Origin of the sequence: Nostoc sp. NMS8 (assembly GCF_017115045.1) — a bacterium.
Taxonomy (GTDB): domain Bacteria; phylum Cyanobacteriota; class Cyanobacteriia; order Cyanobacteriales; family Nostocaceae; genus Nostoc.
Genome location: NZ_JABXKK010000116.1, coordinates 40,464 through 98,134, shown reverse-complemented (window position 1 = coordinate 98,134; position 57,671 = coordinate 40,464). Strand labels below are relative to the sequence as shown.

The window sequence follows — 57,671 nt, the reverse complement described above, 5'->3', positions numbered from 1 at the left end:
TAACTTTCCAGAGAATTTTAGATTTTAAATTTTTAGATTTTAAATTAAATGCGAGATTTCACGTCTCTAATAAATAAAATACAGGTCAAGCAAATAGCCTGACCTGTTTTGTCATTAGTCATTTATCCAGAGTCTAATGACTAATGACTAATGATTAAATAACTAGACACTGCCAATTTGTGCAGCGACTTCATCAGCAAAGCTAATTTCTTGCTTTTCAATGCCTTCGCCAAGTATATAACGGACAAAGCGAGTTACTTTAATCTCTTCGCCTAATTGCGCCTTCGCTTGCTTCAAGAGGTCTTCCACAGAAATACTCTGATCGCGAATGTAAGGCTGATCGAGCAAAGCCAATTCTTTTAGGCGTTTATCAATCCGTCCCTGAACAATTTTCTCTTTGATGTTATCTGGCTTGTTCGCCAAATCATCCTTTCCCAATTCAATGTCTTTTTCCTTTTGGGCAACTTCGGCAGGGATTTGGTCTACGCTTACGTACTCGACATTTGGGCAAGCCGCAACTTGCATTGCAGCGTTGCGTGCCAAGGTTTGGAACTCTGAATTAGCAGCCACCGACTCAGTTTGGGAACCTAGTTCTACTAAGACACCAACTCGACCCCCAGTGTGAATGTAGCTGTCTACTACACCTTGTGTGCCTTCTGCTATTGCAAAATTAACAAAGCGACGCACTTGGATATTTTCACCAAGAGTGGCAATACTTTGCTTGATGAATTCTTCTACAGTCCCGCTTTGATTCTCAATATAGAGTTGAGCTAGCAAAGACTCAACACTATCAGCTGTCGCTGCTTGCTTTGCTAGGTTCTTAACTAAAGCTTTAAAAGCCTCGTTACGAGCAACAAAGTCTGTTTGACAGTTGACTTCTATGAGTACTCCGACTTGACCACTAGGCTGAATGTAAGTTTCTACCAGACCTTCTGCCGCAATGCGATCGCTTTTTTTGCCAGCTGAAACTAAGTTCTTTTTTCTTAGCCAGTCTATGGCTTCTTCTATGTTGCCATCATTCTCTATCAGCGCCTTTTTGCAGTCCATCATGCCGGCACCAGTTTTTTGGCGTAGCTCTTGGACGAGTTTTGCAGATATTTCCGCCATGTTGCCTCAATTCCTAACTTGACCTCGAGTTGTAATCGCTCACCTAATTGAGTACTGAGTACTGAGTTTTGTTAGCGTTAGCAGGGCGTTTAGCCCGTGCTGAGTTTTGAGTGTTCAGTTATCAATTTTATTCTTCATTGACAAATCACAACTTACAACTTCAAAAATCAAGACTCAGGACTATTCAATTTCCTGTGTCTTTCTATCTTACTCAGCACTCAGCACTCAGCACTCTTCACTCAGTACTATTCTTCTGTTTCCTCGTCGGGGATTACGGCATCAGTATATTCGGTTTCTTCGTAGTCATCGTCATACTCACCACCGTCGTAATCTTCGTCATACTCTTCAGCCTCCAGCTGACCGTGACGACCTTCATAAATGGCATCCGCCAATTTTCCGACTATCAGCTTAATTGATCTGATCGCATCGTCGTTTGCGGGGATGGGGATATCTACTACATCTGGGTCACAGTTTGTATCCAACATGGACACAATGGGAATATTCAGCTTTTGGCATTCTTGAACTGCGTTATATTCCCGCCGTTGGTCTACAATTACCACAATATCGGGCACTTTCCGCATTGTTTTAATGCCGCCCAAGTATTTCTGAAGCTTCGTCATTTCCCGACGTAGCATTGATGCTTCTTTTTTCGGCAATAAATCTAGTGCGCCAGTTTCTTCACGGCGTTCTAAATCTTTCAGGCGGTCTACCCGTGTTTTGATAGTTGCCCAGTTGGTCAACATTCCACCTAACCAGCGTTGGTTAATGTAGTGGGAACCACAACGGCTGGCTTCTTGGGCAATAATTCCAGCTGCTTGGCGCTTGGTACCGACAAAAAGAAATTTCTTCCCTTGTTCTGCGTTTGATCGCATGTAGTTGTAAGCATTATCCATCAACTGGGCAGTTTGCACCAAGTCGATAATATGCACACCATTGCGGGAAGTATAAATGTAAGGAGACATTTTTGGGTTCCAACGCCGGGTCTGATGCCCAAAGTGAACCCCTGACTCCATCATCTGAGCCAATGAAACTACTGGCATATATTTTTCAACTCCGATTCGGGTTAAACCTCCATCCAAGTGTATTTCCCAACTGGGAAACACCCGAATTCTTAGATGTGCGAGATTAGTTAACCATACTAGGTTAGCATATTCCGAAGTGTTGTAGCTGGTTGACAGAGTAAGGGCAAAAAATAGCGTTGCCAACTCAACAACTGGGCAACGCTATGCTTGTATTTGAAAATCTTGCTGTTTTAAACATCTAATCGCGATCTTCTTGCTCCTTGGGTTTGGGTTTTTGTCGCCGTTGTTCGATCTGATCGTCGATAGTTTCTCTCATTTTGCGATCGGCAGCGTCCATTGCAGAATACTTAAAGCGGTTGATTATGCCACTGAACAAGTTGCCAAAGAATCTTTCAATTTCTTGCATAATTTTATACCTCAGTATTTAAAGGTAAATTCTTGACTCGACATTAGCCTTGGACTTTCTAATGGAAGTGGGAAATAAAACGCTAACCTATCTTGGAAGTATCTATTTAGTCTCTTAGCGTATCTGAGTACTGAAAGAGATGGCGGTTTATTTATCCTTTAACTAAGTTTTTCTTGGAAATGACTGTATAAAACAATATTCTCAATCAAACCAGTATTGTTGAGACTTAAAAGATTGAAACGCTTTGGACGTTTATATATTGTATTCCGTCTAAAGTAATAAATGTGGCAAGGACACAGGTAACAAATTGTTTCCTTGGCAAATTTGTGGGCAGGGGTCTGTATGTTACTCAATAGTATCAGGGTCTACATTGAGCGATGGCTGCGCCAACGCCAAGGGCGAACGCAACCTCGCCTTTAATTGTTCTATTTGCAATTCTATTCTGCCTGTTCTGCTCGTTGGCGTTCTTGTTCTACCAGTTCTTCTGCCTGCTGTCTTGCTATAACTTCCTGCCTTAAAGCCTGTGCCAGTTCATCAGGGATCAGTAATTTTTCCCCTGTATCCTCTCGGTAAAATCCAATTAGCCTTCCCTCAATCACCAAGCGCAGTTGTAACGGTTCACTGCGCCCATCCTCTATAGTTTCGTAGATTTCTCCCCGCAGGCGATAGCCACGTAGCTGTTGTTCCACCCACTCGCCTTTCGGATCAAATAGCCAGTATTCCTTAACACCTAGCTGCTTATAGAGGGTCTTTTTGAAGATTTCGTCTTGTCCCTTTGTCCCAAAGGATGTCATTTCAAAAATAACTGTGGGTACTTGACCCTCTTCCCAGATTTTATAGTTGTCCCGACCGCCGGATGTGACATCAAAAATCACCATGACATCTGGGGCTACCCGCAATTTGGGAAAACCCTGTGCATAGTAAAGAAATTGATTTCCTAATACTGTTGCCTGACGATTTGCCAAATACTCTTTCAGGACTTCTAAGGTAGTTAGTAAGGCATAAAGGTGGTCGTAGGTTTCTGCTACTGGTTGACCATCAGCACTGGGGTAAAATATTTCTGATTCGACACTAACAGGTAAAGTAGCAGTCATGGTTGTAAAATCAGTGCTACGAGATTATTGTAGAACAACTTTAGTTCTTCCTAACTTGAGATATGCAAGCTTTGCAAAATATAACTAGATAACTCACAAAATCCTTCCCCTTCGGCAGCAGTGGTAATGTAAGCAGGCTGATATTTCAACTGATTCAAATATTCCAGCACGTTAGCTACGCCTACAGAAACAGGAAAATAACGCCGATCGAATAAACTTTCATCATTGGGGCTATCGCCAACAGTGACAATTTGTTCTGTTGAGTACTGGGGTAAATATTCACGTAATACCTGCAACAATCCCACAGCTTTCTCTTGATCTTGGGGTTTAATGTGACACTGCACGTTGCTATATGTAAATCCCCAGCCCATTTGTTGACAGAGATGATCTAGGGTTTGTAGTTCGTCTTGACGCAAACCAGCAACATCAAAAGTCCAGTCGGTGAGGCGAAAGCGATTATCAGTAGATTCTTGAATTTGGGGAAATTTAGTTTGTAAATTCTCAAAAGTGGTAGCCAAATGCTGGCGATGTTGAGCTAAATCAGGAATGGGTGTTAAGACTACTGGTTTCTGGTTCCCTGGTGGAAAGTACAAACCGCCATTTTCTGCGATCGCACCTGCTACTGGCATCAAGCTACTCAATCCACTCACCCACCCAGCCGAACGTCCTGTAACAATCAGAACTTTAATGTCAGCTGCGGCTAAATCCTCTAAAGCTTGCAGCAGTGCAAAAGTAAATTTTCCTCCTCTAGTCAGAGTGCCATCCATATCTGTGGCTATCAGACGAATATTGCTCAAGGAAGCAGATGAAATCTCAGACAGGGCAGGAAGGCTCAGATGTCTGGACATAGGCGGTTTGTAAAAAGCTGTAAAAAATATTAATCATACAGCAAGATGGCATTGATTTTTTGGGCATCCTAAACATCAGGAGTCAAGTTTTTCAGTTTCCAACCATGTCCACTTCGATGTTTCTTGCCCAATCCTCCGGGACAAAGACTAAAAAGGCATCCCAGGAAGTGCCAGCAAGTAATCCTCAAATACCACCATTACTGTTGGTAACTTCTGGAGGACTGGCTTTAGCGGTGATTGCTTTGATTGTGTATAGTAAGCTCCAGAAGGATCAGCTGGAGAAAAAACTCAAGTTTGAACAATTCCGCGCGCGAGAACTAGAGAAAAAGTTTAAGCTGGCGCTGGAAACCATTCGCAAAATGGAAACTAATCCCGATTTGGTAAACTCACGAGACTTTAACCTAGATTATCTGCGAATGCGGATGTCAGAGGAGGTGTTTCATTTTGCAATTCTGAACCAAGTAAAGATTCAGATCAAAGAAAAGATTTCTCAAGCCCTACGTCCAAATCAAGCCCAACTTGGATCGGTCGGAATTGCTAATAGCGCTGGACGGCAAGTAGATGAACTTTTTGATGTAGAGTATGAAACTGGTAGTCCAGGGAATTCTGCTAAACGGGTGCTGTTTCGAATTCAAATCCGGTTAATGAAATTACCGACGCAAGCAACTTCTGCGACTATTAGTCAAATTATTGATTGTATAGAAACTTATTTAAGCCCTATAGAAGACGAAGATAGTTGGCAACCAATAATTCAAGGTCGAATTGCTACTATGCATTGGGATCAAAAGGCTAAACCTACGCCTTTACTAGTGCTAGAACAATCGAATGAAGGCGTAAATGTAACTTTCCGTACTAATCGCCAACCAAATACCCCAACTCCGCCAAAGTCACCTGGAATTAAAAAATCAGGCTCGGCTAGACAATAAATTATGGCTGTTATTGGTCATTGGTCATTTACAAAGGACAAATGACTAAAATCATGACTGAATGGCTGCATTTGGGGAATTGCGGGTTAAAAGACCATCTTCCATTTCTACGATGCGATCGGCTATGTCTAAAATGCGGTTGTCGTGTGTCACTAATAAGATAGTCGTTCCCTGATTTTTGGCTAGACTCTGCATTATTTCTACGACATCGCGTCCTGATTGTTTGTCTAATGCGGCTGTTGGTTCGTCTGCTAGCACTAGGGGGGGACGATTCACTAGGGCGCGGGCGATCGCAATTCTTTGTTTTTGTCCACCAGAAAGATTGTCTGGGTAGTAATCAACTCGTTCTTCTAGACCAACTGACCCCAGCATGGCTTTTGATTTAGCCACTGCTTCTGCTTGAGAAATATTATCGTTTAATTCTACCGCCATTTGCACATTTTGCTTTGCTGTCAAGAACCCTAGCAAATTATGAGCCTGGAAAATATAACCAATGTTGCGTCGCATCTGCACCAGTTTGTTTTGACTGACGCCAACAAGTTCTTCACCTAAAAATTTTAAGCTTCCCTCTTGTACCGACCTCAAACCACCAATTAAGCTCAGTAATGTTGTTTTACCCGAACCTGATGGCCCGGTCATAATTACAATTTCACCCGGATAAATTTCTAGGTTGATGTCAAATAATATCTGTTTTTTCAGTGCGCCTTTGCCATAGTAGTGATTGAGGTTTTTAATGGCAATTACAGGTTCTTGTTTCATCATAATTGTGTTAGCTATAAGTTAGCATTTTTGAGATTTAATTTTAGTGTCTGTCAGAAAATGATTTCTATTAATTAAAATATATCTGCTGGATCGGCAGCATTTAATTTTCTAACTGCGATCGCACCCGAAATAATGCACATTAGCATAGTCAAAATCAATACCATTACCGCTCGATCAAAACTCATGAAAACTGGTAAAAGTGTTGCATTTCTGGCACTGTTATACATAAATAAGGCAAAAACTATTCCAGGGCAATATCCTAAAACTGCTAATAGTAAAGCTTCTTGAAGGATGACTGTCAATAAATAATTTTGTGTATAACCTATTGCTTTAAGAGTAGCATATTCAGCTAAGTGGTCTGCAACTTCTGTATAAAGAATTTGATAAACAATCACAGTCCCGACAATGAAACCCATGACAGTCCCTAATGTGAAAATAAACCCAATAGCTGTACTATTTGCCCAGTAACTCCGCTCAAAAGCAATAAATTCTTGTTTAGTTAAAACATTTACTTCATTAGGTAAATACTTTCGTAATTCTTGAGCGACAACATTAGCATCCGCTCCCGGTTTTAATCTAATTAGCCCAATATCAATTAATCCTTTTTGACGATTGCTAAATATCCGCAAAAAGTTAATATCACTCGTAATTAAATTTCCATCTGCGCCAAATGATGCACCTAATGTAAATAGCCCTTCTACTTTAATTCGCCGCCTCCGCACTTCTGCTGTTACAGTCTTTCCTTGATCGTAATTGGCAGCAATGGGCCCATACTCTACCCTAGAAGAACGGTCAAATAGAACTACATCAGGTAGTTTAAGTTTATCTAAATTTTCCTGAACTCCAGGTAAGTTAACTAGGTTAGTTTCTGGGTTCATTCCAAATATCAGAATGCTACGAGGACGGCCTGTTACAGGATTTTTCCAAATTGTAAAGTCTAAATATATCGGATGTACCGATTGAACTGCGGGTAACTCTAAAGCTTTATATAACCGTCGTTGAGAGAAGCTTCTCATTGCCAATATAGCGTTAGATTGACTGTTAATTAAAACAATATCACCTTGCAAGCTGTTATGGAATCGAACGTTACTATAATATAGAGCATCCCGGAAGCCGAGTTGCATAAACATCAAAATATCAGCAAAAGCAATTCCTGCTAAAGCCACAGCAAGGCGAGTTTTTTCTCTCGTCAGTTGTAGCCAGGAAAGAGGGATTTTTTGATTCATTTTATAGGCATCCAAGCACAGTTAAGATAATTCGTAATTAAGAACATTCTCAATCCAAAATATCAAATCGTAAATTTGTATTACTGCTCGCTTATAACTTAATTAGTTATTAATATCGACAACAACTTTGGCGTAAGTTAAACCAGAAACTTTCTGGCTATCTTCTGGAGACAGAGCAATTTTAACTTCTACAACTCTGGCATCCACATCTGCTGCTGGATCTGTATTCAGCACATCTTTTTTACCAATTTTTCTGCCGATTTCTGTGACTGTTCCTTTTAATTCGCCGCTAAATGCGCCGTTATCACTGGTGATAGTAGCATTTTGACCAAGACGCACTTTACCAATGCTGTCTTCGGCGACTTCAGCAATTACGAACATTTGGTTGGTTTGGCCAAGTTCAGCAATGCCATTTGCGCCAATTGCTTCACCCGATTTGGTGTAAACCTTTAAAATCTCTCCAGCGATTGGTGCTTGAACGTAGCTCAATCTCAGTTCTGCTTCGGCTTTTCTGACATTTGCGATCGCATTACTAACTTGAGCCTGCGCTACTTGCACATCGGTAGGACTAACATCTAAAATTCTGCTCAGTTTGGCCTTCTCTTCATCGATTTGTCTTTGCAAAGTTGCTAAAGTTTTGTCACGGTTAACTTTGGCTTCGATGAGTTGCTGTTGCAAAGTTGCTGAATTTTGGATTTGATTCGCTCTCGCCTCAGCAAGTTGCTGTCGTATAGTTGCCAATGTTTGCTTTAGGGTAGCTTGGCTTTCAGCCACCTGTTGATTAGAAGTTATTGCACTCAAGCGTCTACTATCCCGCTCTTGCTGAGAAATTGCACCTTCTTTGTATAAAAAATCATAGCGTCCAGCATCGACTTGGGCATTGCGCTGTTGGGCTTTAATACGTGTAAGTGTTGCTCTCAGGGCTTCTCTTTGCCCACTGAGTTCTGCTTCTAGGCGATTTACTGTTGCTTGTTGGACAAGCTTATCTCCACTGAACTGGGCTGCAATCCGCGCGATCGTTGCTTGTTGACCATCTCTTTCTCCAAGTAATTGCGCTTGTAGGCGAGCAATAACTGCTCTTTGAGCTTGAATATCTCTTGGAGATCCAGCCCTGACTTGCGCTAAATTCGCACGGGCTTCTTGCACTTTCGCTTTTGCCTCTTGTAGTCCGGCTATTTGGGTATCGCGGTTGTCCAAAATTGCCACAATTTGACCTTGCCTTACCTTTTCACCCTCTCTCACCAAAAGCTGCTGAATTCGTGATGATGGCGCTAATCCTGATGATGGGGCGGACAATTTAACAACTTCGCCTCGCGGTTCCAAACGCCCTACAGCACTAATGCTATTGCTAGATGGCATTACGGGTGCAGATGTAGTTAGTTTTCTCAGCTGCTCGATTTTAGCTGTGCCTAGTATGCCAGCAGCAATTACTACTGGTACAGCTACAGCAATACCCCACCAAATCTTTGGTTGTTCACTATTAAGCGTCTGCTCACTTGGCTTTGGCTTTTCAGTCACCCTTGACATAATATGTTGCCCATTTACCTGAATTGTGCTGATGGAAGTAAAAATAAAAGGGTTTTTAATCAACAGCCAGTCCTGTTAGGACAAGCAACGGTGGTTTAAAGCTGGGTATGGTTTAAAAATCCATTGTGTGATGAACACTCAACACTATGGCTTTGCAAAATGGTGTTTATTTGTATGCGGTACACTTTGACCTCTTTCTAAATCTCTCTCCTAAAAACAGAGACTTTAAATTTTCCCCCTTTCTGTGTCGGGAAGGGGGTTAGCGAGTTAGGTCTGTATTGAAACCCAGAAGTGCTACAATAGCTGGCTATTCAATAACTCTGAGTATGATTGAGACATGAGTGCAATGGGAGCTAGCAGAATTCACAAGCAGTATGAATCTAGATGTAGAGATGCGATATATTACGTCTCTACACAAAATCCTAAATTGGTATGATGCGGTACTTTACTGCCAATACGATTCGGTTAAGGCAAGAGACGCGATAAATCGCCGTCTCTACAAAGGACTGATTATTGTAAAGACGGAGATTTATCGCGTCTTTGCGATCTAGGGCGTGTCATCAAAAAACCTTATCCGAACCTTATTGACTTTACTGCTACATTCACTACAGCTATAGTTACTCACAAAATTGAAAAGAAACATCAAAATAGACTGTTGCCTTTGTTGGGTACAATCTTGTTACAAAAGTTAGTCTTCCTTAAGTGAATCAACGATTAACTAACTAAAAAATATCTGTCAACTTGAGCATTCTTAACATTAGAGTTTCCTTAACTTTCTGGTCAATGATTTAGCAGGGCTAGTTGCTTGCACCTCCCAAGACAACAAACCATTTTGTGATATTTGCTTCAAAGACCTTACTACTCTTCCTGCTGCTGTTTTGGGACTCCATTAAACTCTCGTTGAATGAATTCTACATTTATCCGTTACCTGAAAACGTAACAGAACCTACAGATAAGGGAGATGGAGGGATGATTAAGTTGGGAGATCGAATAAAACTGTGGTCATATAATTTTCTGCCCAAGCTGGGCCAAAGGCTTTTTCTAATACGCGGCGGGTTTTATCGTTTTGCTGCTGTTTGGTGCAATAGTTGTGTTGTCCGGCAAGATTTTGGGTGACTTGTTCAACTGAAACAGGATGTGAGGCGATCGCTTGGATGCAATGAATGTCTAAAAATTCTCGCACCCGTGAGAGAAACATTGCTTCTTCTTCAGGAGAACTGGGGCGCACAAAGATACAAAAATCTGAAAAAATATTTCCCCATTCTGGTAATTCACGGGGTTGGGAAAAGTTAAGGACTGTTAGCTGTGTCAGTGCAGAAGTATAAGATTCTGGTAAGGTACGCTCTACTTGAATCGGAGAAAGGTCTGCGATCGCAGCACTAATTTGACCTCTACCCCCAACTAAATCGCAACCAAACATCGGCAGGTTATATTCTGGACGGGGAAACATGACGCAGTGCAAAATATCCAGCATATTGCCGATTTTCGCCAGTTCCAAGTGCATTTTCCGAAACTGGGGCGTTTGATAGCAGCGGTTTTCAATCGTCAGTTTTTCGCCTTCTAGTCTACCTTCTACATACCCCAACTCATCAGGCAAATGGTAGGGCGATAAATCCAGGTGCTGATGCCAAGCTGCCTCAATACAATCAGCTAGCTGACGAATTAGGGGATGTTGTTGCTCACGCAGCGAGGGCATAGAAGTAAATGACATAAGCTAGTTGGGAATGCGATCTAATGGCCAGTCTACAACCTGTCGTGCCATACCTGTTATGGTCTGCAATATAAGCAAACACTTACACGCAGCCAACGTAAATTTATAAGACAGATACTTTTCACAAGGATTATTTATTTTGTAGTCTAGGTTACAGAAATAATTTTAGATTAGCCCATTATTTATGAAGGTTAAGAGAAAGCTATGAAATTAGATTCTCATAGACCAGATTTTGCTGTGCAAGCAAGAAGGCACAACCTGGAAGGCTTACAGAGGTTCAGAGCTTCTACTTGGGTAAACCTTTTGCAACTTCCCAATCCCTTTAGTTTTGACGAAGCACTTTTATTATGTCCGGTTTCAGCTGATGAGTGGCTAGCCTGGATTCCCGATCATGGAGAGGCAATAATCAATATTAGGCAATTTAGTTATTAGTCATTGGTCATTGGTCATTGGTTAATAACTTTAGACAAGGGACTATTGCTGCCAGAAATCAGTGACATCGTATCCCAATTCACTTAGCATCTGCCGCAGCAGGGGTAAACTGAGTCCAATTACATTGCTGTGACAGCCTTCAATTTTTTCTACGAAGAAACTACCAAAACCCTCAATAGCAAAGGCACCCGCACACTTGAGGGGTTCACCTGTGGCAACATAAGCTTTAATTGCCTTTTCGCTCATTGGAGCAAAGTAAACTCTTGTAACTTGAGACTTGACTAAAGTACGGTTTTGGTCAGGGTCAATTAAGGCGTGACCTGTGTACAAATCACCAAAGTTACCTTGCATTATCTGCCAACGTGCGATCGCTTCAGAGATATCTGCTGGTTTGCCATAAATTTCACCATTCATGGACAAAACTGAATCACAACCCATAATCAAAGCTGATTCAAACTGTGGGGCTACAGTTTCCGCTTTATACTGGGCAAGAGTTTTGACCAATTCTGCTGGTTCACTTAGTTCAATTTGCGACTCATCAAAGTCACTTGCTTGAACTATCGGCTCAATACCAACAGTTTGCAGCAAGCGGCGTCGGGCTGGGGAAGCTGAGGCAAGTACAAAAGGTGGAATTTTCATGAGATTTTAGAAAAATTTGTTAATTAGGCATTGGGCGATTCAATTTTGGATTTTGAATTTTAAATTTTGGATTAAATTCCAATCTAAAATCTAAAATCTAAAATCTAAAATTCTTACTTGCCACTCCCCAATTAATAAACAGAAAAAGAATTAACAACCTCATCAATCATCCGTTTAACTTTCTGCCAGCGTTTTTCAGGAATTGAGGCGTTGAAGGTAAAAAGTTTACCACGACTCACAGCAACACTAGCGATGTTGTGACGTTCTTGTTGATTGGGGAGTTTAACCTCATACTCCAAAAGGTAGTATGTTTTACCGTCTACTTCTCGCTGCGCGGCATTGACTAATTCAGCCGAACGACCAGAGTCAGGAGGCGCGAGAGCCGCTTTTCCTAATTTGTATCCTACTTCTGTTGGGGTTCCCAATTCTGATAAGGTTTTGCCTTCTGGAACTGGGCTAATCACAACTGAAACGTTTTCAGACACCTCAATCAAATCGTGGAAAACCACATCTGGCCCATTAGCAACTTTAACTGGTAGCCAGCCGTTAGGATATAAAAACTGATAGCCATCACTAGTGTCTACAAAGCTTTTGAGTCCAGATGCAGCCGCCACATCAGAATTACTCAGACTGAAGCTCAACACCAACAGCAAAATTAATACAATTCGTTTCCACATTTATACAGATTCCTTTGGGCTGGAGATAACACAAGGCTTGCATCATTTCTCGTCTTTATTCTCCCACCAAGCGGTACGCTTCGGATAATGTATTAAATAGTGAAGTATAAATGCTTATGTTCCCTAACGCCTAATTATAAAAAAGGAGAGGCAGATAATTCTACCTCTCCTATACAGGGATAAGACAAATTGCCTCGACTATCCCATAATTAATTCCAACTAACTAGACTTAGTATCTGTTGGCTTTGTTGGGTTTGTGAACAATAAAGCTGAGAATTTGGCACTGCTTGATGTTGTCAAAACCCACAACACGGATATAGCTGGTGTTGAATTGAGAACGGCATCCTTGAACTTCGCTCAATACTTCTTGAGTAGATTTAGCACCGAACAAAGGTAGTTTCCACAATGTCCAATATAATTCTGTTGGCTCAGAAGTTTCGTTGAACTCGATCGCTGGAATGTAACCTTGATTCAAAATGTACTGAATCTGCTTGGCAATTTGAGCGTCAGTCAGGGGTGGCAGATAAGAAAGGGTTTCGTAACGACGCTCTTTTGGTAAAGTTTGCATAGCTTTTGATAATGGGTTGCGATTTTTTACTACTAGGTTGAGCGAACTAATTGGATAAGTTATCCAAATTCGGATCTGAAGTTGCTTGCTGTTCTGGTTGCAGACTGGGGTTAGATGTATCTACTACTTGTGTGATGCGTTCTAAATGCTGGCGACGTTGCTCCATATTGCCTTGCTGAATGCCGGTGCGAACCATTTCCGGTAAAAATTCTGCAATTTCTTCGGCAATGTGTTCTCTGACAGTCATGATTCGCAAAGCCAAATCTGGTTTTTCTCTCAACAGTTGCTCAATGAATGACTCACCATTTTGAATTTTGCCAGACGAAAAGTTATGCAACCAAAGTTCTAATGGCGGATTAGTTTCGCCTAGCTGTGCCAATACTGTCCTTAGAGCCTGATAAGTCAGATAGCTTTGGAGAGTTTTGGCTGTGTCCTTCGCAATTTGCTTAAGATTCATGCTTGACCCCAGCCCTGAAGAGTTATGAATTATGAGTTATGAGTTATGAATTAATGCAAATCCTAACTCTTAACTCTTAACTCTTAACTGTTAACTCAGATCAGACGGTATCCATTGCTTCAAACTCGAACTTGATTTCTTTCCACAGTTCGCAAGCAACAGCCAGTTCAGGAGACCACTTGGCAGCTTCGCGGATGATATCGTTACCTTCACGAGCCAAGTTGCGGCCTTCGTTACGAGCTTGAACAACGGCTTCCAAGGCGACACGGTTAGCGGTTGCCCCAGGAGCGTTACCCCAAGGATGTCCCAGAGTACCACCACCGAATTGTAGTACGGAGTCATCACCAAAGATTTCTACTAGCGCGGGCATGTGCCATACGTGGATACCACCAGAAGCAACTGCCATTACACCAGGTAGAGAAGCCCAGTCTTGGGTAAAGTAAATACCACGAGACTTGTCTTGCTCAATGTAGTTTTCACGCAACAGGTCAACGAAGCCCATTGTGATGCCGCGCTCACCTTCCAACTTACCAACTACGGTGCCGGTGTGGATGTGGTCGCCACCAGACAAACGTAGAGCTTTAGCCAATACACGGAAGTGGATACCGTGGTTCTTTTGACGGTCGATTACAGCGTGCATCGCACGGTGAATGTGCAACAAGATACCGTTATCGCGGCACCAACGAGCCAATGTGGTGTTAGCGGTGAAACCTGCGGTCAGGTAATCGTGCATGATAATGGGCTGTTTGAGTTCTTTAGCGTACTCAGCCCGCTTCAGCATTTCTTCACAGGTGGGGGCGGTGACGTTTAGGTAGTGACCTTTGATTTCACCGGTTTCTGCTTGGGCTTTGTTGATAGCTTCAGAAACGAACAAGAAGCGATCGCGCCATCTTTGGAATGGTGCGGAGTTGATGTTTTCGTCGTCTTTGGTGAAGTCCAAACCACCGCGCAAGCACTCGTATACAGCGCGTCCGTAGTTCTTAGCGGAAAGACCCAATTTGGGCTTAATGGTACAACCCAGTAAAGGACGACCGTATTTGTTTAACTTGTCGCGCTCAACTTGGATACCGTGAGGAGGCCCTTGGAAGGTCTTGATATAAGCTACTGGAAAGCGGATATCTTCTAGACGTAATGCACGCAGAGCTTTGAAACCAAATACGTTACCGACGATTGAGGTCAATACGTTGGTTACAGAGCCTTCTTCAAACAAGTCCAAAGGATAGGCAACGTAGGCAATATATTGGTTGTCTTCGCCGGGAACTGGTTCGATGTCATAGCAACGACCTTTGTAGCGATCGAGGTCGGTGAGCAAATCTGTCCACACAGTTGTCCAAGTACCTGTGGAAGATTCAGCCGCTACAGCCGCACCTGCTTCTTCGGGAGGAACACCAGGCTGAGGTGTCATGCGGAACGCAGCTAGAAGATCGGTATCTTTTGGTGTGTAATCGGGTGTGTAATAAGTTAATCTGTAATCTTTAACCCCGGCTTGATACCCAGATTTGCTCTGAGTCTTCGTTTGAGCGTAAGACATAATTTTATCCTTCCCTGAAATCACTCTTGTTAATTATCAAACCACGTTTCGTGCAACTTTCCCTCACCGCGCTCTTTCCCCCCCTTGAGCGAAGGGAAGATAGGGAAAATTTTTGTTAGGAGTTTTCTTTGGCAAAGGTTAGCAGTTTTTTGCGGCGGACACTTTGGTAGCGGTGGTAGCCCTCCTCACCAGTGTTTTCCCCTTCTAGGAGTACACGACCTACCGCTTCTACTGTTCCCTCTTGCTAAAAATCAAAATTCTTTTTTACCTCTTCTTTGCACCCAACTAAACCTTCTCAATTTCACCAAAACTTCCGCTTTTTGCGGCTTGATTTAGATAATTACCCCATAAATCGGGATATTCAGGGGATTGGGCTTGGCTGGCACACATTCCCGCTTTTAAACTCCCTATATCTTCTTCCTTGATGGAAAAGATACCAGAAAAGAATTTACTTGACACAGATTTAGCAAAGTGGTGAGCGAAAGATAAAAAAATTGCACGCCACGTAATTTGTAACTTGTCTCACAATATATCAAGAATTCGATAAGTTATTCTTTGAAAGTTTTTAACTTATCTATTTAATTTTGTTATTACATAAAGATTTAAACTTTTTGTTACAAATGCTTTACAAAGTGTCATAAGTAGTATTTGAGGACTGGGAAATAAATATTTAGGAATACTTTCTTATTACCCAATGCCCAATGCCCAATACCCAATGTTTAAAAAATCCTAGCTAGGGGAACACTGGAATTAACCCAAAGCCAGTTTCGGTAACGGCTATGGATACTGTCTCCAAAGGGAATGTCACCGTGGTATTGTTTTGCAAGCGTACTAGTTTATTGATTACTTCTATCCTGCTGGGGTTGATCGCTTTACCAAGTATGGGATGGGCACAAAAAACCCCTGACGTTAATTCATCTGATGTAGCCCCCGCTTATCCACCTTCTGCACCGCCTCCGCGAGTAGAACCCTTACCCGATGAGCGAGGAGTGCAAGAACATTCGCCAGAAACAGATTATCGAGTCGGTAATTTGCTGCAAGATGTTACAGGTAATCTTTGGGTAGGTTCTTGGCGCGGACTATCGCGGATTGATCCTAAAACTGGCAAGATTATTTCTCGTGTTAGCTTACCAAATGTTGCTATTGGTGCTTTAGCCCAAGATAAAGTAGGACGTTTGTGGGTGGGAAGTTATGAAGGATTAATCCGAGTAGACCCCCGCACTAGCGAAATCACCGCGCAGAATTTATTTTTGCCTTCTAAACGCGTGTTGTCACTGTTACTTGACAAGCGGGGTTATTTGTGGACTGGAACTGATAGCGGTTTAGCTCTAATTAGTCCCGACCAAGGCTTGATTATGACAACATTAAAAAATCTGCCTGGTGTCAGCGCCAACGCCCTGACTTTAGATGCTGAAGGTCAACTGTGGGTTGGCACTCTTGATGGATTGGTGCGGGTAAATACTGCTAGTGCAAGGGTTATGAAGCGAATAGCCGATTTACCAGGGACAACCGTACAAGCTTTAGCTATCAGTCCAGAAGGGTTAATTTGGGCAGGAATGGCGAATAATTTGCTAGTTATTAACCCAAAAACTGGCGCAGTGTTGCGGTCTGTAACTCGCTTACGTGGGCGTGACGTGAAAGCTGTACGTTTTGCTAAAGATGGTAGTCTCTGGGTAGGGACTAGTAATGGTTTGTTACGATTAAATCCAAATACGGGAGCTGTGTTAGATGCAGAAGTTGCTGGACTTCCTTCTAGTCGGGTTCTTACCCTTGCACCTGACATCGCTAATAAATTATGGATAGGTACTAGTGAAGGTCTAGCTTGGTTAATGCCCAAAACGGACAGTGCAAAACCCCATATTGCTTTCAGTCGCGCCGTTAAATGATTAGTTAAGAGTTATGAGTTAGGAGTTATAAGTTAAAGAATTTTTGAAATTGAAAACTCCTCATTCCTAACTCAGCACGGGCTAAACGCCCCGCTTCCGCTAACAGCACTCAGCACTCAGCACTAAAAATATGGCAATCACTACCCAGCAATTAATTCAATGGAAACAACAAGGACGTTCAATTGTGGCGTTGACCGCCTGGGATTATGCGATCGCTCAACTCCTCGACGCAGCTGGTATAGACTTAATCCTTGTGGGTGACTCTATGGCAGTAGTTCTAGGGTATGAAACAACACTGCCGATAACTTTAGATGAAATTATCTATCATGCCAAATCTGTGCGCCGTGGGGTTAAGCGGGCATTAGTAGTTGTAGATTTACCATTTCTGACGTATCAAGAAAGTCTCCAACAAGCGATGCACTCAGCTGGGCGGGTATTAAAGGAAACAGGCGCTCAAGCGGTAAAGTTAGAAGGTGGCTATCCAGCAATGGCCGAAACTGTGGCTCGTTTAGTACAAGCCGGAATCCCAGTCATGGGTCATGTGGGTTTGACACCGCAATCAATACATCAACTGGGTTTGCGACAACAAGGAAAGACGCAAGAAGCCAGTGAGAAGATTTTACAAGAAGCGATCGCTCTCGAACAAGCAGGTGTATTTTCTCTCGTGTTAGAGCATATACCCGCAGATTTGGCAATGCAGATTTCCCAAAAATTGAGTATTCCCACAATTGGTATCGGTGCGGGAATTCACTGTGATGGACAAGTTTTAGTTACTTCAGATGTCCTTGGACTGGCAGAAAAGCATCCACCATTTGCCAAAGTTTATACAAATTTGCGCGAGACGATTACCAAAGCTGTGCAAGATTACGCTGTGGAAGTGCGAGAGCGGAAGTTTCCTGAGAAAAGTTAAAGAAATAAGCTGCTAATCGAGAACATAAAAAACCCCGACTTGATAGCCGAGGTAAATGGGAGAAGTCCAAATGTCGATGGAATATTGTAAAACCGAAGTCTGTTTTTCTTAGTTAATACCCAATGCAACCAAAACTAGATAGGCAATAGACAAGGTGCAATTTCAGCTATGCAGCTTACTTTGGGGCTTTGCTAAGTTATGTAAATTAATATAACAACAATATTACAAATAGTCAACTAGACTTGACAAACAAAGGCTGATATATTTTATAAGGACTACTTATCAACGCAGTACAATCCGCAAATAAAACGGGTGTGCTGGGTAAGATAGTGCAATAAAAACGAGAACTGATCTTTTGGGGAGTAGAAAAAGTAAGCGATTAGCTGCACAATTCAGAGTAGGTGGAATTAAGCCAAAAATTTGAGAAGCTAGCTACTAGATCGCCAAAGTCTTTACAATTCCCTTGTTGACTCAAAAAGTATTTCTCGACCTATGACGAATCAAGCTCCTATCCCGGTTATTGTCAACGGTGCTGCTGGCAAAATGGGCCGTGAGGTAATTAAGGCTGTGGCGCAAGCGCCTGACTTAAACCTAGTGGGTGCAATTGACCACAGTTTGGAACATCAAGATAAAGACGCTGGAGAATTGGCAGGTTTAAGCGAACCTCTGGAAGTGCCGATTACCAATCAATTAGAACCGATGTTGGGATATGTGGCTGGCGACAGACAATCTCCTCCAGGGGTAATTGTAGACTTTACCCATCCTGACTCAGTTTATGACAATATTCGCAGTGCGATCGCTTACGGTATTCGTCCTGTAGTTGGCACCACTGGCTTAAGTTCAGCACAAATTCAAGACTTGGCAGACTTTGCCGACAAAGCTAGCACTGGTTGTCTAATTATTCCTAATTTTTCCATTGGTATGGTGTTATTGCAACAAGCTGCGATCGCAGCCTCAAAATATTTTGACCATGTAGAAATTATCGAACTGCATCACAACCAAAAAGCTGATGCTCCCAGTGGTACTGCCATTCAAACGGCGCAGTTATTAGGAGAATTGGGTAAAACTTTTAACCCTGCTCTTGTAGAAGAAACGGAAAAATTAGCAGGTGCGAGGGGAAGTATCGCAGAAGAAGGGATTAGAATTCATAGCGTCCGCTTGCCGGGATTGATTGCCCACCAAGAAGTTATTTTTGGCGCAGCCGGACAGATTTATACTTTACGACATGATACGAGCGATCGCGCTTGTTATATGCCAGGAGTGCTACTAGCGATTCGCAAAGTCTTAGCGCTAAAGTCGTTAGTATATGGATTAGAAAAAATACTTTAAACACACTCTCAGCACTCATGTTAGTACCACTGACTCGCCAGAAATTTGAACAAGTTGTCCCCCTAATTGCCACTGGTTTGCAGTACAAGTACTACTGGGGGAAATTCTCAAATTTTTTGCAACGGCTGTTAATTTCTGTAGTTTCTGTAGTTGTTATTTTGCTTGTAACAGTCGTTTTCAAGCTTGAGTTTGCTTCAATAGTATTTGTGCTAGGGGTAGTTAGCACTTTTTTTTGGTTGTGGTATCCAGTGTTTCAAGCAAGTATGCGGAATTTGCAATGCCGCCGTTATAAGTACGGCGGCTTTTTCCGTGGTCGAGTCCTAGATTGGTGGATTACAGACCAGTTAGTAGGTAAAACCGAAACAGTCAACAACAAAGGCGAATTGGTGATTGTAGAAAATCGGGAAAAACAGATAAATTTAGAGATTGGTGATGACACAGGATTTACCATTGAATTTGTAGCACCATTACGTCCTGCTCACAAAATTATTACTCGTGGTCAAATTGCAGAAATGGTAGTGATGTCAAATCGTTCAGATTTGAGCAGTATTGAAGAATATAGCGATATATACTTTCCTAATCGTGACCTATGGGTTAGCGATTATCCTTATCTGCGGCGGGATTTCTTTAACGAAGTCGGTCGCCGCTTGCGTGAAGACCAACAACAAAAGCCGCGTCGGCGTCGTAGAGTAGAAGATTGATTAACAAGTATTCAAAAAGACGTAAGGTACAGACCTACATTAATTATGAGCCTGAACTGTACCTCTTGCCTTCTTGCTAACGAGAACATCCAACTTTGATAAGTTTCCCTTGCAAACGATAATTTACCGTCCCACAAACAAAACCTGCCGATTTAGGTTCTACATAAGACCGCGTTGGCGGATTTTGTTTATCTAGTCGCGATTTCCAATCCCTAGATATTTTGTCTAGAGTAGGATACTTTCTTAAAAACTGTGAGTTTGCAACAATATCGTGAGATCCCTTAACAGTTACTTTAGAACTATTGATGTATATATTATAATCATAAATAACATTTTTATTCTTAGTGTTGATATTAATATCCTTCCCAGGAAAAGCATAGAGAATGTTATTTAAAATTCTGACATCAGATGAAGTATGAGCAAATATTTGCCCACCTTTGATTTCTGGACTTTGATTATTTAAAACCGCTGTGTTATTTACAATATCAACATGCTCGCTTAAAAAAGCATGAATACCCGATCCACCATTGTTAAATGCAAGATTATTTTTAACTAAGGTACGTCCTTTATATGCACCTAATTTGGAGTCGTTGTCATTTCTTGTACTATCGATAATAATGCCATTACCGTCTGTAATCTTTCCAACTGCAATCCAAGGGATGTACATACGATTGTTATAAGTCCTGTTGTTGGTAACAAACATCTTGTATCCCTGCTTGTTGTCAAAATTCCAATTGCTCAACATCGAGATGCCACTGCAACCATAAACACTGTACCAGGCATTATCGAACACCACATTATTATCTATCGTCACATAGTCCGATTGAATCGCTGAAATACCTGCTCCTCCACACCCATGCACTTTGTTGTTGACAATACGTATATGGTGACTATGACCATTTTTCCGTCCATCCACATTTATACAGTTTCCACTTGTCAGTGGGTTTAGTTTGTTAGTTTTCTCACTCATTGCATAATCAAGGGTTATGTTGGCATTGTTTCCTACGACCTCCAACCCATTGATCTCAATATAAGAAGCTCCATTTGAAATTAGGATACCATTCCAGGCATTATGCTGAATTTTTGGTAAATGTCCAGGATATGCTTTATACCTAATCCAGGCATTTGCAGTTCCAGAACGTTTAATACTTATTACACTCCCAGCTTTAGGTGAATTTGTATATACTCCGTTCATAATCAAAACTGTATCGCCAGGGTTGGTAAGGTCTGCGGCTTTTTGAATTGTCCTAAAGGCTGATGAAGTAGAAAGTCCGCTATTTTTGTCGTTTCCAGTACCACTAACATAGTATGTTTTCTGAGTCGCTTTAGTGCTGATTAGCTCACGACGAGATAAGCTCATATCCTGGTGAAGAGATACCTGACGGACGGTTTCAACTAAAGATGCTTTTATCCTTTCTGCGTTAGCCAAAAGAATTAATCCTACAGGAATTACCAGATATGCGCTTAAACCGAAACCTCGAATTCCCACGATAAAAGGCTCCTTTGTTAGCACTACTTAATAAAAGTATCAGGATATCCAGTAATTTTGAATACTCTTTTGGATACAAAATAGAATAGAGCCAACTTTCCTAGTACAACACGGCGTAAATAAACCACCCATTCCAAATTAATGAAACGCTTACGCTGTATTCATTTTTAATTTTTAATTTTTAATTCCGCCTTGCGGTACTAGCTCCCTTGATTTCCATCTTGTCCATAGGCTTGCCAAGCCAAGTCTACCAATCCATCAACGATCGCAGCTGCTATAACTGCATTCCCTTTGCGACTGTCAATCGTAATATGAGGTACTAGAGAGTCTTGTAAGCGCTCCTTAGCTTCATCAACATTTGCAAATCCCACTGGAGTCGCAATTATTAAAGCAGGTCTAATATCCTCAGCCTCAATTAAATCCACTAATGCTGTCAATGCCGTTTGCGCTTGACCCACTACAAAAATACCCTCTGGATAACGCTTTGCTAAAGTTTCTATTCCCCATGCAGCGCGAGTTTTTTCTTTTTGGGGACGCGTTAGAGCTTCCATACTGCAATACAGCGGATTAGCAAAGGTGTTTTGAATGTCGTAGGCAATACCTACTTGTACCATCGGCACATCTACCACAATCGTGGTACGTGCGGCTAGTGCTGCTGCTCCAGCTTGCAAGGCACGCTCAGAGAAACGAATCAAAGACTTATACTCAAAGTCAGCCGTGGCATAGATTACCCGACGCACAATCTCATACTCTGCGGGAGAAAAGACATGATCGCCAATTTCACTATCAATAATTGCTAAACTTTGAGCATCAGTTACGTGCCATTCCATTTTTGTTGAGCTTCTCAAATATTAGCTTTCAGCTTATCAGCTTCAGAGAGTTAAGAGTTAGGAGTTATAAGTTAATTAAACTACTCACTCCTACGTACTCACTCATAACTCATTACTGGAAGAAGACCGACTGAAAATAGGAGATAGGTAGGCAACCAAGACGCCAATGAGAAACCCGGAGATATTGCGAGTTAGAGGTACCCAGTCGCTTGTACGTGTCACCACTGGCCCAATGCCAAAGGCAATAAACAAGATTCCCCACAAAGGTGAGAAAATTAAAGCCCATTGCCAAGCGAAAACTTGGCCTTTATCACGGGGTTGAGCTGCAAATCCACAAATCACCCCACCAATCACTGAGCTAATCAAGGTGAGAATCCACTGCTCTCGCGGCAGTCCGGGGACAACATTGCAACCCCCCTTAAGTAAACAGCCTTTAACTGATTCTAAGGCTTGCAGAATGGCTTGATCTTCGCCTTGTTCGCGGACAAAGTACAAGTTACCGAAGCGGGTTTGCAATTCTATCCAGAAAGTCCGGGGTAAAAGTTCATAAACAGCATCGCCGACACTAAAGCTAAGGATGTTACCGCCACGAGAATCGGCAACTAATAGAATGCTTTTGTCATCCAAACCCCAATATTTGATAACTGCGCGACCTGGGGTGCGGTCATACTGGGTCAATACTCGCAGTTTCCAACCTGTGTCGGCTTCAAACTGCTCTAAATCTTTAACCAGCTTTTCTTCTTGCAGCACAGGCAGAGATTTAGCTAAGTCTACAACTGGGGTAAAGGTATCAGGAAGTAACTCAGGATTGTCATAAGCCAATGCTGGGGGAGAATGCATGACCCAAATCGACCCAGCCAGAAAAAATATTGCAATGGATATCAGAATTCGTCGCCAAAAACAAGATTGCATGGACGTTTTTATACAAATATTAACGGTAGAGTGAACAAGTTGTTTAAAAGAGTACTGTAAAAATGATAGTTCTTTACACTTGTTTACTTTACTCTAATCTAGGGGATCAAAGCAAAAGGTTTTTGGGGAGTGGAGAATAGATTATTTTATTTTTATTTACAGATTAGGCAATCAAAGGTTAATCTTCATCATCGAAATTGTTTTCCCAGCCAGCAGCCTCGTTATAACCGTCATTAACTCGGTATACCTCTGCTTTGCTACGACGATTTTCTTGCCTCAGGACTTCTCGTTCTCGCAACGTTAAAGGTGGTTTTTCGTTGCTTGGCAAGCGATCGCCTGTTCGTCTTGCAGGTTTTTGGCGCGTGAGATTTCTCCACGCAGCTTTCACGCCAACAACAATAGTACGTGTACCTACTTGCAGATTTTGAGCCTGAATTCTTGCACTATCAAGACTTTTGTCAACTTGTTTTACAACTTGACTAGCACTTTTGACACCTTCACTGACATCATCAGTTAAGTCTGTGATTTCTAAGCCAGTCACGCGGATAGCTTCTAGAGTGGGTGGTAACTCCCGTGATAGGGTATCAAATAGCTTTTCTGCACTACGAGCCGCACGTGCTAACTCCTGCAAAGCCGGTATTGCCGCCACTAAAACCGCAGTCAAGCTTGTGGCGACTAAAAGTAAAGAGAGTCCCAACCAAAACAGGGGTTCAATCACGATTGTGTCATTTATGAGCGTTCTAATTGCTGGGGAAGCGAATCTGAGTCTTCAGCAAATGTTTGTCGCTTCAAGACTTGGTTTTCCTGCTGACTGGCATCTACACCGGCTGCGATCGCTTCCCGTAATCTATCTAAAGTCTCATCCCAATTTCGTAGGGCGCTAGCAGAGAGACGATCTGCCTGGATTTGCACACTCGTTGATAAATCTTCTGCCAATTCTGGGATAGCATTAGCAGATTTTTTCAAAATTTTCCGCGTTTCGCGCCCTGTGCGTGGAGCCACGAGCACACCAGTCAAAGCACCGATGGTAGCTCCCAGCATCAAACCGCCAACAAATACTCCAGAACGGTTATTAGACATCTTATTGTTTCTCTCCTTACACCTATTTTAGGTGGGTTTTCTCCCCTTGTAAGACTCCACCGATTTTATTCAGTTGATCTATCGTGACAAAATATCAGCCATAAATGTTGCTTTTATTCATTAATTAATATAAAAAGCATTAATTACTTATAATTCCAAATTTTTCATGTCTCCAAAAGTTTTAATACCTCCGGTAAGCCTTCTGGCGGGCGTTTCTTTGTATTAACACATCCCTCGCAGTTCCGTACCCTTCTCCTAATGGAGATGCTGCATCAAGGGCGGTAGCCCCTGCACCCTCAGAAAGCAAGTTAGACGATCTCCATGTCAGCCCTAATTATAAATGTTCATGTGAACCTGACATAACTCATTTTGCAACTGTTCTTTTCCCAGATATTAACTCTAGCTTCGGAAAATAACGCTGCCAGATTTGCCGTCCTAGCAAAAGTAGACTGATAATTTGCCGCACTTGTTGAATTTGTATTTGTAGCGCTTGATTTCTCTGCCGTAAGTTATAAATATTCTGCTGGCTGAGATAAATATTTTCGGGTGCTTTGTTCAGTGCTGCATGGGTACAACTTTCATAGGCGGTTAAGCTATCTGCGATGTATGCTAGCTGCTGCTTTAATTGACACACCCGCCAAGCCACATAGAGTAGTATCACCGAAATCAGGGTGTTAACTAGGATAACTAAAATTATCATTGTTTATCTTCACCAATATTAGCTTTGAGGAATTGTTCTATATATTTGATTTGGCTCTGATTTAATGATGAAGAAACTAGAGGATAAAAATTATGGCACAAAGTACAACCTAGATTATAGTAATAAAGTATTGCAAGGCTTTACTAGGTGAAAATTAGTGTAACAAAGGCTGATGGCTAAAAACTCGCCAATTTGCCAATTTTGTAACAATGATATATCCACACATTGCAAAACCACAGCTACAATTGCCTTAGATTCACGACTCGGTTTGCGAAATCAACCCGTATGCTCAATAAGCCCCATCATGACTACATTCCACTACTTAAGCTGATAATCCTAGTCAATTTGCGACCTTTGTGGTAAACAAGCACAATGGCATAGTCCCTTCAAAAGGCGGTGAGAGAACTACACCCTTGGAGGCTCCCCAGCATTGCATTTATTATTGTGCTTCTACCTCTACCAGTTTTCCAGCCTGTCGCGTAAAGTTAACTAATATTTTGCCTCTAAAAACCTCACTAGTACAACACGGCGTAAGTAAACCACCTATTCTAAATCAATGAAACGCTTACGCTGTATTCGTTTTGAATTTTTAATTTTGATTCCGCCTTGCAGTACTAGTGGTTCATCAACCAGAAAGTGCTGGGTGTGGACTAGGGAAAGTGGGAAAAGGAAGAGTCTATATAATTCCTCTTGCCTTAGCTTTACCCTTTTGTTAGCCAAGAGCTTCTGCATCTCACCTTAACTTTAACCTGAAGACTTTTCCCTAGTATTTCACTAATACTTGAATAATAATTATTTTTCTTACACATCCAGTAGGAGTTGAGGATGTCAAAAAAATCACCATTGAATAATTTTTTTCCAGCTATTCTTGTTGCATTGACAATTGGATTTGTTGGATGTGGAAATCAAGCTGCAAGAACTGCATTTACTCAGACGACCACCCAGGTAGATGAGAACCTCCCCCAAGTTGTAGCAACTACAAGTGTATTGTGTGACTTAACCCGACAGGTTGCCGGGAATACAGTTAACCTCACCTGCTTAATTTCTCCTACTACCGACCCGCAATTTTATAAACCAAAACCGGAAGATCGTAAAGCCATTGAGCGAGCTAATCTTATTCTTTATACTGGTTACAATTTTGAACCAAATCTGATCAAGTTAATTAAAGCAACTAAAAACTCTGCACCGAAAATAGCTGTCGGTCAACTGGCAGTGCCTAAGCCACAAAAATTTCAGATAGGTGATAAGAGTGTAACTGATCCTCATATTTGGCACAATGCCAAAAATACTATCAGAATGGTGGAGGTAATTAATAGTAATCTGAGGAAATTAGAATCTAATGATGCAGAGGCTTATATTAGCAATACTAAAAAAATCACAAATGAACTTACTCAACTAGATAGCTGGATTAAGTCAAGAATTGCCAGTATTCCTACGAAAGAACGCAAGTTAGTTACAACCTCTGATGCACTGAGTTATTATGCCAAAGTATACGGTATCTCATTGGCGGGGGGATTGCAAGGTATTAGTACTAACGAAAAACTCACAGCCGAACGAGTCAAAAATTTGGCTACAAACATTAAACGGGCTAAAGTATCAACAATTTTTGCTGAGGTAGAAATTAATCCTAATTTGATTCAATCTGTAGCCACAGAAGCCGACGTGAAAATTTCTAACAGGAAGCTTTATGCTGAGGGACTTGGCGAACCAGGAAGCGACGGTGACACTTATCAAAAAATGATGATTGCTAATACACGCACAATTGTGGAAGGACTTGGAGGGACGTATTTGATGTTTGAAGCGAAACCTTCTAGATAGCTATAACATCAATTCAGTAATCCTAACTATAAAACTCCTTTATCAGGTGTCTACCATACCAATGCTTTACTTTGTATCTCTTTGATGAACCCATTTTTCCCATCCATATATCCGATGATATCTTTAGGATACTGCTTTGCTAACTCACGTTTTAATTGACTATATTTATGTGCATCTTCGAGATGTGCAATCATATAATCCCGAAATGCTAAGTGTCGTTTTACTTCCGATGATTTAGCCGTGAAGGTGTGAATATGATGCGTCCTTGTACCTATTGTATTATTCTTACGAAAGAAGCGGCGACCTGGTATGCCAAACTCACCCATTACTTCATAACCTAACGCTTCCATACCCAAACTACAATCATCTACTTTGGCAATATTTTCAACTTCAACCAGCAAATCAATAATGGGTTTCGCGTAGATATGTGGAATTGCTGTGCTACCAATATGATGAATAGCAACTACATTTTCACCTAGTATAAGCGCAACACGCTTTGATTCATGGTCAAATTTGCTGCGCCATTTCAAATCATGCGGCACTACTTCTATTTTCATCAAGATTTAGCAAAAATATTTTTGAAATGGAGATGATAGATGTATAAGACATCACACATCGCTTCACTTACTATTGAATCCAAAATCTAAAATCTAAAATTGACTCACCATCCCCAAGTACCAGGAGTGCCTTTAAATGGCCCAACAATATCACTGGTTATCCAACCACCGTAGAAGTTACCTGGTTGTGGTTGCACTTCTTCGCCATTCACGTAACATTTATCCATGACATGAGCGTAAAAAGCTACATAGTCCTTGATAGATTCAAAGGCTGGTGTGGGATTTTGGTAAAACCAACCAGCATTATGGACTTCTTTTTCACCAACTCGGATTGTATAGTAATTAGCATTTCCCTTCCACTCACAACAACTAGATTGCGGAGTCAGATGTAGATATTCCATTTTGATATCCGCAGGGGGAATGTAGTAAGAAGGAGGATGACTAGTTTCTAAAACACGTTTAGCATTGTGAGTATCTGCAATTATTATTCCATTAAAGATTATTTGGATATGTTTATTTGTGTCCTCCAGACGAGGAGGACGGGGGTAATCCCAAACTGATTCTTGTCCGGGAGCAGGTTCGATGCGTTGAGAATTAACCATCATTAAGAGTGCTGAGTGCGGGGCATTTAGCCTGTGCTGAGTGAGTATTGAGCAAGGAAAACTACTTAGTATTTATATACTAAGTGAAGCAGCAACTCTCCTTGTGGAGTCACTGCGGTCTTTTAACTCAACACTCTTTATCGTACTTCTTTAAGAGCATCAACTTGCTTGGTAAATAACTCAGTGAATAAACTAAGTACAGTCCGTTCTTCGCGCACTTTTATATTGGCACTGATGGACATACCTGATTGCAAGTTGACATTTTTACCCTTAATTACTAAAAATTGCCTATCTAATGAGAGTTTTGCCGGAAATCTGTAAAACTGATGGGTTTGGTCTGGCGGTAATGCGTCTGAACCTATGCCAATCACTTCCCCTTTGATATCGCCAAACTCGCTGTAAGGAAAGGAGTCAATTCTGACATCTACCTTCATGCCTTTTCGCACAAATCCAATATCTTTGTTAGTTATGAAAACTTCAGCTATATAGCTTTCATTTGGGACAATTTGCAGCAATTTTGTAGTTGGAGTTGCTACAAATCCAGGATTTTTCGCTTGTAAATCGAAAACTGTTCCAGCTACAGGCGCACGGAGTTCTTGATATTTAACGTTTAATTGTGATTGAGATATTTTACTATTGACATCTGCCAAACGCTGCTCATTATCCAGCAAAACTTTCATGAATTGGCTATCGATTGTGGCAATACGCTGTTTGTTATCAGCTATTTTATCCAAAATATTTTTATCAGAAACAGCCACCGTATTGCTTGCTTGTTGTTGTCCTTTTTCTATATCAAACTGGAGGCGTTTTAGTTCTTCACCTAGTTGCGCTACTTCTGCCGTGCGGTTTTGTACTTCTTGTTGCTGGTTGAGGTACTGAAGTTGAGAAATACCGCCTTCTTCTGCTAATATTTTCAGCTTCGTTAAAATCCCCTGTTGAATAGCTAAACTTGCTTTGCTATCTTCCAGTTTAATTTGGTTTTGAGTAAGTTGCTTTCTGGTTTTTTCTACTTCAAATAGTGCCGCAGAAGACCGAGAGTCTAATTCCTTTTTAGCAACTCGTAGAAGTTGTTGTTCATCAATTCCTAATTTAGAATCTTGACCAGAGTTTTTTAATTGAGTCCGAAATAATTCATTTTCTGCTACTAAGGCTGCTCGGCTTTTTAACAGAAAAGCAGTTTCTTGTGGCAAATTGCCGCGCAAATATAATAGTTCAGAACCGGTGGCGGTACTTGCACTCATCAATCGGCGATAAATTTGGTTTTCTTTAATTAATGCAAGGCGAATTTTCCTCAAAGAACTTAATTCGGCTACAGAAGCGATAGAATCAAAAGTTAGCAATAAATCTCCTGGCTTAACATCTTGTCCTTCTTTAACATTAACTGTTTTCACCACTCCACTAACAGGAGCCTGAACTTCTTTGACTGTTCCTTGCGGCTTTAATTGCCCTGTTGCTGGCACTACTTGCTCAATTTTTGCAAAATAAGTCCAAGCAATTCCAAAACAGGCTAGTCCTATAAGTGTAGCCATGATTGTACGCGACCAAATTGGAGATTGGCGCAAGACAATAGATTGCTCAAATTCCTGATTGTTTGAGTTATTTAAAGACTGTTGAGCAGCTTTCTGTTGTTTTGTAAGTATCTGTGAATCTTGCTTCACTCCATTTTTCTGATTGCCGTTGAGGTGATTCCCATTAATTTGAGTCATAACAATTTTGGATTTTGGATTTTGACTTTTTTGTAGAGTGGGCAATGTTTCCCGATGCCAAAAACCTTTGCCCCCAAGAATGACTAATTACAAGTTTACATCTTGTTGCTGATACAGGTAATAATAATGACCCTTAGTAGCCATTAATTCTTGATGGCTGCCTTGCTCTATAACCCTGCTGTTATCCATCACAACAATCATGTCTGCATTACTGACGGTATTCAGTCGGTGGGTAATAAAAAATACTGTATCGCCCTTGAATGCTTTGGCTAAGTTGAGGCATATTTGCCGTTCTGTGGGATAATCTAATGCACTGGTTGCTTCGTCTAAAACTAATAGTTTTGGTCTTTGTAAAACTGAACGAGCGATCGCAATTCTTTGTCTTTGTCCACCTGAAAGTGCAGAACCTCGCTCTCCCACCCGCGTGTTATAACCGTTGGGCAAGTTCATGATAAACTCGTGGGCACACGCAACCTGAGCCGCTTCGATAATTTCTTCGGTTGTGGCATCGGGATTAGTTAGAGCAATATTTTCCTGAACGCTGCCGTCAAACAATAACGTCTCTTGGGGAACTACGCCTATTTGTCGTCGTAGCGAATAAAGTTCCACTTTGGCAATATCATAACCATCAATCAATATTCTGCCGGACTCAGTATCGTAAAGTCTCAGCAATAACTTCATCATCGTACTTTTACCAGAACCGCTTTGTCCGACAATGCCGATAAATTTCCCTGGCTCAAATTCGAGGTTGACATTAGAAAGTTGTAGAGGGCCACTTGTACCAAAACGGAAGGAAACATTTTCGTATTTAACTGCTCCCTTAATAGTAGGTAAGGGTATATTGTAGCGGTCTGTTTCTCCTTCTTGTGGTGTATCGACAATATCGCTTAAACGTTCTAGAGACAAAGCAGTTTCTTGGAAGCTTTGCCAAAGTTGAGCTAAACGTAATATTGGGCTGGTAACGTAACCCGATATAATCCTAAAGGCAATTAATTCGCCTAATGTTAATTCTTGTTGCAGTACTAAATAAGCTCCTACCCACAAAACTAGTAAACTGCTGAGTTTGTTGAGAAAGTTACTGGTAGAATTGGCCAACGTAGAAGTCACAACTGTTTTAAAACCAGCGGCAACAAATCGAGCATAACGTTCTTGCCAGGAAAAGCGCGATCGCAATTCGATATTTTGCGCTTTTACGGTTTGAATTCCTGACATCACCTCCACTAAATAAGATTGAGTTTCGGCGTTGCGTTCGGCTTTGGCGCGTAACTGTCTGCTAATGGTGGGAGAAGCAACTAAGGTGATCACTACAAACACGGGAATTGTGCTTAAGCCAACTAACGTGAGTTGCCAACTGTAAATCAGCATTACACCGATATAGACAACTGAAAACAGAGCATCTAACCCTACTGTTAAGGCAGTACCCGTGAGAAATTGGCGGATATTTTCTAGTTCGTTGATGCGAGTGGAAAGTTCACCCACCGGTCGGCGTTCAAAATAGCGCAACGGCAGACGTAGTAAGTGGTCAATAATTTGTGACCCTAAACCCATATCAATCCGATTAGTGGTATCGACAAATAGGTAGGTTCTTAAGGTAGTTAGTACTGCTTCAAATAGCCCGACTACTAATAGTAAAACCCCCAAAATATGTAATGTGCCAATACTATTTTGAGTAATAACTTTGTCGATAATTAACTGAACGACTAGAGGATTTGCCAACGCTGCCAATTGCACGAAAAAGGAAGCGATAAAGACTTCTATTAGGACTCGACGGTGTTTTGACAAATAGGGCAGAAACCACCGTAAACTAAAACGCTCTTGGGGTGTTTCTTTGGTAGCACTGAGTAGTAATACCCGAACTTGGGGCGGAAAGTTGGTTGGATCAACCTCTAATTGTTCAACCAATTGAGCAGGTTTGCAGCGTACAATTCCTTTAGATGGCACACCTACAACCACAGTATTGGCATCAGCTACATATAAAACGGCAAAACTATCACCATAGCGAATCAGCGCAGGTGTCGGAATGCGCGTTACGGAAGCGACTGGTAGCTCTATCAACTGTGCTTTCAGTCCAATTGACTCTGCCAGGTAAGCAGTAACTTGAAACGATATAGTCCCCTGGCGTTTGATTTGCTCAGTTAAGATGCGGCGAACCACCTCTCGACGAAACGGCATTTCTAGGTGCTTCGCGATCATTTGGAAGCAAGCGAAGGCTGAATTTAGTTCTCCTTTACCACCAAAAAATGGGTATTTTTGTTTTAGCGAGTTATTTGAGCTTTGGGGGAGTGTCTGTGGAACTATTTCGTCTGATGCGTAGGGGATATCTAATTTCTCTGCGCTATCTGAGGTGGTGTCACTAACCACAAGTTCTATCTGATGACTATCTTCTAAGAGCAAATCTGACGGATGTATACCAACCAACCGCGCGGGGTTTTGACCTATAACTTGGATATTATCTCGTTCGTCGTCTGATTCTAGGCGATCGCCAGGTGACAAATCTGTGATTGCACTACCGCCACTGACAAACCAGATGCTTTCGCTATCTAGTTGGTTGAATGGAGTTTTTCCTGAAGGGAGGTAATGTATTTTCGCCTTTGGTAAGGCTTTTTCTGCCAGTTCTCTGAGATTTAAGGTAGCGATCGCTTGCTTTTGCCAATAGGAACCGATAATATCGAAAACTTCGGCCAAATAACTGCGGTTCTTACGAGCTTCGGCAAAGGCTGGGTATGAAGCTAGAAAGCTAAAATATGCTGATGCACTCAAGGTTAAACAGACTACTTCGGTGGAAGCGATCGCTGTTTCACAGGGGACATCGCGCAACAAACCAATTTCGCCAATAATTTCCCCCGGTTGTAGTAATTTGAGGGTGATTGGCATTTGCGTCTGGGGGTCGTATCCCAATAGCCGCACTTGTCCTTCATAAATGATGGTGATGCGTTCTGGGAGACTTTCTTTACCGATGATTTTCTGACCTATGCGATAGCGCCAGGCTTGTAGTTGTTCTGATAAATTAGCGATCGCTCCATCTGGTAATCGATCAAACCCCTCTAGGGTGGTGAGAAATTCGGGAAAAGTACTCTTGATATAAGTCATATCAAACAAATCGAAGGTAAAAGTGAAGAAGAAGGCTGAGAATATTACCCAGTATCTCTTTTATTAACAGTGGCAGTATTTGATTTTATGCCAGCAACAATAAGACTTATGTGGCATTTAGGTTGCCTAATTTTGTTAAATCGCAGAGGCTAATTTTGTCTAATTTCATACCTGTGTTCACTTAACAGGGTTCCTACTGTTATCTATTGTTCAAAACCAAAGATAGTCTAAATAGATCGAGGACAAGTTATCACTTGGTTAACGCCACATAATTTATACAAGTTTAAAATCAATATTTAGTATTGCAAGTATGCAGGACGGATACTCATCATCAAACCAAGATATAGAAACGTGGTTGTTAAACTTAGGGTCGCCTATTTTTAATTTATGATAATCAACCTGAAAATATCACAGATGTTTTCCTAAGTAAATACCCTAATTAAGAATTATGTAATAAAAAAAACTTTAAATTTCTAAATTATGTTTTACAAATTCTTGAATACAGGGATTGACAGTATCATTGATGGCGAAAGACAATGAACTTTCCTTGTTAAAAAATAGTACCCATGACCGATTATGAAAGAATTCTCCATCACTTTTTTGCTAGCCTAATTTAATAAGAAAAGTAAAGGCAAATATTTTTTGCTCCCCAAGAGGAATCAACTATTAAATTTATGAAGGAAAGACAAGAACTGCCTTCAGTAAATTTACTAGTTTAATTAATATGAAGTCATTTGCATTGATACGCAAAAAAACAACCCCACCCCACAGATGGGATGATGTTGTTCGATTTTGCTAAGTAATTACCCGATTTTAAGCAAGATTGGCACTTAAATTTACTTGCACAATCACATCGTTGTAATCTTTGTCACCACCATTTGCTAAATCCTCAAAACCAAAGGTGTTATTTCCCAACAGTCGAATGTGATCGACCTTATCTGAGTTGGCACCCAAGAATGAGAAGTAAACCTTCTTATTGGTATTACCACTGAGAACAGCATCGGGTCTACCATCCACAATAATAAATGGTGCAAACAGCGAATCAGTCCCGAAAATGCCAGTATAAGTTGCAGAACCTTGGTTACTCACCGTCAAGTCAATGCCCGCAACACGCCCACGCACGGCGGCTTCGGTGTAACCTGCTTGTCCAACGAGAATATCTGCTTTACCATCGCCATTGGTGTCAATACCACCATTCTCATCAGCAACTTTATAGAATCCTACAAAGTTGTTGAATGCAGCTTCTCTGTGAACCTTAAAGTCCGCCTTCACCGATTGTCCTACACCACGTAAATCAATCAGTTCCCCTTGTTTTTTGCCTTGCAAACCTGTACCCAAAGTTATCTGTTGATCTGTTGCTTGAACTGTGACAACCAAATTCTGGAAGTTGAGAGAAAATCCTTCATCTTCTGTGCTGCTATTGGTAGCTGAGGAAAAAACCACACTTGAGAAAGAGGCTTTTCCAGACAGTACAGCCTGAGTTGTACTGTTGGATATCATGTAAAATCGGAGTTTGGTATTAGACTCAAATTCTAATACGTTTGTCAAGTCGGCACTATTAAAACCATTAGGTGAATTGCCAAGGGAACAGAAAATCACCTTTGAACGCATAAGAGCCGCTTTTGCATAGCCTTCTGCACCAGGGGCTATGCCATCAATTTTACCTTCATCATCATCAACATTAAATACACACAGTTCATCCAACTGTTTGGAAGTTTTGGTTTTAATCTTGATTGAGAGTTTTGCTTTATCACCTTTAATGTTGAGCTTAGTCTTAACACTAAAGATATCACCTGTAATTTTTGTCAGTAGGCTAATGGATTGGATATTAACAGTTGTCTTTTCATCAACTGCAAGTGTAAATACATCACTGGCTTCATCTCCAGCAATATCTTTAGCAGTAACTTTGATGTCTAGACTACCCACATCATTATTTTTAGGAGTTCCACTGAAGGTAAGGGTATCAGGATTGAACTTTAACCAAGTGGGTAGTAAATCATCATTTGCCAGAGTTGCAGTGTAAGTCAGGATGTCCCCAGCATCTTCATCACTAAAGGTGTCAACTGGAACTACAAAGTTGAAGACATTATCTTCGGTGGTTTCTTGATCCTGAATTTCATTTGCCAGCTCTGGAACTTGGTTGACGAAATAACGCGCTACAGCAAAGTCATTATCTGTCCCGTTATTGCTAGTTCCCGCCACGAGAATTGTGCCGTCAGCTTGTGCGGCAATACTGTAGCCATAGTCATCATTGGTATCAAAGTCGGTTGTTACCTTGCCAGTAGTGTTGAAGCTGGTGTCGAGAGTACCATCGCTGTTATAACGCACTATGGCAAAGTCATTATTTGTCCCGTTATTGCTAGTTCCCGCCACGAGAATCTTGCCGTCAGCTTGCACGGTGATACTGTAGCCGTAGTCATCATTGGTATCAAAGTCGGTTGTTACCTTGCCAGTAGTATTGAAGCTGGTGTCGAGAGTACCATCGCTGTTATAACGTACTATGGCAAAGTCATTATTTGTCTCGTTATAGCTAATTCCCGCCACGAGAACCTTGCCGTCAACTTGCACGGTGATACTGTAGCCAGAGTCATCATTGCTATTAAAGTCAGTTGTTACCTTACCAGTAGTGTTGAAGCTGGTGTCGAGAGTGCCATTGCTGTTGTAACGCACTATGGCAAAGTCATAATCTGTCCCGTTATCCGTATATCCTCCCACGAGAATCTTGCCGTCAGGCTGCACGGTGATACTGTTGCCAGAGTCATCATTGCTATTAAAGTCGGTTGTTACCTTACCAGTAGTGTTGAAGCTGGTGTCGAGAGTACCATCGCTGTTGTAACGCACTATGGCAAAGTCATTATTTGTCCCGTTATAGCTAGTTCCCGCTACGAGAATCTTGCCGTCAGCTTGCACGATGATACTGTTGCTATAGTCATCATTGCTATTAAAGTCGGTTGTTACCTTGCCAGTAGTGTTGAAGCTGGTGTCGAGAGTGCCATTGCTGTTGTAACGCACTACGGCAAAGTCATAATCTGTCCCGTTATCGGTATATCCTCCCACGAGAATCTTGCCGTCAGCTTGCACGGTGATACTGTTGCTATAGTCATCATTGCTATTAAAGTCGGTTGTTACCTTGCCAGTAGTGTTGAAGCTGGTGTCGAGAGTGCCATTGCTGTTGTAACGCACTACGGCAAAGTCATAATCTGTCCCGTTATCGGTATATCCTCCCACGAGAATCTTGCCGTCAGCTTGCACGGTGATACTGTTGCTATAGTCATCATTGCTATTAAAGTCGGTTGTTACCTTGCCAGTAGTGTTGAAGCTGGTATCGAGAGTACCATCGCTGTTGTAACGCACTATGGCAAAGTCATAATCTGTCCCGTTATAGGTTTCTCCCGCCACGAGAATCTTGCCGTCAGCTTGCACGGTGATACTGTAGCCATAGTCATCATTGCTATTAAAGTCGGTTGTTATCTTGCCAGTAGTGTTGAAGCTGGTGTCAAGCACTACTACACCTAGTACTGAAGCGTAGGTTGCCATTACTTCTGCCTGAAACGCCAGAGCAGGAACAATTGCCCTTGTAGAAACCTCCAGTTCCCAGTCACCACCTAATGCAGTACTCCCCGTTAAATCATCAGATGCCGCTACTACTGCACCTGTCAATTCACTCAGACGTTGTACAAATGCTTTACCTTGCTCTGTTTGCCCGACTTCACAACCATACAATAGCAGTTGTGCATCTGCACTCAAAGCATTTGCCCAACCCATGAGTTGGCAAGCATAACGGTTGAGTGTTTCGTAGCCGAGTTGACTGTTTCCCAGGTAGACTTGCCCTGGTGCGCCGTGAGAAACAATGTGCAGGCTGTTGATTTGGCGATGAGTTGCCAGCACTTGGCTAATTTGCTCAATGCCGTCTTGGTCAGCGTCTAAAATAAAAACAGTAGAATTTGGCAAGACACCCGCTACCAGACTTTGGTAGTTTTCAACCTGTGGATCTATGAAAACTAAGTGAGTAGCAGATATTTTTTCGTACACGTTTTGAGTTGGCTGGGCAGCGATCGCAATAAGAATGGTGTCTGACATAATTACTCTTAATTAATTAACAGTTTTTTCCTTGCAACCGTTGCTATGTATCCTCAGAAATCAGGTAGAAGCAAAATTTTTTGGCGGCATAGCAGAGGAGTCAACCATCAAACTTATACAAAAATCCCATATTCAACTTCAGTAAAATCACTGTTTTGGTTCATGTTGGGTCTATTTTACTAGCCAAAATCGAATAAACACTTCCTAGAAGCGGGATGAGTCCATTTAGTTTTGTTGCTTCCAACACCGACTAAGCAAGGGTTTAGAATTTATCCAAAAGCTTTATGAGCGATCGCATTTACACATATATTATTGAGGTGCTATTAAAAGTTATTACCCGCCAATAAAATAACCCCATCCCGCAAAGGAGATGAGGATTTATAATAATCAAATAGCACTAAGAAAAGTCCAAAGGCTTGTATTTCCTCTTTCCCAGTCTCAAGAGTGGGAATGTATGACTAAAGAACTGCTGCCTCTAATCGAGAAAGATTCAGGTTTCTGCAATAGCTTGTTCTATGCAAACCTTCATTTTTTCTGACAAAGATTTGACATAGGGTTCATTAAAAATGGAGAAGTGATTGCCTGGAACATGCTGGATATCCAAACCTCCTAAAGCCAATTCACTCCAACCCATATTTGGATCTACTTCTTGTCCATTAGTTATAGGGCGTTCTTCTGCTCGAAATACAGTGACTCGACCTGTATAAGCTTTTGGAACATATTCCTTAGCAGCCTGTTTGTTAAAATCTTTAATTTTTACTTGTTTGCGATAGGCGTAAGGTAAGATTCGGGATACGTTCAGATAAACTTTAAAGGCAAACTTCTGTAGTCTTTGTTTGAGCATATACTCAAGCCAGCTGCTCTTTCCTTCTATTTGCTCAAGAATGTAGGTAGGCCCAACTTCTAAAAGATTGTTCAAATGTCGAGAAATTCGCTTTGGCGTTGGTATTGGTTTGATAGTAGTTTTGCGACAAGTTGGACTACTAGTATCAAATATTGCTAGCAAAGCAACTTTTTGACCCTGCGCCACTAGCTGTTGAGCCATTTCCCAAACTACTAGACCACCAAAAGAGTAGCCTCCTAAAAAATAAGGCCCTTGGGGTTGAATAGTTTGTATCTCTTTAATATAGTGAGCCGCCATTTTATCAACTCGCGTCAGGGGAGTTTCTCTTCCATCTACACCTCTAGCTTGTAGAGCATAAAATGGCTGATTGGAACCGAGATAGTTAGCAAAATCGCGATAATAAAGGATACTTTCACCAGCACCATGCACACAAAATATAGGTGGTTTATCACCATTGATTTGAAGAGGTACTAGTGATGACCAAGGTAGCCATTCTCCAGTTTTGAGGTTAGCTTGATTTTCATCTTCAACTATTAACTTTTTCAGTGGTGAATTATTGCTATTTGAAAATCTGGCGATCGCTTTGCCTAAAAAGCCTTTAAATAACCCCTGTTGCTGCTCACTATTCGGTTGAATGGAGAGTGACTTTTCACTGATAAGGTTAGCTAATTTCTCAATAGTTGGGGCTTGCAAAAGAATAGATAGAGGCAGAGTTTTACCACATATCTTTTCAATTTCAGCAAAAAGACGGACTGCAATTAGTGAGTGTCCACCCAAATCAAAAAAGTTGTCTGTTATTCCAATCGGATTAATTCCTAAAACATTTTCCCAAATTTGTGTTAGCTGAATTTGCAATGGGTCTTCTGCTGCAACAAAGATTTTTTCTGTTTGAGAATTAGTATGATTAAGTGCAGCTAAGGCTTGGCGATCAACTTGACCATTAGCATTCAATGGCAAAGAATCTGCCATGACAAAGGCCGAAGGCAACAAATGCTCAGATAGCTTTTGCTGGAGAAAATTCAGCAGTTGCTCATTTCCCAAAGTCTCTCCTTGTTTGGGAACAAGATAAGCAACCAAATGCTTATCCGCTGGAACATCTTCTTTGGCAATCACCACAGTTTTTTGCACGCCTGGATATTGACCTAAAATTGTTTCAATTTCAGCCAACTCAATGCGAAAGCCGTGGATTTTTACCTGATTGTCGAGACGGCCCAAAAACTCAATATTGCCATCGCTTAAGTAGCGTCCTAAATCGCCACTTCTGTAAAGGTATGCTCCAGATTCACTGCTAAAAGGATTGGGGATAAATTTCTCAGATGTTAAGTCTGGACGGTTAAAGTAGCCTTGTGCAACACCAATACCGCTGATGTAGATTTCGCCAGGAATGCCAATTGGCACTGGTTGCGATCGCCGATCGAGAATGTAGATTTTGGTATTGGCGATCGCTCTCCCTATGGGAATTTCTGACCTAGTGTTACTCGCTTCAGTGGCAGTTTTTGGATCGTAAACCGTGGCGGTTAAAGTTGTTTCTAGCGATCCATAGGCATTCAACCAGCGCGATCGCTTACCAACTTTTTCTACCCAAGTTAGATAAGCCTGGCGTGAGACTTTTTCACCACCAACCATGACTAAGCGTAAGCTGACTGGCAAGGTTTGCAAAGATATAGATGGCTCGTTAACTAACTCATACCAAAAAGAAGTAGGTAGATTAACAACGCTAATCTGTTGTTGAGCAATGAATGGGAAAAACTGCGCCGTCGAGTTTTGTAGTTCTTGAGGTTGGAGAATTGCATTAGCACCAGCAATCCAAGCGGGAAAAAGTGATTCAATGAAAGAATCGCAACGGATACTAGATATTAGTAGTAGGCGATCGCGCTCAGTCAACTCCCAAGTTTCGCTAATGGCCAAGCTGTGGGTGACAAGATTACGGTGAGTAATGGCTATACCGTTGGGTTTTCCATCGCAGCCGGATACATATATCACACAAGCGAGAGTCCGATCTGTGGTATAATATGCTAGATTTTCGGTTGCGTGTACAGCGATACCTTCCCAATCACTATCCAAACAGATAACTTCTGCCTGATGCTCAGAGAACTTCTCAACTAATGAGCTTTGGGTTAACACTAAAGATATTTGGGCATCTTCTAAAATGAAAGCCAAGCTATCTTGCCCAGATGTCGGAGCTATGGATACGTAAGTTCCCCCTGCTTTCAAAACACCCAACAGCCCCACAATCGCATCTAGGCAAGGCTCTAGATTCAGACCAACGAGTACCCCCGATTTTACCCCTAGAGTTTGCAAATAGCGGGCTAGTTGATTTGCACGCTGGTTGAGTTCCTGATAGGTTAGTTGCTGATTTTTAAAACTTACTGCGATATTATTTGGAGTTCGTTTCGCTTGAGCCTCAAACCACTGATGGATACAAGTATTCTGGGGATAATTAGCTTGTTTGCCATGCCAATCAACCAATACTTGATGTTGTTCACCTGCTGTTAACAGAGGTAATTCAGATATCGGCAGATCGGGATTAGCTACAATACCTTCAAGTAAAGTTTTGAAGTGTCCCAACATCCGCTCTATGGTACTGGCATCAAACATCTCGGCATTGTAATCAAATACCATGCCCAGACCATTATCCTGTTCCCGTAAGACCAATGTCAGATCGTATTTGGTCTTGCCATGATAGATGTAGCCAAATAGAGAAGTGATGGTCAGATCGGGTAGTTGCACTGCTCCCATGCCACGACCATTTGACCAAGGAGGATTGAGGGAGAACTTTACTTGAAATAAAGATGAACTGTTCCGATTTTGTTGTTCTGGTCTAAGTTCTTCAATTAGTCTCTCAAATGGTAAGTCTTGATGGATGTAAGCCTCTAAGCAATCCTTACGCACGCGGTCTAACAATTGTCGGAAAGTTGGGTTTCCTGCTAAGTTACCCCGCATTACAAGAGTATTAGAGAAAAATCCAATCAGCCGCTCGGTTTCTACTTGTCCGCGGCTTGCACTGGCAAAGCTGATGAGTAGGTCTTCTTGTCCAGAATAACGGTAGAGCAATAGCTCAAACACTGTTAGTAGAGTCATGAACAGAGTGACACCCCATTTTTGACTCAGGTCTGTCAGGGCATGGTTCAGCGCCTTTGATAGCAGCAGGGCAGCGCGATCGCCTCGATAGGTTTGCACACCTTGAGGACGGGGATGATCGTAAGGTAATTTAATGATTGGTAAATTGCCTTCTAGCTTTCGCTTCCAGTAATTTACCTGTGACTCTAAAACCTCTCCCTGGAGCCATTGATATTGCCAATTGGTAAAATCAGCATACTGCACTGGTAAGGGAGTTAAAGGAGAAGCCTTCCCAGCCGACAATGCTTTATAGATGGTAGTGAAGTCTTGATAAAATATATCAGAAGAAGCTCCATCACAAACTATGCAGTGCATATTCCAGATTAGCAGATGCTCGCGATCGCTCAACTTCAGCAGCAGCACCCGCAAAATCGGGCCATTAGCAAGATCAAAGGGTTGATGAGCTTCTTTAGTTGCCAGTAGGAGAGCTTCAGCCTCTCTTTTATCATCTGCTACTTGCCGCAAGTCAATTATTGGCAGCGTCAAGGAAACATCGGTAGCAATAACTTGAGAGGGCTTACCATTCACGGCTGGAAAAGTAGTCCGTAAAACTTCATGGCGGCGGACGACTTCTCTCAAACTTTCCTCTAAAACGGCAACATTAAGATATCCCGTAAAACGCACCACAACGGGCATATTATTTGAGGAACTATTAGGTTCAAACTGATGCAGGAACCATATCCGTTGCTGACCAAAGGAAAGTGGCAAGTTGCCATTCCGTTCACAAGCGACAATTGGGGGAATCTGTGAATTGGCGGCTGTAGTAATTTGTTTTAGAAAGTTGATGATTTCGGCTTTTTGAGTTTTTAGCTCAGTGAGCAATTCCGGCGTGAGACTATCTTTTGCTGCCCGATAGCGTAAGCGTTCGCCCTCTAGCCAAAGTTTGACATCGCGCTGACGTAGCTCAGATAGTAATTCATCCAATGTTTTCATAGCTCACCTTCCTCGTAATCACCAGCTGTTTCACTATCACCAGCCTGAACTCCTTGAGTTGCCCAACGCAGAGTTTCCACTCGTTCAGCCAAATCTGCTACCGTTGGTAATTCAAATAAATTGGACATGAGAATTTCTACTTGCAAGGCTTGGCGCAGTCGAGAAACCACTTGAATTCCTAGTAGAGAATATCCACCCAGTTCAAAAAAGTTGTCATAAATCCCAACCTGCCTGACATTTAAAACCTGTGTCCAGATATCTGCAATCTGCTGCTCAATGGGAGTGCGAGGCGCTACATAATTTGCTTCCAGTTCTGGACGAAAAGAATCAGGCTTTGGTAGTGCCCGACGATCAACTTTGCCGTTAGCATTTAGCGGCAAGGCTTCCAGCGCCACAAAAATCTTTGGCACCATATATTCAGGAAGCTGTTGTTTCAAGAATCGCCGTAATTCCGAGATTATTTGCGGGCTATCTTGCCCAACTTCTGCGACAAAATAACCAACCAGTAATTTTTCACCAGGAGTATCTTCTCGAACAATTACTATCGCTTCTTTTATTGCCGGATATTGCAAAAGTGCGATTTCAATTTCACCCAATTCTATGCGGAAACCGCTCACTTTTACCTGATTGTCAATCCGACCCAGGTATTCAATCTTTCCATCTGGAAAATAACGAGCTAAGTCTCCAGTTTTATATAAACGTGATTGGGGATTTGAGCTAAAGGGATTGGCAATAAATCTTTCAGATGTAAAATCCGGGCGATTGAAATATTCTCGTGCTAGACCATCGCCACCAATATGCAGTTCACCTGTAATTCCAATTGGAACGGGTTGTAAATGGGAGTCTAAAATATAAACTTGGGTATTAGCAATAGGGCGACCAATAGGAATAGAAGCCCCTGGCTTTAATGGCGCTGTAATGTCATAACAGCAGGTAAAAGTTGTACTTTCTGTTGGCCCATAACCATTAATAAGTCTACAGTTTTCTACTGTGTTGAGAAATTTCTGGACGTGGGTAACAGATAAAACATCACCGCCTGCTAACAGTTGACGTAAGGGTTTTAAAGCATCAATTTTTTCATCGACTATCAGATGGAATAAACCTGCTGTTAACCACAGCGTTGTCACCTGGTATTGCTGAATAATTTGTCCTAATTCGTCTAAAGATGGGGTATGAGGAGGAAAGATTACTAGTTTTCCACCGTTAAGCAAACAACCCCAAATTTCAAAGGTTGAAGCGTCAAAGGAGACGGGACTAATTTGCAGAAATACTTCTTTGGCGGTGAGGTTTACATAATTAGTGTCTTTGACTAATCTAACTACACCTTGATGGATAACACTAACACCCTTGGGCTGACCTGTAGAACCAGATGTGTACATTACATAAGCCAAGTTATTAGCTTTGACACTAGTAATTACATTCTCTGATGTTTTTTGATTAATAGTATCCCAGTCGGTATCTAGGCAAATTACACTTGCTGCGTGATCAGGTAGTTTGTCAACTAGCCGTTTTTGGGTCAATAATAATTTGATCTGGGTGTCTGAAAGCATGAAAGCCAAGCGTTCTTGGGGATAACCCGGATCTAGTGGTACATAAGCTCCACCTGCTTTCAGAATCCCTAAAAGACCTACCACCATTTCTAAGGAGCGATCGACACAGATTCCCACAAGCACATCTGCACCTACTCCTAGTATTTGTAGGTATTGTGCTAATTGATTGGCGCGAATATTTAACTCTTGGTAAGTAAGTTGCTGTTCTTGAAATACCAATGCTATTGCATTCGGGGTATGCTCTACCTGCTCCTCAAATAACTGATGAATAGATTTATCTTGAGGATACTCTGTTTGAGTCTGGTTCCATATTGCTAATAACTGTTGCTCAACTGCTGGTAAAATTGGCAATTTAGCAATACTTTGATTGGGGTTAGCAACTATACCTAATAACAAAGTTTCAAACTCTGCCATCCGGTTGCGGATAGTGTCAGCGTCAAATAAATTAGTGTTGTACTGACATTCCAGGGTCATCTGACCACGTAATTCCGTAGCATTGATGAACAGTTCAAAATTCTCGAAGGCGCGGGGGTTAGAGAAAAATTCTACTTCCAATCCAGTGAAGGGGAGTTTATCACTATCTAAACCCTGATCGATATTAAATGTAATTGGAACTAAGGGAATACGGCTAGAATCTCGTGGCAAAACTAATTTTTTGACCAGACTACCAAAGGTAAATTGTTGGTGATCGTAGGCATCTAAGACAGCCGATCGCCGCGTTTGCAAGTAGTCACTGAAAGATTTTTCGCCATCAATCTGGCTACGCAAGGGTAATAAATTTACACAGTGACCTACGAGATTATATTGCCCTAAAGCAGCTTGTCCGGCGGCTGGAATACCTACAATCAGATCGTTTTGTCCTGTTAGACGGTGCAGCCAGACCTCGAATCCTCCCAGGATAGTGGTCATAAAGCTACAACCGAGTTTTGTTCCTAGTTGTTTGAGGTTGGCAACTAATTGGGGATTTAAATGCCAATCTTCGCGGGCGGCGTTAAAGGTTCTGAGTGGTGGACGAGGGCGATCGCAGGGGAAATCCAGCACAGGTACAGAGTCAGCGAATTGTTGTAACCAATATTCTTCTGTGGCGATCGCTTCTGGACTATCCGCCTCTTCTTCCTGCAAAGTCGCATATTCACTTAAGTAGTCTGGTTCTTCTAATTCAGGAACAATACCCTGTTGCAAACCCGAATAAAGTTTACCCAAATCTGGCATTAGCACTGCCCAAGACCAACCATCACAAATTATATGATGGGCTGTCAAAATAGCTAGATGCTCCTGCGGCTGCAATTTGACAATTTTTGCCCTAAATAGAGGGCCATGTTCCAAATCAAAAGGTTGCTCTACTTCTTGCCGCAAGATACTAGCTAATTTGTCCTGTTTTTCCTCTAGTTCCAGGTTAGAAAGATCAATAATAGCGATTTCAACTTGCCGAGAAGCAACAATGCAGAGTGTATTGCCATCGGTGCTAAAAGTTGTCCGCAGTGCTTCATGACGTTGTACTAATTCTTCAATCGCAGACTGGAGAACTTTGACATCAAGTTCGCCTTTTAATCGCAGAGATTGAGACTCGTTATAGGCACAGTTGGCTGCATCCCCCATTTGCACAGAAGCCCAAATTTCTTTTTGTGATTCTGTGGCAGGGGCGGTTAGAAGTAATTCTCCATCTACAAATGGATCAAAATCAACCGCAGTCGATCTGGATTGGTAATCTACAGGTGATAAGCTCATAAAATTCTCTTATTTTCTCAGTTTATTCAATGTGGTTAAAATTAAATTTGTCTTCAAAAATGACTGATATTAAATACATTGTTTGCCCAAGATTGTAGACTTTAAATAATTACGCGTTGGCACTTCTACAAATCTATATGTCAATGATGCAGCCAATAATACAATCATAAGAAATACTCCTAAAGATGTCAATGCTTGATGGTTTGTGAATGTTTTGCCAAAAGCCTCATGAAATTTATAAAGCCAAAATAGTTTTAATAATTCTTGAAAAAACCAGTGAACCATATAAATTGAGTAAGATATAGTGCCGAGATATAGCATTGTACGGGAATTCAGAACTTTTGATATTACACTATTGTTGTTGAAGGATACACCTAAAATCAGTAGACAAAATGCTGGTAAAATTAGCCAATCATGAAGGTTGCGAAAATGATGCCAGTAGTAATTCATAATCAGAATTATCCAAATCATGGCTACAATTGTTAGTAAATTAAGATTAAAATACTTTTTATAATTACCTTTACGATAGACTTTGTAAGTTATAATTCCAAGTACACATTCTAGCCCACATCTAGCTATTGAAGGAATGCCAATAATACTATCTAAATTTCCACGGGTAAAGGTAATTAGTAGTAATATACTCAAGAGAGTACAAATATAAATTATCAAATCATTTTTATTGTTTTTTAATAAAAGCAATAAAAATGGAAATATACTGTAAATAACAAACTCTACACTAATTGACCAAGCAGGTTCATTCCAATAGGTATTACACCATAATAAAGGTGGGCAATTGAGGTCAAATGCTTGTAGAAGAAAAATATTTGCAAAAAGAGCAGTTAAATTAAATTTACCAGTAAAAGCAGAAGTATTTAGTAAGAGTGTTTTTACAACTTCTAATCCAATAAACAGAAATATAATAAATATATGTAGAGGATAAATTCTCGCAAAACGAGAGAATAAATATGAGCGATATTTATCTAAGCTTACTCTTGGATAAAAATCCTCTACATAAACGTGGCTCATGATAAAACCACTCAAAATAAAGAAAAAATCAACCCACAAATATCCATTTTTAAAAAAATCGCTATAGGCTGATAAAGTTGATCCAGTTTTAGGTAAGGTGTAATACGAAAAATGATGTGCAACAACAAATAAAGCGGCTATACCGCGCAGAGAAGTAAGAGGTTTTATGTGCTTATACATTGATTATTTTTAAGTTTAATCATGAGTGGAATATAAGTATTTCGCTATTATTTACTTGTCTCATGGATATACTCTTCACCAGTTACTTATGTTTTGGTCAGGACAAGCTGACCAAAACAACGAAATGTAACAGGTACGACCTTATGTCCAACTATCGATTAATTCATAGCCAAGTGAGGTAAATTTTTATCAAAGTCATGTCAAAACCTTAATATCGGCAGATTTTTTGCCACTTTATTGAGGAAAATTGCTGTTTCAAAACATTTCAGGAAACACTTGCAACTTGTAGATATTTACCGGGACGCTCGGCATCGGGAATATACCAGGCGGGGTTTCCTTGGGGATCTCGTCCTAATTTGGCATTAGGTTGCGGAGGACGATTGCGTAGGCTGTTATTAGTAATTTCTGCTCCATTGCGATCGCAGTTTGTTACTTCTATGGGCGGTGCAGACAAGAATCCAGCAGACTGCATTTCAGCAATACTTTCTTTAAAGGCTGCCATTACGAAAGCTAGATCAGCTTCGGAATGAGATGTCGTCAAGAAACAAGGACGATGATCCCAAGTATGCACTCCCTTATCCCGCAGTAAGTAAAACAGTAAATCTCCGTAGGGGAACTCTGGTAAAGACTTCACCATGAAGAGGGAGCCGAAATTATAAGCTGTAAACGGAGCCTGAACTTGCTGGAAATAGCCCATAAGTTCCGCTACAAACTTATCGGTTCTGGCATTAAGATTTTGCTGCAAGCTAGGGCCACTCTGTTTTAAATGCTGAAGTACTGCTTTCGCTGCTGCTAGTGCTAGAGGATGGCGGACGAAAGTGCCGGCAAAGTAAGTTACGCCTACCTCTGGAACTGAGTCATCGCCAAACTGCCAAAACCCTCCATCTAAAGCATCCATATATTGTGATTTGCCAGCAATGACTCCAATTGGTAGTCCACCGCCGACAATCTTGCCATAGGTTGCTATGTCTGCTTTTATCCCGAAATGTGCTTGAGCGCCACCTGGATGAATTCTGAATCCGGTAACAATTTCATCAAAAATTAGGGCAATACCAGCTTCTTGTGTGAAATCACGCAATTGCTGGAGGAATTCTTTGGGCTGGTATTCAGGGCGACGGCTTTGCACAGATTCCACCATCACTGCTGCTAACTCATCAGCCCGACTTTTGAGGATTTCTAAAGACTCAGGCGAATCGTAGTCCACCACCAAAATGTTCTCTACCATTTCCGGTGGGATACCAGGAGCAGCAGGAATTGACCGGAGTTTTTTTGTACCCCGAACAATTACTTCATCCAAAATACCGTGATAAGCTCCAGAAAATATGGCGATTAAGTTACGTCCTGTGATGGTGCGTGCCATTCGCATCGCTCCTAACACCGCTTCTGAACCTGTGTTGCAAAAGGCTGCTCGGTCAAAGTTGGTCAACTCACACATTAGCTTTGCCACTTCTCCAACTAAGGGAGTTTGTGGGCCAATTTCCATGCCGAGTTTCAGTTGTGCTTCAATTGCCTCAGTAATGAAAGGTGGCGACCAACCAAACAAATTCAAACCAAAGCCATTGCTTAAATCGACATATTCATTGCCATCAACATCCCAAAGTTTAGAACCTGATGAACGAGACGCGACGATGGGATAAACCATCTCTTTCATCATCGGGTTAAACCCAGAAACAGTTCTGGGATCTGCCAAATAAGGGCGATGAGTTTGAGTATATTCTTTGGATTTTTGAGTCCGTTTTGTATATCTTTGGATAATTTTGTCTAGATAATTGCGTTGTTGTGCTGTCAGAGTTTTAGTCTGGGTCTTTTCAATTCGAGCCGCCGCACCAAATGCCTTTTTAGCACCATCTGACTCGTTATCTACCGATGCTTGTGATTCTTTGATCGTTTGGGTAGCTGGGGTAGATACAGCATTTTGTGGCTTGACATGATTATTTTGAGATGTTACCGCAGGTACAACTGGGATTGTTAGAGATTGACTGTTATTACCCAATAGTGCCAATTGCTGGCTCATAATTTGTAGCTGCTGATTAATCACATTTTCTAGGATGTTATTAGATACAGCAGGTTGGGGAGAAATCCGAGGTGCAGATCCATTTGATCCATTGGTATGAACTTCATGCACTACCAAGGTAGGTGATGTGGTTACAGGTGTAGGTTCTGACAATGGGGCTTCTGGAACAATTTCTGCAACGGTTTCTGTTAATCCTAATGCGGATAGAGTTTCGGGAGACAAAGCTGAATTGATAAAGTCGGACAGTGTTCCTAAATTGGGGTAAATTTCTAGTAACTGCCTAAGTGTTACTTTGACTTTAAATTTTTTCTTTAACGCTAACCCGACTTGTGTCAGAGATAAGGAATCTAATCCAATTTCTAAAAATGTTGTCGAGTCGTCAACACTAGCAATTTCCAATCCTGAAGTTTCTTCGATAATTTCTTTGAGCAGGGGAATAAGCTTTTGCTGAGGGGATGTTGTCATGGTTTGGGTCTTTTCTAATAATTGGGGATTTAAAAGTTTGGGAGTTGCTGCACGATTGGGATGAGGTGGAGGATCGATCCAGAAGCGTTGGCGTTCAAAGGGATAAGTAGGCAGGGGAATTCGTTGTCGCCTTTCCCTTTGATAGAAGTTGCTCCAGTCAATAGATACTCCTGCTAGCCACAGTTGTCCTACTGCCTTGAGTAATGCCGTCCATTCGGCTTCGTTCTCAGCGTTATCACCCAGAGAAGGAATCGCAATCTGTTGTTTAATATCTTTTGCTTGTTGGCGAGCTAGGGTTGTAGTTGTGATTCGTGGCCCCACCTCTAAAAGCAAGCGTTCTGGCTGCTGCCATAGGGTTTGTACACCCTCCGCAAATCGCACAGTCTGACGCAGATGTGTAGCCCAATACATCGGATCAGTTGCTTGCTGGGCTGTAATCCAGTCGGCGGTAACTGTAGAAACAAAGGGAATTTGGGGTGGCGATAATTTAACTTTCCCAACTAACTCTGCAAAGGGAGCAATAATGCTATCCATCATTGGCGAGTGGAAAGCGTGGGAAGTGTGTAAAAGGCGACAGATAACTTCTTCGCTTTCTAATTGTTTTTGCAGAGACACGATCGCCTCTGTGGGGCCAGAAACTACACACAGGGAAGGGCCATTAATTGCGGCGATCGCTAGTTCTGCACTCAATCGCGGCTCTACCTCTTTGGCTGGTAGGCGCACTGAAAGCATTGCCCCGGCTGGTAACTCCCACATTAAGCGACCGCGAGTTGCCACCAACATCAGCGCATCTTCTAACGTAAATACACCCGCGATACAGGCGGCGACAAATTCGCCAATACTGTGGCCAATCATGGCTTGGGGCTTGACTCCCCAACTTTGCCACAGTTGCGCTAAAGCGTATTCAATGACAAATAATGCTGGTTGGGTAAAGCAGGTTTGCTGTAGGGAGATAGCCGCAGTTTCGCGTAGGCGTAGCCCGCCGTAGGCATCGCTCTGTGCAGGATAGATTATTTCTCGTAAATCCCTACCCAGCAAAGGTTTAAGGATTTCAGCACATTCATCTACTACCTCCTGAAACACAGGTTCGCGGTTGTAGAGATTCAGTCCCATATCCACATATTGCGATCCTTGTCCGGGGAACATGAAGACAACGGCTGGATTGCGGATTTCTGTATGCCGGGTATTTACTTGATTTGGATCTAAAGATTGGAGGGCTGCGATCGCATCTGTGATATCGTGACAAACTATACTGCGTCGGTAGTTAAAAGCTTTGCGCCCTCGCTGTAAAGTATAAGCTACATCGGCTAACTTAATTTCAGCATTGTACTGGAGATGTTGCTGTAAATTTGCGGTTGCAGCCTCTAAAGCTTCACTAGTTTTTGCCGAGAGCAACAATAGCTGCTGTGGACGCGAAGCACCTGAACTTTGGATTTGTGGCGCTTCTTCTAGCACAATATGAGCATTAGTCCCGCCGACACCAAAAGAACTCACACCAGCTCGTCGCGGAGTTTCACCTTCTGACCATTCAGCTAGTTGGGTATTTACATAAAAGGGGCTGTTGGCAAAGTCAATCTTGGGGTTGGGAGCCTCAAAATTTAAACTAGGTGGAATCTTTTTATAATGCAGGGCGAGAGCGGTTTTAATTAACCCTGCTACCCCAGCAGCCGCAACTAAATGTCCGACATTGCTTTTAAGAGAACCGATCGCACAAAATTGTTTAGCATCTGTATGTACCCGGAATGCTTGGGTTAGTGCTTCAATTTCAATTGGGTCGCCTAAAGGTGTAGCTGTACCGTGAGTTTCAATATAAGAGATAGTTTCTGGATGAAAGTTGGCATCAGCTTGCGCCATTGCAATGGCCTCTGCTTGTCCATCCACACTGGGAGCCGTAAAGCTCACCTTATCAGAACCGTCATTATTGATACCAGAACCTCGAATGACAGCATAGATGCGATCGCCATCATTGAGTGCATCTTCTAAACGCTTGAGGACAACCACCCCTGCGCCATTGTTGAACATTGTGCCCTGAGCGCTGGCATCAAAGGGACGACAATGCCCATCCCCAGAAAGCATACTGCCTTCTTGAGCTATATAACCGCTGTTTTGAGGTGTAGTCATAGATACACCACCAGATAAAGCCAAATCGCACTGATAGCTGGTTAAGGCTTGGCAAGCCTGAATGACCGCTACTAAAGAAGTGGAACAGGCTGTATTAACGCTGACAGCCGGGCCTTTGAGGTTAAGTTTGTAAGCAGCACGAGTGGTTAAAAAGTCTTTTTCATTGGCTAGCATCGTCTGGAATTCACCGATGCGATCGACAATTTCCATGCGACCAGCAATATGGTTAGCAAAATAAGTATTTTGACCACAACCAGCGTACAAACCAATCAAACCCTCAAAAGATTCTGATTGATAACCAGCATTTTCTAGAGCTTCATAAACCAACTCTAAAAAAACTCTAGCTTGTGGGTCCATGACCACAGCTTCTAGTGGATTAACACCAAAGAAGGCAGCATCAAAAGTTTCGCCCCCAGGAATGATTCCTCTAGCTTTTACATAGCTAGGATCTTTGCAAAGGTTCGGGTCAATACTAGGGTCTATTTCTTCATCTTGAAAGAAAGTTGTTGACTCTAATCCCTCGCACAGATTGCGCCAGAACTCATCGACATTTCCAGCGCCAGGAAATCTGCCTACCATACCAATAATGGCAACACCATCAATAGGATCTTGGTTATCGGATGCCTGCATATTTACCATTGTTTAAACACCTTGTTGATGATTACGGCGACGAGTACGAGCGGCTTGTTGACGTTGGGCGCGATTTTGCAGCTTGTTAGAAGACGGTTGGCTATTCTGGTTTGAATGCAAATAGTTTGCTAAAGAGCTAATCGTTGAATACTGAAACAGCTTCACAGCAGATAGTTCAATGCCAAGTTCCTGTTGTACTCGCACAGCAACTTGTAGAATTAAGATTGAAGTTGCTCCTAAATCAAAGAAATTATCATCAATCCCAACGCGATCGATTTTGAGCAGTTCGGACAAAATACCTGCAAGCAGACGCTCTAAATCGTTTTGGGGAGCAATGTACGCCTGTTCAAGTTGCGGACGTTCTCTACTTGGTGCTGGCAATTTATGTCTATCTACTTTGCCATTAGCAGTCAAAGGCAGTGATTCTAACATCACAAATGCTGATGGCACCATGTAATTAGGTAGTCTCTGTTGTAAGAAAAGACGCAATTTATTGTGTGTATAACTACTGTTATACTGAGGAACAATATAAGCTGTCAACTGCTTTTCACCTATTTCATCTTGACGAGCTAAAACCACATTTTCCCGAACGTCAAGATGTTGTGCAATTTCCCGTTCAATTTCACCTAGTTCAATTCGGAAACCACGAATTTTTACCTGATTGTCAATACGACCCAAAAACTCGATCCTGCCATCTGAAAGATAACGAGCTAAATCTCCAGTCTTGTAAAGACGCGTTGCTGAATCGCTATCAAAGGAATGATCGATAAATTTTTCGGCAGTCAAATCGGGACGGTTTAAATAACCTCTAGCTAATCCATCACCACCAATGTACAATTCGCCAGCTTCTCCAATTGATACTGGTTGGAGGTTTTGATCTAATATATAAACTTGGGTATTAGCAATTGGGCGACCAATAGGAATAGATACATCTGCTTGGAGTGGCGCTGTTATAGTATGGTAGCAGGTAAAAGTTGTATTCTCAGTCGGGCCGTAACCATTAATTAGTTGACAGTTTTCTACTGTTTGCAGAAACTTCTGGACGTGAGGAACAGATAAGACATCGCCACCTGCTAAAAGTTGACGCAAGGATTTCAAAGCATCAATTTTTTCATCCACTATCAGGTGGAATAAACCGGCTGTCAGCCAAAGAGTAGTAACTTGGTATTGCTGAATAATTTGCCCTAATTCTTCTAAAGATGGTGTATTAGGAGGGTAAATTACTAGTTGCCCTCCATTAAGTAAACAACCCCAAATTTCAAAAGTTGAAGCATCGAAGGAAATAGGAGCAAGTTGCAAAATTATTTCTTCATCTGTGAGGTGAGCATAATTAGTTTCTTTGACTAACCTAACTACACCACGATGGATAACGCTAACACCTTTGGGTGTACCCGTAGAACCTGAAGTATACATGACATAAGCCAAGTTATCAGCAGTGATGCTAGTGCTTAGGTTCTCTTTTTTATTTTCGGCAATTGTATTCCAATCTGCATCTAGGCAAATTACAAATGCTATGTGAGTAGGTAATTTAGTAACTAGTTCTTTTTGAGTTAATAATACTGATACCTGGGTATCTGACAGCATGAAAGCTAAACGTTCTTGTGGATACCCTGGATCTAACGGTACATAAGCTCCACCTGCTTTGAGGATAGCTAAAAGTGCTACAACCATTTCTAAGGAGCGCTCTATACAGATTCCTACAAGAGTTTCTGTTCCTACCCCTAGCGATTGCAAATGTTGTGCTAGTTGATTGGCACGACTATTCAAATCTTTATAGGTAAAATGCTGATTATTAAAGATTAATGCTACAGCATCAGGTGTTTTCTCTACCTGTGCTTCAAATAACTGATGAATACACACTTGCTGAGGATAATCAGTTTGAGTCTGATTCCACTCAATTAGTAAGTGTTTTTCGGATTCTTTCAAAATAGGTAATGTTAAATTGTCTTGTTCTAAGTTATTTTCTAATAATGAGCTTTGACACTCAGTTAGCAGCAATTCAGTTTTATTGTGAGCCAATGAATTAGTTATTGATTTCATATTTAATTTCAGCAATAAATATTTCTTTCATAATCTGTATATTTTTTAAGTAGTTCTGCATTTTAAATGCAACAAATATAGGTTATCGATGCAGTGAATGGTACCACTCAAATATACAAATGCTAGAACTATTACTGAGTGATAAATGTTGAAATTTGTTCTAAAATTTACATAAAAGATACTTTTATATATTAATGATATAGATTTTTGGCTAACCCAGTGAATAACATAAATCGAGTCCGATATTGTTCTGAGATAAATAAGTAATGGGGAACTTAATTTAAGACCTACGAATAAGAAAATTATGAATATATTTAAAGAATGAGTTATAGTAAGTCTTAAATGTAAAAATACTCGATCGTTAGGGATACTGAGTTTTATTGTGAAATTGTTAGCATAAATATGAGTGAAAATAAAATCGCTCAAAACCAACAATAAGTCAACACATGAATATCTATTAAATAAAAATTTACTATATGAAGTTATGCTATTACCTAAATTATGTATGGCAATTAATATAGCTGCAACACCATGCAAGGATTTTAAAGCTTTGACATGTTTAAGCATTAGTATTTTTATTTACAATTTATAGTGGCCTTATTAGACTTGAAATTATATTAAAAGACAAATTTCACAACAAATTATACCGCAATCCCACAATGTTTGTATGAAAGGGCACTTACTTTAAGATTTAGTTTTCTCATTCTGACCTATTTCCTCAAAATAGTAGTTATTTCCAATACATCTTCATGGAAAATTAAAACTTTAGAGAGGGTTTGCAATGGGAGTATTAACTGTACGGTCACTTATTTTGATATAATAGAAAAATTAATACCTTGAGGGGTAATAAAGGCACTGAATACATAATTGAAATGAAACTAGTTGTCTGCTAAGGGATACTTGGCGGCAAAGGGGACAAGAAAAAGGGTAAAGGTTTTTAATTCCTTCCCCTTTCCCTAATTTCCACTGAGCATTTTTTGGTTGGCAGACTACTAGTTGTATTTCACTTTAAGCCACAACACTAGTAACGAAAATAAAGTTATTGGCTGTGAGACTAGTTGATGTAATTCCAACTAATGAAGCCAACTCTGTATTTCCGATTTTCACTAAGGTGTCGCTACCTTGTTGCAATAGTGTTAAATCACTCAATTGGCTAGCACCAATACCACCAAGCCCGATTTTATCAGTGCCGATCGCAAAATCAGTCACAATGTTTTTGCTAGTTGGCAGACTGGCGTTAGCAATCCAGAACTGGTCAATACCAGTACCACCAGTCAGGCTATTACTACCCCCTTGACCAGCAAATAGTACATCATCACCATCGCCACCAAATAGCGAATCATTCACAGCAGAGAAGAGTTTGTCATCTCCAGAGCCACCGTAGAGACGGTTATTGCTACCGTTACTCGTGAGGGTGTCGTTACTTGAGCCACCGAAGGATAATTGACGCGAACCTTCAATGACTATCAGAGTATCACTACCTGCTGCCCCAAACAAATTATTACTACCATTGGCTTCAACTACGGTAACTTCATCATCACCAGCACCACCATCAGTACTAGTGTTGTTAGCAGGGCCATTTGCACCAATCAAGACTTGATCGTTACCATCTCCTGTGGACACTAAGGAGTTACCACCGACCACCACCGTATCATCACCGCTTCCAGTTTGAATTGTGTTACCTTTATTACCCTCTACAAAGTCTGCTCCATCACCCGTAAATAAGGTTTGATTTGGCTTGAGAGTGACATCATCGCTACTGGTAGAACCAAATTGAAGGTCTAATGTTGTTAATCCAACAGTGCGCCCATCAAACCCTGCGGCTGTAAAGTAATGAGTATTGCCTACACTCTGAGAATCCAGAATTGTTGCTTGACCATTAGTAGTTTCTTCTGAAGTTAAGACTTCTCTTGTGGAGGGAACTACATCCGGGCCTCCCACTAATGCTTCTGTAATGGCACGACCTTTCAAATTGCCATTACTGGGAATGTCTAACCCCAGAATCCGAGCAAGTGTAGGTGTGACATCAGCATTACTGACGGGCGCATAGTCTACATAGCCTTGTTTAAAATCAGGGCCAATCGCCTCCATGTTATTGAAGGTATCACCTCGACCAAAGCTGCCATGCATTCCTTGCCCTTGCTGCAAAGTTGTATCAGCAATTTCTACTTGAGCTTGAGGGTTGTTTGGGTTATTTGGGTCGGTGCTAAAGGTTTTGAAGTTGATTACAATAGATGGAACTGGTGTTTGAGCATCACCTTTTAGCCCGATCGCACTCAGAGGTAAAGCACCTGGGATGTTTCCATAGGCATCGTTTACAAAAATACCACTGATGTAGTCTTTCTGTGAGAGCAAATTCACTACCTGTTTAGCAAAGTCAGCATTGCCATTAGGTAGATAAATCAAGTCAGATCCACCATTAGCAGCTACAACTATCTTTGTACTTGGATTGAGTTGGCCATTAATTACTTGACCTGTACCACCAATTACACCATTCCCAGAAATCGGACGTTGACCTTGTGTAGCATCAACAGTCGCATACTGGATGTGGTTGAGGTCTGGGGGCAGGGTTGTAGGGTTAGGATCGTATAGGGGTAGACCGAGATCGTGAGCTAAATCAATCGCTACAAAGCCTGCTGGTAGAAATCCCGGATTTACACCTGCATAAGTTTGGGTGGCAGCATAACTTGTAGTTTTTGTGCCTTGGCTATCAATAGCCTGTTTGCTGATGGTAGAAAAACCGTGGTCGGAAGTAATAAAGACATCAGTAGTCTTGTCTAAGCCTGTACTCTTGAGATAGTCAAGAAGCTGCTTTAAATTATCATCAGCATTTTTAACCCCAGCTTTGGAAGTTGCACCATTGATACCTGGTGTCAAGGTGTTTAAGCTATCACCTTGATTGTGTTGACTACCATCGGGATCTCTTGACCAGTAAACCAATGCAAATGGTTTACCATCTTCCTGAAACTTGGGTAAAATTACCTTGGTTGTGGCATCTGCAAAGTATTGTTGTTGAGCCACATTGGCATTTAGAGTGCCAGGAGTTGTATTGTTACCAGCTGGCTGGACTCGCGTTGTTGGTTTTACATCTAAACCCGCAGCTTGTAAGCGAGCAACAATATCTGGATCGAGGGGAACAGCAGAAGGTGAACCAGCGGCCGTAGTTGGCGGTGTCGCGCCATTTGTACTGTCATCAATAATTATTGTATTGGGAGTAGGAATAGTACCCGTAATACCACCTTCTCGGTTAACTTGTGTGACATCTTGGATGGCAACTGGCCCTAATTTACCAACTGCTGCCGTGTTGAAACCCTGCGATCGCGCGTAAGCTAGAAGTGACTCTTCATCTAAAAAGTTGTTACCGGGAAACTTTTCATCGATATCCCCTAGAACTGCATCATTTTCAATGAATGGCGTAACACTACCATTGGCATTAGGACTAGGAAAACCAGTGTAGATAGTGTTGCTAAAGTCACCTGTATCACTAAGATAATGCCCCGTGGCGATCGCAGAAGCATTCGGGGTGGTAAATGTTGGAAACAGCGAATGACTATTGGCGAAAGTAACTCCCTGCTGACGGACACCATATAAAGTTGGGGTATCAGTGGGGTTTACAGAACCGTTACGCAATCCATCTGCAACAAAAATAATGACATTTCTACCGTTGCCATTTGTATCAGCCATGTCTACTACTCCTTAAGTATTGTGAGCTATAGTTAATCGCAGCAATTGTGTGAATGTAGTAATGAACCATTAATTACACTCAACCCAAGCAAAAATTATTGGCTACAGAAACCTGAGTAGTATTTGGCAACAAAATGCTTAGTGTCCACACAAATTAGTGCAGACAATTAAATAAACTTAACTTTGGTTACTGTTTCAAAAGATAATTGTTCAATGTTTAAGGAAAGTTATAAACAAGTTAAGATTTGCGACAAAAAAAGAAGGATATTTATGAATAAAAAGATCCCCGACTTCTTCAAGAAGTCGGGGATCTGAGCAAATCAAATATGATTGCTATATCACTCTCTTGCATTCGCAAAATCGCTACAGCTTAACTAATGAATGAATGTTGAATCTAAGCTGTAATCATCTTTCGGCTAAACGACACTAGCAGAAAAAACGAAATCATTTGCTGTCAGGCTAGTTGATGTAATTCCCAGTAATGAAGCTAACTCTGTATTTCCGGTTTTCACGATAGTATCGCTACCCTGTTGTAACAGTGTTAAAGCACTAAACTGAGTAACACCAATTCCACCCAGCCCGATTTTATCAGTGCCGATCGCAAAATCAGTCACAATGTTCTTGCTAGTTGGCAAACTGGCGTTAGCAATCCAGAACTGGTCAATACCAGTACCACCAGTCAGGCTATTACTACCCCCTTGACCAGCAAATAG

Annotated in this window: 39 protein-coding genes and 2 pseudogenes; 8 read left to right on the top strand and 33 right to left on the bottom strand. The window is 41.5% G+C overall.

Translation table 11 applies throughout. The features are described from left to right. Positions 1-162: 162 nt before the first annotated feature. The 5 genes and pseudogenes from tsf to HWQ39_RS31375 all read right to left on the bottom strand — a co-directional run bounded on the left by tsf (position 163) and on the right by HWQ39_RS31375 (position 4,477). On the bottom strand, positions 163-1,107 hold the full coding sequence (gene tsf / locus HWQ39_RS31395; RefSeq protein WP_292853862.1) for a translation elongation factor Ts: 945 nt from the start codon (positions 1,105-1,107) through the stop codon (positions 163-165). Between the two features lie 245 nt (positions 1,108-1,352). Then, positions 1,353-2,147, bottom strand: a complete 795-nt coding sequence (gene rpsB / locus HWQ39_RS31390) for a 30S ribosomal protein S2 (protein ID WP_179068989.1) — start codon at positions 2,145-2,147, stop codon at positions 1,353-1,355. A 220-nt stretch (positions 2,148-2,367) separates the two neighbouring features. Next, on the bottom strand, positions 2,368-2,535 hold the full coding sequence (locus tag HWQ39_RS31385; protein WP_292853861.1) for a hypothetical protein: 168 nt from the start codon (positions 2,533-2,535) through the stop codon (positions 2,368-2,370). Positions 2,536-2,880: 345 nt separating this feature from the next. Then, positions 2,881-3,629, bottom strand: a pseudogene (locus tag HWQ39_RS31380) (Uma2 family endonuclease). Between the two features lie 50 nt (positions 3,630-3,679). Further along, complete coding sequence (locus HWQ39_RS31375) at positions 3,680-4,477, bottom strand: HAD family hydrolase (RefSeq protein WP_292853860.1); 798 nt, start codon at positions 4,475-4,477, stop codon at positions 3,680-3,682. Positions 4,478-4,581: 104 nt separating this feature from the next. On the opposite strand from HWQ39_RS31375, the gene HWQ39_RS31370 reads away from it, so the two are divergent. Continuing rightward, a complete protein-coding gene (locus tag HWQ39_RS31370; RefSeq protein ID WP_292853859.1) occupies positions 4,582-5,403 on the top strand; it encodes a hypothetical protein in 822 nt (273 codons plus the stop codon). A gap of 51 nt (positions 5,404-5,454) precedes the next feature. On the opposite strand, the gene HWQ39_RS31365 is transcribed toward HWQ39_RS31370, so the two are convergent. The 3 genes from HWQ39_RS31365 to HWQ39_RS31355 form a co-directional block, all read right to left on the bottom strand. After that, positions 5,455-6,162: a DevA family ABC transporter ATP-binding protein gene (locus HWQ39_RS31365; protein WP_292854021.1), complete on the bottom strand. Its 708-nt coding sequence runs from the start codon at positions 6,160-6,162 to the stop codon at positions 5,455-5,457. A gap of 74 nt (positions 6,163-6,236) precedes the next feature. Beyond that, complete coding sequence (gene devC, locus HWQ39_RS31360; protein WP_292853858.1) at positions 6,237-7,391, bottom strand: ABC transporter permease DevC; 1,155 nt, start codon at positions 7,389-7,391, stop codon at positions 6,237-6,239. Positions 7,392-7,493: 102 nt separating this feature from the next. Further along, the gene (locus HWQ39_RS31355) at positions 7,494-8,918 is read right to left on the bottom strand and encodes an HlyD family efflux transporter periplasmic adaptor subunit (protein ID WP_292853857.1); all 1,425 of its coding nucleotides are present in this window, start codon (positions 8,916-8,918) and stop codon (positions 7,494-7,496) included. 374 nt (positions 8,919-9,292) lie between these two features. On the opposite strand from HWQ39_RS31355, the gene HWQ39_RS31350 reads away from it, so the two are divergent. Continuing rightward, on the top strand, positions 9,293-9,469 hold the full coding sequence (locus HWQ39_RS31350; RefSeq protein ID WP_292853856.1) for a hypothetical protein: 177 nt from the start codon (positions 9,293-9,295) through the stop codon (positions 9,467-9,469). A 422-nt stretch (positions 9,470-9,891) separates the two neighbouring features. Here HWQ39_RS31350 and HWQ39_RS31345 read toward each other — a convergent pair whose 3' ends face one another. Next, positions 9,892-10,629 (bottom strand): phycocyanobilin:ferredoxin oxidoreductase, encoded by a 738-nt coding sequence (locus tag HWQ39_RS31345; RefSeq protein ID WP_292853855.1) that lies wholly within the window; start codon positions 10,627-10,629, stop codon positions 9,892-9,894. A 204-nt stretch (positions 10,630-10,833) separates the two neighbouring features. Here HWQ39_RS31345 and HWQ39_RS31340 point away from each other — a divergent pair, with 204 nt between their 5' ends. After that, entirely contained in the window at positions 10,834-11,061 is a 228-nt protein-coding gene (locus tag HWQ39_RS31340) for a hypothetical protein (protein ID WP_292853854.1), read from the top strand. Positions 11,062-11,103: 42 nt separating this feature from the next. Here HWQ39_RS31340 and HWQ39_RS31335 read toward each other — a convergent pair whose 3' ends face one another. The 6 genes from HWQ39_RS31335 to HWQ39_RS31310 form a co-directional block, all read right to left on the bottom strand. Continuing rightward, positions 11,104-11,700: a nucleoside triphosphate pyrophosphatase gene (locus HWQ39_RS31335; protein ID WP_292853853.1), complete on the bottom strand. Its 597-nt coding sequence runs from the start codon at positions 11,698-11,700 to the stop codon at positions 11,104-11,106. A 131-nt stretch (positions 11,701-11,831) separates the two neighbouring features. Beyond that, on the bottom strand, positions 11,832-12,377 hold the full coding sequence (gene psbP / locus HWQ39_RS31330) for a photosystem II reaction center PsbP (RefSeq protein WP_292853852.1): 546 nt from the start codon (positions 12,375-12,377) through the stop codon (positions 11,832-11,834). A 229-nt stretch (positions 12,378-12,606) separates the two neighbouring features. After that, entirely contained in the window at positions 12,607-12,945 is a 339-nt protein-coding gene (locus tag HWQ39_RS31325) for a ribulose bisphosphate carboxylase small subunit (RefSeq protein ID WP_292853851.1), read from the bottom strand. Between the two features lie 46 nt (positions 12,946-12,991). Beyond that, a complete protein-coding gene (locus HWQ39_RS31320) occupies positions 12,992-13,402 on the bottom strand; it encodes a chaperonin family protein RbcX (protein WP_292853850.1) in 411 nt (136 codons plus the stop codon). A gap of 100 nt (positions 13,403-13,502) precedes the next feature. Further along, on the bottom strand, positions 13,503-14,933 hold the full coding sequence (locus HWQ39_RS31315) for a form I ribulose bisphosphate carboxylase large subunit (protein WP_292853849.1): 1,431 nt from the start codon (positions 14,931-14,933) through the stop codon (positions 13,503-13,505). Positions 14,934-15,218: 285 nt separating this feature from the next. Next, a complete protein-coding gene (locus HWQ39_RS31310; protein ID WP_292853848.1) occupies positions 15,219-15,392 on the bottom strand; it encodes a hypothetical protein in 174 nt (57 codons plus the stop codon). A 320-nt stretch (positions 15,393-15,712) separates the two neighbouring features. Here HWQ39_RS31310 and HWQ39_RS31305 point away from each other — a divergent pair, with 320 nt between their 5' ends. From HWQ39_RS31305 to HWQ39_RS31290, 4 genes are all read left to right on the top strand, one after another. Then, entirely contained in the window at positions 15,713-16,819 is a 1,107-nt protein-coding gene (locus HWQ39_RS31305) for a two-component regulator propeller domain-containing protein (protein ID WP_292853847.1), read from the top strand. Positions 16,820-16,949: 130 nt separating this feature from the next. After that, positions 16,950-17,729 carry a 3-methyl-2-oxobutanoate hydroxymethyltransferase gene (gene panB / locus HWQ39_RS31300; RefSeq protein WP_292853846.1) on the top strand — a complete coding sequence of 260 codons (780 nt, stop codon included), beginning with the start codon at positions 16,950-16,952 and terminating at the stop codon, positions 17,727-17,729. Positions 17,730-18,221: 492 nt separating this feature from the next. Next, complete coding sequence (gene dapB, locus HWQ39_RS31295; protein WP_292853845.1) at positions 18,222-19,058, top strand: 4-hydroxy-tetrahydrodipicolinate reductase; 837 nt, start codon at positions 18,222-18,224, stop codon at positions 19,056-19,058. Positions 19,059-19,075: 17 nt separating this feature from the next. Continuing rightward, a complete protein-coding gene (locus HWQ39_RS31290; protein WP_292853844.1) occupies positions 19,076-19,759 on the top strand; it encodes a phosphate ABC transporter permease in 684 nt (227 codons plus the stop codon). A 76-nt stretch (positions 19,760-19,835) separates the two neighbouring features. On the opposite strand, the gene HWQ39_RS31285 is transcribed toward HWQ39_RS31290, so the two are convergent. The 6 genes from HWQ39_RS31285 to HWQ39_RS31260 form a co-directional block, all read right to left on the bottom strand. Beyond that, entirely contained in the window at positions 19,836-21,188 is a 1,353-nt protein-coding gene (locus tag HWQ39_RS31285) for a right-handed parallel beta-helix repeat-containing protein (protein ID WP_292853843.1), read from the bottom strand. 260 nt (positions 21,189-21,448) lie between these two features. Beyond that, a complete protein-coding gene (locus tag HWQ39_RS31280) occupies positions 21,449-22,078 on the bottom strand; it encodes a precorrin-8X methylmutase (RefSeq protein WP_292853842.1) in 630 nt (209 codons plus the stop codon). 102 nt (positions 22,079-22,180) lie between these two features. Next, positions 22,181-22,918 (bottom strand): TPM domain-containing protein, encoded by a 738-nt coding sequence (locus HWQ39_RS31275; RefSeq protein ID WP_292853841.1) that lies wholly within the window; start codon positions 22,916-22,918, stop codon positions 22,181-22,183. Positions 22,919-23,168: 250 nt separating this feature from the next. Next, positions 23,169-23,708, bottom strand: coding sequence for a DUF948 domain-containing protein (locus HWQ39_RS31270; protein ID WP_292853840.1), 540 nt, complete (start codon positions 23,706-23,708; stop codon positions 23,169-23,171). 11 nt (positions 23,709-23,719) lie between these two features. Then, the gene (locus HWQ39_RS31265) at positions 23,720-24,070 is read right to left on the bottom strand and encodes a YtxH domain-containing protein (RefSeq protein ID WP_292853839.1); all 351 of its coding nucleotides are present in this window, start codon (positions 24,068-24,070) and stop codon (positions 23,720-23,722) included. 364 nt (positions 24,071-24,434) lie between these two features. Beyond that, positions 24,435-24,770 carry a hypothetical protein gene (locus tag HWQ39_RS31260; RefSeq protein WP_292853838.1) on the bottom strand — a complete coding sequence of 112 codons (336 nt, stop codon included), beginning with the start codon at positions 24,768-24,770 and terminating at the stop codon, positions 24,435-24,437. A gap of 825 nt (positions 24,771-25,595) precedes the next feature. On the opposite strand from HWQ39_RS31260, the gene HWQ39_RS31255 reads away from it, so the two are divergent. Next, positions 25,596-26,588, top strand: a complete 993-nt coding sequence (locus HWQ39_RS31255; RefSeq protein WP_292853837.1) for a zinc ABC transporter substrate-binding protein — start codon at positions 25,596-25,598, stop codon at positions 26,586-26,588. Between the two features lie 50 nt (positions 26,589-26,638). Here HWQ39_RS31255 and HWQ39_RS31250 read toward each other — a convergent pair whose 3' ends face one another. The 12 genes and pseudogenes from HWQ39_RS31250 to HWQ39_RS31195 form a co-directional block, all read right to left on the bottom strand. Further along, on the bottom strand, positions 26,639-27,145 hold the full coding sequence (locus HWQ39_RS31250; RefSeq protein WP_292853836.1) for a GrpB family protein: 507 nt from the start codon (positions 27,143-27,145) through the stop codon (positions 26,639-26,641). Between the two features lie 104 nt (positions 27,146-27,249). Further along, the gene (locus HWQ39_RS31245; RefSeq protein ID WP_292854020.1) at positions 27,250-27,747 is read right to left on the bottom strand and encodes a DUF427 domain-containing protein; all 498 of its coding nucleotides are present in this window, start codon (positions 27,745-27,747) and stop codon (positions 27,250-27,252) included. A 137-nt stretch (positions 27,748-27,884) separates the two neighbouring features. After that, complete coding sequence (locus tag HWQ39_RS31240; protein ID WP_292853835.1) at positions 27,885-29,453, bottom strand: HlyD family efflux transporter periplasmic adaptor subunit; 1,569 nt, start codon at positions 29,451-29,453, stop codon at positions 27,885-27,887. An 87-nt stretch (positions 29,454-29,540) separates the two neighbouring features. Then, on the bottom strand, positions 29,541-32,543 hold the full coding sequence (locus tag HWQ39_RS31235; RefSeq protein ID WP_292853834.1) for a peptidase domain-containing ABC transporter: 3,003 nt from the start codon (positions 32,541-32,543) through the stop codon (positions 29,541-29,543). Positions 32,544-33,356: 813 nt separating this feature from the next. Beyond that, positions 33,357-36,623, bottom strand: a complete 3,267-nt coding sequence (locus HWQ39_RS31230; protein ID WP_292853833.1) for a DUF4347 domain-containing protein — start codon at positions 36,621-36,623, stop codon at positions 33,357-33,359. Between the two features lie 490 nt (positions 36,624-37,113). Next, positions 37,114-41,520 carry an amino acid adenylation domain-containing protein gene (locus HWQ39_RS31225; RefSeq protein ID WP_292853832.1) on the bottom strand — a complete coding sequence of 1,469 codons (4,407 nt, stop codon included), beginning with the start codon at positions 41,518-41,520 and terminating at the stop codon, positions 37,114-37,116. Then, positions 41,517-44,798 carry an amino acid adenylation domain-containing protein gene (locus HWQ39_RS31220; protein WP_292853831.1) on the bottom strand — a complete coding sequence of 1,094 codons (3,282 nt, stop codon included), beginning with the start codon at positions 44,796-44,798 and terminating at the stop codon, positions 41,517-41,519. Before HWQ39_RS31220 ends, HWQ39_RS31225 begins: the two co-directional genes overlap by 4 nt. 69 nt (positions 44,799-44,867) lie before the next feature. Then, positions 44,868-46,004: an acyltransferase gene (locus HWQ39_RS31215; protein ID WP_292853830.1), complete on the bottom strand. Its 1,137-nt coding sequence runs from the start codon at positions 46,002-46,004 to the stop codon at positions 44,868-44,870. A 265-nt stretch (positions 46,005-46,269) separates the two neighbouring features. Then, complete coding sequence (locus tag HWQ39_RS31210; protein ID WP_292853829.1) at positions 46,270-51,243, bottom strand: type I polyketide synthase; 4,974 nt, start codon at positions 51,241-51,243, stop codon at positions 46,270-46,272. Between the two features lie 3 nt (positions 51,244-51,246). Continuing rightward, a complete protein-coding gene (locus HWQ39_RS31205) occupies positions 51,247-53,274 on the bottom strand; it encodes a non-ribosomal peptide synthetase (protein WP_292853828.1) in 2,028 nt (675 codons plus the stop codon). Positions 53,275-54,282: 1,008 nt separating this feature from the next. Beyond that, the gene (locus HWQ39_RS31200; protein ID WP_292853827.1) at positions 54,283-56,958 is read right to left on the bottom strand and encodes an alkaline phosphatase family protein; all 2,676 of its coding nucleotides are present in this window, start codon (positions 56,956-56,958) and stop codon (positions 54,283-54,285) included. Positions 56,959-57,374: 416 nt separating this feature from the next. After that, positions 57,375-57,671, bottom strand: a pseudogene (locus HWQ39_RS31195) (nucleotide pyrophosphatase); the annotation flags it as partial.

What these genes read in the sequence shown, in the direction of transcription:
- tsf (WP_292853862.1), bottom strand. Translation starts at nt 1,107, where the DNA reads ATGGCGGAAATATCTGCAAAACTCGTCCAAGAGCTACGCCAAAAAACT.
- rpsB (WP_179068989.1), bottom strand. Translation starts at nt 2,147, where the DNA reads ATGCCAGTAGTTTCATTGGCTCAGATGATGGAGTCAGGGGTTCACTTT.
- HWQ39_RS31385 (WP_292853861.1), bottom strand. Translation starts at nt 2,535, where the DNA reads ATGCAAGAAATTGAAAGATTCTTTGGCAACTTGTTCAGTGGCATAATC.
- HWQ39_RS31375 (WP_292853860.1), bottom strand. Translation starts at nt 4,477, where the DNA reads ATGTCCAGACATCTGAGCCTTCCTGCCCTGTCTGAGATTTCATCTGCT.
- HWQ39_RS31370 (WP_292853859.1), top strand. Translation starts at nt 4,582, where the DNA reads ATGTCCACTTCGATGTTTCTTGCCCAATCCTCCGGGACAAAGACTAAA.
- HWQ39_RS31365 (WP_292854021.1), bottom strand. Translation starts at nt 6,162, where the DNA reads ATGAAACAAGAACCTGTAATTGCCATTAAAAACCTCAATCACTACTAT.
- devC (WP_292853858.1), bottom strand. Translation starts at nt 7,391, where the DNA reads ATGAATCAAAAAATCCCTCTTTCCTGGCTACAACTGACGAGAGAAAAA.
- HWQ39_RS31355 (WP_292853857.1), bottom strand. Translation starts at nt 8,918, where the DNA reads ATGTCAAGGGTGACTGAAAAGCCAAAGCCAAGTGAGCAGACGCTTAAT.
- HWQ39_RS31350 (WP_292853856.1), top strand. Translation starts at nt 9,293, where the DNA reads ATGAATCTAGATGTAGAGATGCGATATATTACGTCTCTACACAAAATC.
- HWQ39_RS31345 (WP_292853855.1), bottom strand. Translation starts at nt 10,629, where the DNA reads ATGTCATTTACTTCTATGCCCTCGCTGCGTGAGCAACAACATCCCCTA.
- HWQ39_RS31340 (WP_292853854.1), top strand. Translation starts at nt 10,834, where the DNA reads ATGAAATTAGATTCTCATAGACCAGATTTTGCTGTGCAAGCAAGAAGG.
- HWQ39_RS31335 (WP_292853853.1), bottom strand. Translation starts at nt 11,700, where the DNA reads ATGAAAATTCCACCTTTTGTACTTGCCTCAGCTTCCCCAGCCCGACGC.
- psbP (WP_292853852.1), bottom strand. Translation starts at nt 12,377, where the DNA reads ATGTGGAAACGAATTGTATTAATTTTGCTGTTGGTGTTGAGCTTCAGT.
- HWQ39_RS31325 (WP_292853851.1), bottom strand. Translation starts at nt 12,945, where the DNA reads ATGCAAACTTTACCAAAAGAGCGTCGTTACGAAACCCTTTCTTATCTG.
- HWQ39_RS31320 (WP_292853850.1), bottom strand. Translation starts at nt 13,402, where the DNA reads ATGAATCTTAAGCAAATTGCGAAGGACACAGCCAAAACTCTCCAAAGC.
- HWQ39_RS31315 (WP_292853849.1), bottom strand. Translation starts at nt 14,933, where the DNA reads ATGTCTTACGCTCAAACGAAGACTCAGAGCAAATCTGGGTATCAAGCC.
- HWQ39_RS31305 (WP_292853847.1), top strand. Translation starts at nt 15,713, where the DNA reads ATGGATACTGTCTCCAAAGGGAATGTCACCGTGGTATTGTTTTGCAAG.
- panB (WP_292853846.1), top strand. Translation starts at nt 16,950, where the DNA reads ATGGCAATCACTACCCAGCAATTAATTCAATGGAAACAACAAGGACGT.
- dapB (WP_292853845.1), top strand. Translation starts at nt 18,222, where the DNA reads ATGACGAATCAAGCTCCTATCCCGGTTATTGTCAACGGTGCTGCTGGC.
- HWQ39_RS31290 (WP_292853844.1), top strand. Translation starts at nt 19,076, where the DNA reads ATGTTAGTACCACTGACTCGCCAGAAATTTGAACAAGTTGTCCCCCTA.
- HWQ39_RS31280 (WP_292853842.1), bottom strand. Translation starts at nt 22,078, where the DNA reads ATGGAATGGCACGTAACTGATGCTCAAAGTTTAGCAATTATTGATAGT.
- HWQ39_RS31275 (WP_292853841.1), bottom strand. Translation starts at nt 22,918, where the DNA reads ATGCATTCTCCCCCAGCATTGGCTTATGACAATCCTGAGTTACTTCCT.
- HWQ39_RS31265 (WP_292853839.1), bottom strand. Translation starts at nt 24,070, where the DNA reads ATGTCTAATAACCGTTCTGGAGTATTTGTTGGCGGTTTGATGCTGGGA.
- HWQ39_RS31260 (WP_292853838.1), bottom strand. Translation starts at nt 24,770, where the DNA reads ATGATAATTTTAGTTATCCTAGTTAACACCCTGATTTCGGTGATACTA.
- HWQ39_RS31255 (WP_292853837.1), top strand. Translation starts at nt 25,596, where the DNA reads ATGTCAAAAAAATCACCATTGAATAATTTTTTTCCAGCTATTCTTGTT.
- HWQ39_RS31250 (WP_292853836.1), bottom strand. Translation starts at nt 27,145, where the DNA reads ATGAAAATAGAAGTAGTGCCGCATGATTTGAAATGGCGCAGCAAATTT.
- HWQ39_RS31245 (WP_292854020.1), bottom strand. Translation starts at nt 27,747, where the DNA reads ATGGTTAATTCTCAACGCATCGAACCTGCTCCCGGACAAGAATCAGTT.
- HWQ39_RS31240 (WP_292853835.1), bottom strand. Translation starts at nt 29,453, where the DNA reads ATGACTCAAATTAATGGGAATCACCTCAACGGCAATCAGAAAAATGGA.
- HWQ39_RS31235 (WP_292853834.1), bottom strand. Translation starts at nt 32,543, where the DNA reads ATGACTTATATCAAGAGTACTTTTCCCGAATTTCTCACCACCCTAGAG.
- HWQ39_RS31230 (WP_292853833.1), bottom strand. Translation starts at nt 36,623, where the DNA reads ATGTCAGACACCATTCTTATTGCGATCGCTGCCCAGCCAACTCAAAAC.
- HWQ39_RS31225 (WP_292853832.1), bottom strand. Translation starts at nt 41,520, where the DNA reads ATGAAAACATTGGATGAATTACTATCTGAGCTACGTCAGCGCGATGTC.
- HWQ39_RS31220 (WP_292853831.1), bottom strand. Translation starts at nt 44,798, where the DNA reads ATGAGCTTATCACCTGTAGATTACCAATCCAGATCGACTGCGGTTGAT.
- HWQ39_RS31215 (WP_292853830.1), bottom strand. Translation starts at nt 46,004, where the DNA reads ATGTATAAGCACATAAAACCTCTTACTTCTCTGCGCGGTATAGCCGCT.
- HWQ39_RS31210 (WP_292853829.1), bottom strand. Translation starts at nt 51,243, where the DNA reads ATGGTAAATATGCAGGCATCCGATAACCAAGATCCTATTGATGGTGTT.
- HWQ39_RS31205 (WP_292853828.1), bottom strand. Translation starts at nt 53,274, where the DNA reads ATGAAATCAATAACTAATTCATTGGCTCACAATAAAACTGAATTGCTG.
- HWQ39_RS31200 (WP_292853827.1), bottom strand. Translation starts at nt 56,958, where the DNA reads ATGGCTGATACAAATGGCAACGGTAGAAATGTCATTATTTTTGTTGCA.